The following is a 47,213-nucleotide window of genomic DNA, read 5'->3' as shown; positions in this document are numbered from 1 at the left end:
AAGTTATATCCCAGGTCGCTTAGCTCAGCTGGGAGAGCACCTCCCTTACAAGGAGGGGGTCACTGGTTCGAGCCCAGTAGCGACCACCATATAACTTAATGTACCTCATTGTGTGAAAGTCATTCCCAGGTCGCTTAGCTCAGCTGGGAGAGCACCTCCCTTACAAGGAGGGGGTCACTGGTTCGAGCCCAGTAGCGACCACCATATTTATCCCCCCAATAAACTTTACCAACACGCTGACTCAACTATGCTTGATCTCAATCAGCGAGAGCTAAATTTTACTATTTCGCCTTTTATAATCCGTAAAATACCGAGCTCTATCGACACTCAGCCTGATTTCATTCTGCTTTTAGCATTGTTTGGAGATCAACATTATGGCCAGCGTCAGTCAATCCGCTTCTCTTGCCAATATTGCCGCTTATTTAAAGCATACCCACGCTTGCGATGAGCAAACGGCGCTCAAGGAAGCACGGGAAGTCATGCATAATCTCGTCAGTATGCGCCAAAAGGGCTTTATTACCGGTTGGTACTTTGACGAACAAGGCCACTTAGAGTTGTTGCCTAGCGATGCGATCCTAAAACGTATCCTTTTAGATGATGATTAACTGCACCAACTGCCCCTTTGTCTTGATTGACGACAAACACCATCGACTTGACCACAATTGACCATACAATCAGCCTACACTGCTTATCCCAAAATAATCCATCACGCATTTTCAGCGTAGCGCATACTTTTGCAGCATTTTTTGATCTCAAAATAACTAAGTTTGTTTAATAAACCTGCACCGCCAAGGGCTATCTATTTGAGGCAGATCCGCGCCATGGGTGGGTTTCCACCCAAACAGAAAATCACTGTGAGCGAGATCTCACCCACAAAACTAAAAGTGTGACAAACATCAAATGAACTACACTTTAGTAACCAAACACTTACAGAAGTCAGTGTAAGTTGGCGTGGTATTTGCCTTTAGTAAGACAGACCTCAGGGAAATCAAGGCTGTATTCCTACTCAAACTTGGTAACAAACTAACCAAGACTGAGGACAAATCCTAACAACAGAAAAAGGAACTCAAGATGACATTGAATCAACAAACTGGATTGACCCGTCCACTCAAAACCTTAGTCAAAATGCTCGCCGTTGCCTCCGTGTTCGCAACCAGCTTTAACGTATTTGCAGAACCTATTGAAATTAAGTTTTCGCACGTTGTGGCAGAAAATACGCCCAAAGGCCAAATGGCACTTAAGTTTAAAGAACTCGTTGAACAACGTTTACCAGGTGAATACAAGGTCAGTGTATTTCCTAACTCACAGTTATTTGGGGATAACAACGAGTTAGCTGCACTACTATTAAACGACGTGCAATTTGTTGCGCCGTCACTCTCAAAATTTGAACGTTACACTAAACGCCTACAAGTATTCGATTTACCTTTCCTCTTCAATGATATGGATGCGGTAAACCGTTTCCAACAAGGTGAAGCAGGTCAAACACTGCTGAACTCTATGACCCGTAAAGGGATTGTCGGTCTAGGTTATTTGCACAATGGCCTGAAACAGTTCTCGGCTAACACGCCACTTAAAAATCCATCTGATGCAAACGGCTTGAAGTTCCGCGTAATGGCATCTGATGTTTTGGCGGCTCAGTTTGATGCTGTAGGTGCTATCCCAGTGAAAAAACCCTTCTCTGAAGTATTTACCCTGCTGCAAACCCGCGCTATCGATGGTCAAGAAAACACGTGGTCAAATACTTACTCACAAAAGTTTTATGAAGTGCAAAGCCAAATCACTGAAAGTAACCACGGTGTGCTCGACTATATGGTCGTGACCTCTGACACTTTCTGGAAAGGCTTACCCGCTGACAAACGTAAGATCATCAAAGAAGCTTTAGATGAATCTATCGCATTAGGTAACAAAATTGCCGCTGAGAAAGATAACCAAGACAAACAGTTAATCCTAGATTCTAAACGTTCACAGTTAGTGACTTTAACGCCTGCTGAACGTCAAAAATGGGTCGATGTGATGAAACCAGTTTGGGCTAAGTTTGAAGATCAAATCGGTAAAGATGTGATTGAAGCTGCTGTAGCTGCAAATAAATAATAATGATGATAGCCGCTTAACCTCAACCGAGGTTAAGCGGCCATTTCAGCGAGGGGATTATGGCTGTGATATCGCGAATATTTGGTTATTTTGAAGAAGGTGTGCTCAATTTATTGATCACTCTGATGACGTTGCTAGTGTTTTCAGAAGTCGTCGCACGATTCTTCTTCAATACGGGTTTTCTGTGGATCCAAGAACTCACACTGACCTTTTGCGGTTGGTTTGTGTTGTTTGGTATGTCTTATGGGGTAAAAGTTGGCGCGCACATTGGTGTTGATGCCTTCGTTAAAAACTTAGCGCCTCGGGCCAAAAAGATAACGTCCCTCGTTACCGCCTTTGTCTGTATTGTCTATTGCGGACTCTTTTTAAAAGGCAGTTGGGATTACTTAAGCCAGATGTATCAAATTGGTGTGCCTATGGAAGATATTAATTTCCCCCAATTTTTCTTAAAAAGCCTCGATCCAGACTTTGCTTGGAACACCTTACGGATTGATGTTGAAGATGGCGCGGTACCGATTTGGTTATCCCAGAGCATCTTGATCATTGGTTTTTCGATGTTAACTTGGCGATTCGCCGAACTCTTTATTGCCATCCTACGTGACCAAGTCACTGGCTTCCAATTTGCCGATGAAGCGAAAGAAAGTATGCATTTAATCGATGAAAGCGTTAAAAACGCCAATGAAGAACCCGTCTCTGACGAAAAGGAGACTAAATAATGGCGATCGCAACCCTATTTACCGCCCTATTAGTGTGTATGTTTCTCGGTATGCCTATCGCTATCGCGTTAGGTTTTTCCAGCATGCTCACCATTTTATTTTTCTCGAATGACTCCTTAGCCTCAGTTGCACTCAAGCTGTATGAGTCTTCATCGGAGCATTACACCCTACTCGCTATCCCCTTCTTTATTCTGTCATCCGCCTTCCTCTCAACCGGTGGCGTCGCGAGACGGATTATCGATTTTGCCATGGACAGTATTGGACATGTCCGTGGTGGATTAGCGATGGCATCTGTTATGGCCTGTATGCTGTTTGCGGCGGTTTCAGGCTCATCACCCGCAACCGTAGCGGCGATTGGTTCAATCGTGATTGTGGGCATGGTTAAAGCGGGTTATCCCGAGAAGTTTGCGGCGGGGGTTATAACAACCTCAGGCACACTTGGTATTTTGATCCCACCGTCCATTGTGATGTTGGTGTATGCGGCAGCGACCGAAGTGTCCGCAGCAAGAATGTTTATGGCAGGTTTAATCCCAGGTTTAATGATGGGATTCATCCTGATGATCGTTATCTACATCGTCGCCCGCTTTAAGAACTTGCCTTCGCGCCCTTTCCCAGGCTTTAAACAACTGGGGATTTCAAGCGCTAAAGCTTTGGGTGGATTAGCACTCATCCTTATCGTACTCGGCTCTATCTATGGCGGCGTTGCGAGCCCGACTGAAGCTTCAGCCGTGGCTTGTATGTATGCGTACTTTATTGCGGTATTTGGTTACCGTGACATTGGACCATTAAAAGAGGTGGCTTGGCGCAATCAAGGTGAAAGCTTACCTAAAGCCGCCGCACGTAACTTAGGTCACATGTTCCTAGGGCTAATTAAAACGCCTATCGATAAAGACATACGTAACGTAGTGCGTGATGGTGCTAAAGTCAGTATCATGCTGCTGTTTATCATAGCTAACGCTATGTTGTTCGCGCATGTATTAACCACTGAGCGTATTCCACATATTATCGCTGAGCATATCGTTAACATGGGCTTACCCGCTTGGGGCTTCCTGATCATTGTTAACTTACTGCTACTTGCTGCTGGTAACTTTATGGAGCCATCGGCAATTGTACTGATTATGGCGCCGATCCTCTTCCCTATCGCGACTCACTTAGGCATAGATCCTATTCACTTAGGTATCATCATGGTGGTGAACATGGAGATAGGTATGCTCACGCCGCCGGTGGGGCTCAACCTCTTTGTTACCGCGGGGATCACGGGTAAGAGTATTGGTTGGGTCATTCAGTCGGTTCTGCCTTGGTTACTGCTGATGTTAGCCTTCTTAACCTTGATCACTTACGTGCCACAGATTTCGCTCTTCTTACCAGAATGGTTGGATTCGATGCGTGGATATTAATCTGCAATGCAAGGTTGTGAGATTACCCCTTGATTACAGTTAGTTTTTAAGCGAGCCTAGTCAGGCTCGCTTTGTTTTATGATGCACAGTCTCAGTGATTGATACCGTCGCTTTATCAGGATAGCCACCATGTTGCCCATGACGCCTAAGGCCAAGAAACGCCTCTTTCTCACTGTAGTGTTACTTGCAGGCCTATTTGCAACGCTCAAACTGACCTATTGGGTGCATTTGCATCAGGGTAAAATCGAGATCCAAGCACAATCGGAGAAACAACTAAAAGAATTAGTTAGCTTTCTCGATGGCGCGTTATCGCGCTACGAAAGTATTCCCCACGTACTCTCGACGAACCCTATGCTCGCCAATGTACTGAACGACCAACAAAACCCCGATAAGATCCAAGAACTTAATTTATATCTCGAAGAAATTCAGCATGTCACTGAGGCGTCCGATATCTATCTAATTGATGCTTTAGGGATCGCGATTGCCGCCAGTAACTGGCAACAAAGTTTCTCCTTTATTGGCAAGGATTATTCCTTTAGACCCTATTACACCGATGCTATTTCGGGCAATTTAGGCCGTTATTATGCCGTGGGTACCAGCTCAGATAAGCGTGGATTTTACTTTTCTTACCCTATTTATCAGCAAGGCGGCAAAGGCATACTCGGCGCGATCATTGTCAAAGTGGACATTAGCGGTATCGAGCAGCAAAGCACGAGCATTGCCATTGCGGGTCAATACCAATTCCTTATCAGCGACCCCGAGGACATTGTTTTTATCTCCAGCGTCGATGAGTGGCGGTTAAAGTCACTCACTCCACTTACCCAAGCCAAACAATATGCGCTTAATGCATCAAAGCGTTACGCGGAACGCCCCATAGGCGAGCTATTAATGAAGCCGCCCTATGAGAGTGGCAGCCAAGCCATGCTCTACCAATTACAAACGGGCAGAGATCATGAGCAATACATGGATAATCATCAGTTGATGGCCAAAGCTGGCTGGCGGGTGCACATCTTAGCGCCCATCAAACCCTTGCTATCGTCTTTACCTGCATTGATGTTACTGTCAGCCAGTATTTATCTGTTGCTGGCACTCAGCATCTTGTTTAGCGCCGAGCGTCGCCGCAACCTACAGCGTATGCAGCTGGCACAAAGCCTGTTAGAACAGCGAGTCGAAGAACGGACTCAGGACTTGCAGCAGGCGAACCATCAGCTTAAAGATACTCAGGATGAACTCATTCAAGCGGCAAAACTGACTGTGATCGGCAGTTTATCCGCCAGCATTAACCATGAGCTTAATCAGCCGCTTGCAGCACTGCGCAGCTACGCCCAAAATACTCAAACCTTTCTAGCCCGTAATATGCAAGATAAGGCACTGGATAATATCAAGATTATTATTGAACTGACCGATAGATTGGCCGATATTGTCGGCCAATTTAAAAGCTTCACTCGCAAGAGCCAAGGCACGGATAGCGCCACCGATATTGGCCGCTGTATCAAACAAGCGCTGACCATAGTTCAGCCCGCAATAGACAAGCAAGGCGTTGAACTCGATGTGCAGTTACCCAATGGCAACTATCAGGTTTGGGGCGATAAAGTCCGATTACAGCAAGTGTTTGTCAATATCATGAGCAACGCCATTGTTGCTATGCAACAATCGGTTAAACGCAGCTTGGTCATCCGCGTGACCAGTGAAGATAAGTTCTGCATCAGCATCCAAGATTCAGGCCCAGGTGTGCGCGAAAGCCAAATGGAAAAAATATTCGAACCTTATTTTACCACCAACGAACGTCACGGACTGGGGCTGGGCTTATCGATTTCACAGCGTATTATCGAATCCATGCAAGGCCAAATTAACGTTGCCAATGCCGAAGAGGGTGGCGCCATTTTCCAGGTTATTTTACCTATTTATTTGCTTGAGGAACGTTAGTCTCATGAGTGTGCCCAATTCAATCCAAGATTATTCTGTTCTCATCATCGACGATGAGCCGCACATAGGCACAGTTCTCGTTCAGCTATTTGAACTTGAGGGCATTAAGGCACTCGCCACCACAGAGCCTAAAGGGATTGCTAAACTCCTGCATAAGGATTGGGCGGGAATGGTGATATCGGATGTCAACATGCCGCAATTAGATGGCATCAGCTTAATGCAACAAATCCGCCTGCAGGACCCCGATCTCCCCGTTGTGTTATTGACAGGTTTTGGGGATATCGCCATGGCGGTCAATGCCTTAAAGCAAGGCGCCTACGACTTTCTCGAAAAACCTTTTAATAACGAGCATATACTCGATGTGGTCAAGCGCGCCTTAGATAAACGCGGCCTGACCCTAGAGAACCGTAAGCTTAAAAAGGATCTCGAAAGTCAGAGCGTACCAGGCCCTCGCATTTTGGGTAACAGCGTCGGCATCAACCGCATGCGCCACATCATAGATCAAGTGATAGATACCCCAGCTGATGTGTTAATCGAAGGTGAAACAGGCACAGGTAAAGAGCTCGTCGCCCGCTATTTACACGATCACAGCAGCCGCAGCCAAGCCAACTTTGTCGCCATCAACTGTGGGGCGATCCCTGAAAACTTAATTGAAAGTGAGCTCTTTGGCGCCGAAGCAGGTGCCTTTACCGGCGTCGATAAGATGCGCATTGGTAAGTTTGAATACGCCAACGGCGGTACATTATTTTTAGATGAAATTGAAAGTACACCACTGTCGCTGCAAGTAAAACTGCTGCGGGTACTTGAAGATCGTAAAGTTGAACGCTTAGGGTCAAACAAAAGCATCAGCCTTGATATACGGGTGATTGCCGCCACTAAGGTGGATTTAAAAAGCCTGTGTGACACGGGGGAATTTCGCCAAGACTTGTTGTATCGCTTAAATCTGGTGACTGTGCCTATCCCTCCCCTGCGGGATCGCCGTGAAGATATTCCTTTGCTGTTCCTGCACTTTGCCCGCGTCGCATCGGCACGCTATCACAAAGCGCTTATTGCCTTAAATGCCGAGCAAAACGCCATACTCACCTCCCACGACTGGCCCGGTAATGTGCGTGAGTTACGTAATCTTGCCGAACGCTTTGTACTGCTCGGCGGAGAAGCTGCCTTTGCTGGCACTTTGGGCAATACCCCAAGCCTGCACTCGAGTATGTCCTTGCTACAAAGGGTAGAGTTTTTTGAGCGGGTACTGATTGAAGAAGCGCTTAGCCACAACAAGGGCAGCATTAAGCAAACAATGGAGCAGCTGGAACTGCCCCGTAAAACCCTCTACGACAAAATGCGAAAATACGATTTAGACCGCAAGCAATACATTAACTCCGATGACTAGCTCATTTCGATGACAAGATAGTAGTGAACCCTGCTTGAACTGGGTTCGCTACAACAGCATAAAAACGAGTCTGAATGACGTATTACGTCGATGTTTTATTACTTGAATGTATAAAATACAGTGCGATCGCCAAACAGATTACGGCGGCGATTCGACTTGTAGAAAAGTGAATCGTTTCATTGCCAAACCAGCCAAAATTATCAATCAACATACTCATTAGTAGCTGTCCAAAAATAACAGCAACGGTTGCGACAGCTGTACCTATCCGCTGAACGGCTAACACCATGATAACGATATAAGGCACGCCACACATTGCACCTAATAACTGCCATTTAGGCACATCCAACAGTGTCACTGCTTGAGGTGGTTCAAAATAAAAAATTAACAATCCAGTGATCAAGGCTCCAGTCGAAAAAGTTAAAAATGCACTGCGAAACACCCCCACTTTACTCCCCAGCTGTCCATTTATTGCTGCTTGCATGCTCAAGGTAGCACCGCCAATCACAGCCAACATAATCATAATCAATGTCATAACTCGCCCTTAACTTTGCGCCATCAGCACTAATGCTGCGACGATAAATAGCAGTGCCACAATACGTTTAGTATCAATTCGTCTATGTGCTGTACCAAATAAACCGAAGTGGTCAATCAGCAAACTCTTCGCAACTTGGCCCGCTAAAATGCCTATCATTGTCATAGCAATTCCAATTGCTGGTGTTGCGATCGTGAGTATCACCACGTAAATCGGGCCAAGCACGCCGCCCGTTAATGTCCAAGAGGGTTGCGCGAAAAATGAGGGACTATTTCGAGGACTGAAAAACAGCATCAAGATAAAGGTGAGTGCTGCGCCGACACCGAAAATGCTAAAGGTTGCCCATAACTCCCCGACTTCAGCACCTAAAGGTCCTAGGAGGCCCGCTTCAACGGATAATCCCGCCCCTCCTAGCACAACAAAAAAAATCATTAAAAACTGCATACATAAGCTCCTGTGATTAAGGGCAGCAAGAGTACCCTAGTCGATAAAACCAATAAATGAGACAATACAGGAAACACCTATGCAGAATTTGCAAAAATGAATGATATAAACTCAATCAACATGCGAGCGTTAAAGTTTTTTATCGGCGTTTATGACAGCAAAAGCTATTCTGTTGTGGCTCGAAAGGAAGGGGTCTCTCCCTCGATGATTTCCAGAGTCATCAGCCAACTAGAAGATTCTCTTGGACAGCAGCTGTTTTATCGAAATACCAGAGCAATAATACCCACGGAATCGGGCAGGATTTTCATTGAATATGCGCGTTCCATGGCAGATCAACTGAATGAAGTCCGCAATGAATTATTAGATAGGACGATAGAACCTAAGGGATTGATCAGAATTAATGCCCCGGTTTTTTTCGGGCAGCGACATATTGCGCCTTGGTTAGCGGGGTTTTTAAGGCGATATCCACAGGTACAAGTGGAGCTCACACAAACTGACGATTATATCGACCCGCATGTTAGTGCCGCCGATATTATCTTTCGTATTGGCACTTTGGTTGATTCATCGCTCCACTCAAGAATACTGGGAAGCCAAACCTATCATCTTGCGGCGTCCAAAGCGTATATAGCACTGCATGGCATGCCCACTGAACCCGCCGATCTCAAAAACCATCAATGCTTAGTCTATAGCGGATCTTCGGGTCAAAATCGCTGGTTTTTTAACAAGAACAAGACGACATGGCTGCATCAGCCTATCACCCCAATCCTCACCTCAAATAATGCGGAAACATTACTCATAGCTGCATTAAATGATATGGGAATCGTCCTCTTTCCTGACTGGTTAATCGGTGACTCTCTTAAAAATGGACAACTTATTTCATTGCTCACGGACTGCGAATCAGCGATAAAAATTGATCAGCATTACATTACTGCCATTTATCCAAACTCCCGCACTCCCTCATTGAATGTCCGCGCTGTGATTGACTACTTTCTTGAGGTGTATGGCAATCCGCCCTATTGGAAATATCAAGGTTAATGAATCGCTGCACTTAAACCGCAACAGATACATTAAATCAGAACGCTTAATGGGTGAGCTTAAATATTGACCATAAGACTCAAGGCATGAACCTCAGCCCCAAATTTAGCATAACCAGTAAGGTTTGCAGGTTTGAGTCAACTTATTAAAAGACCCACACCAAAAATAAAGGCCAACGGTTGATGTTGGCCTTTATTCATTTAATTTAATCACTTGATATAATAGCTTAGCGATTTTTTTACTTTTATTGCTTTAACAACAATAGCACTCTCAAAGCCTATGCAAGCGCACGAACGTCATTGGTTTGATGGTAATGTAAACGGGTGATGGCCAAGGCAATCAAGGCCAGTAAGGTTAACGACCCCATAACCACACCGCGCCACTGCGCCTCATGCCAGAACATCATCAAATAAGGGCCGCCAATCGCCGCGCCTAAGTAGTAACAGCATAAATACAGTGATGTCGCCTTAGCCCGATCGCGACTGGCCCGCATTGCGACAAAAGAATTACAGCAACTGTGGGTGAGGAAGAAGCCACAGGCTGTCATCAAAAAACCTAAGCTAATGGTTAAAGTGGTATCAAACAGGGTCAGTAAACTGCCGAGCAACATCACGCACCAAGACCACTGATACAACTTATGTTGGCCAAATTTGGCGAGCCATTTCGCAGTGAAATACGAAGCTATAGTCCCGCTGGAATAACACAGGAAAATCAAGGTTGCTTGAAAGCGACTCCATTCATAGGGCGCCGCCATCAAATGCAGCTGAATAAAACTAAATTGATTCACCATCATCATAAAGGTTAAGCCGCCAATCGCGTAGACCAAGCGCATTTGTGCATCGGTGAGATGATGGCTAAAGCCATGAAGATCTTGGGCTAAACGGGCGCGTTTTGATAAAGAGGGCTCAGTTTTACTCTTTGACATGGCCTGCGCATCGGCAAGTGAAGGCAGTAAATAGTTCACTAAAGCCACGCCCGCTAAGGTGACTAAAAACAACAGCCACATGGATTCTTGCCAAGATAAAAACTGCGACATAACGCCGCCGAGTAAACGGCCAACAATGCCACCAATGCTATTCGCCATAATGTAAATGCCCGCGGCTTTGAGCATAGTGCTCGGTGACAACTGCTCCTTAAAGTACGCCATAGCAATCGCTGGCACGGCAGCGAGTAATGCACCTTGCAGCAATCGCACTAGCACTAGCCCATTAAAATCCGGTGCCCAAATCAACAATAAATTAGATAGCGCCAACAACCACAGGCTGACAATAATCGGTGTGTGTCGACCGATACGGTCTGACAGTACCGCATACAAGAGCAATGAAAAGGCCAAGGAAAAACTGGTTACCGATAGGATTAACGTCGCTTTAGACCCTGATACCGCAAAATGCTCCGCAATTAGCGGCAGCATGCCTTGCATCAGATACAAGTTGATATACACCACCACAGAGGCAACACATAGCGCCCACATCAGTCGGGTATCACGCTGTTTATGATCAATCATAGTATCTAACACGGCTTGCACAGGAGCCTCGACAAAGCATCACTCATAGGATAGACAAAGGTTATCACTGGGCATAACATAACAATAATAGATAATATCTATCGCTATCATTGATTTTTGTTATAGCCACAACGCACCGACCTTGCCACTATTCAACAGTATGGGCCCGATTGATGGATATCCGCCAACTCAAACATTTAGATGCCCTTGCCAGTACTGGCAGCTTTACCGCCGCAGCCAAGAAACTGAATATGGCCCAACCGGCGTTAAGCCAAAGTATCAAGCGCTTAGAAGTCGCACTCGGCGTGACTTTAGTCAATCGTACGAGCAACAAGAATGACAAGCTGCTCGCACTCACGGCCGAAGGTTTAGTCTTGCATCAACATGCCACTTTGATCCTGAAACAGATTAAGCAGGCCGAAGCGCAAATCCGTGCCATGGCCAATCTCACCTCGGGGGAAGTCCGCATTGCCGTGCCGGGCATGCTGGGGTCTTTCTACCTGCCCTCGCGCTTAATGGCTTTTCGGCATAAATACCCCGAGTTAAAACTATCACTGTTTGAAGGCGGGACGCGCGACGCGTTGCGTATGTTACAACAGGAAGAAGTGGATATTGCGATCATTACCGCCCAAGACCTGCAACCCGAATTTGATAGTCAGCTGTTGATCCGTGAGCAAATGGTGATCGCTATGGGAGCCGAACATCCTTTAGCGGAACATAGCGCCGTCAGTCTCAATGACTTTTTCGATCATGAATTAGTCATGTTCAAGACTGGTTATTTCCACCGCGAGTGGATCCTATCGCAAGCCAAGGATCTGGGGAAAAAGCCTAATGTTGCCTTCGAGACTAATCTGATCAACCTTATCAAACAGATTGTTTCCCAAGGATTTGGGATCACCAGCGTGCTCGAAATGGCAATAAGTTCAAAAGATGACATTCTAGCTAAACCCTTCGATCCACCGGTATTTTTAAACCTGCATATCGCATGGAAAAAACAACGCCCCGTCAGTCAAGCAGACCGTGCCTTTGTCGATTTTTTGATGAGTAATCGCTAACCTCAATCGATTAAAACAAAAAGGGCTGATATCAATATCAGCCCTTTTCTTTTACTATTTAATTACTGTTAAACCTCTCGATTTAACCCTGAGCGATTAGCCTTGTTTACGACGACCAAAGGCAAACGGTAGCAATAACAAGCTTAACCAACCTAATGAACCACCATCATCTTTCTTAGCTGGTGTTTCAGTCACAGACACAGACACGACACTTGAATCTTTGTTGCCATGGTTGTCCGCGACAGTAAGTTGGAATGACACTGTTTGAGCTGTACCACTCACTTCTGGCGCCACTAGATTAAGCTTGGCTGCATTAGCGTCAAAGTTAAAGCTCGCGCCGCCTAACTGAGTCCATTTGTAGGTTAATGGATCATTATTGGCATCGGATGACTTGCTCGCATCGATAAACAGTGGTTTACCTTCTTGAACAGATACCGGTGCTTCAATCACTGCCACTGGCGCCACTTCTGGAACATCAAATTGATATTCTTGCTTCAAGATTTCAGCCGACTCGTTGTTCACTTTGTTGGTCAAAGTCACAAGGTTGTCTTGGCTTGCCTTACGTGGCACTAAGTCAAACGTCACATCTTGCGCCGCGGCACCAGAGGCCATCTCGATAGTCCAAGTGATCTTATTGCCCACTTGCGTACCTTGATGGCTGATATTAGCCACTTCATGACCTTCTGGTAATAACGCTTCTAAGGTGTAAACGCGGGTTTCTTGCGTTTTGTTCGCTTCGACACGGGTCTTCATCACTTTAGCGGCGCCTGGCGTTAACTCGCCAGAAACAGTGCTACCTAGAGGCGGTAAAACATCATCACTGACGCGCTCAAATATAACCGGAATTTTAACCGGTGCGACTTTGTCATCAGTAGTGGTCAGAGTCAGCATTGCCAAGCCTGCATCGCCCACTAACATCGCTTGTTTCCACGCTAAGTTGACGTTGAAATCTTTATGATCACCGGTAAGATTTGCCGTTAAGTTATCACCCGCTTCATCGTATAAGGTCACTTGTTTCAAACTAAAAGCATCATCCGCATCGGCTGCAGATGCCTGATAGTTTTGTATCACGACAATATACTCACCTTTCACTGGGTCCTTAATAGACACACTTTCTTTTGAACCACCAAACGCAGAAGATGCCGCGATAGAAAGCTTACTACCATCTTTCTTATCGAGTATCACAAACATGTCTAAGTCAGGAGAGGTGGTATTACCGATTGATGCATTGAAATATAACGCTTTGTCTTCAACGTTAAAGCTAAATACTTTTACGCCATCGGCCAAATCATCAAATGCACTATCGGTATTTGAATCCTGTTTCACACTTGATTCATAAGTAGCGCTTAACTTAAGTTCAGTCACTGTCGCCGCAACACCCGGTAGATCAATTGCTTTCAAGTGAGCCAAATTGCGCTCATCGGCATCACGTGAGGCTGAAACATTAACAACCGCAGGTAAGTCGCGTTTAGCAATCTTAGCAACGATCGGCATGTTAGCCGTTGGGAAGGCTTCCGAAGCTAATACTAAGTTACCAAAGCCCCAACTTGCACCTACGTCAGTCACATCCGCTGTCACTGTGATAGTTTGGCTTTCACCTTTTTTGAGATTAAAGCTTTCTGGCGTCACAGTTAACGCGAATTTATCCGTTGCGGAAACGCCTTTTGCAGTCCAGCTACCATCAGCCGTTGCAGTGACAGTACGTGTCCAAGTACAAGTATCGATACAACGTGAATCAGCCATGCTTGGAATGTTTAGCTTACGTGGATCGCCACCTGTTGTAGGGTTAGCAATCTCGTAGTTTAAGGCACTTTCATCCATCACTAAGCCAGATTTTGCCGCTAAATCCACACGAATACGGCCTGCGCCTACGTCAAACGGATCTGCAACGGTTTTACCATCGGCTTTTTTCATGGCTTGGGCTGTCGTTGCTGTCATCATTAGCGCAGAACGAATGTTATCTGGGGTCCAATCTTTATGCAGCGATTTAAGTAACGCGCCAGCACCGGCAACATGAGGACTCGCCATTGAAGTACCTGACATCAACGTGAAATCAGCAGGATCAGTCCCAGTCTTATCATGGCCAAACTGTTGATCTGAATAAGCAGCGTAGATATCACTACCCGGTGCAGCAACATAAGGCACGAGTAAATCGTTAGTCAGGTTAGGTCCAATCAAGGAGCTGGCAGCTAAAATATCCGCTTCTTTACTGATGACTTTAGGGGTTGGAGACAGCGTGATTTCAAGCGCTGGATTTGCCGCCATAGCAGCAATCAGTTCTAAGCCATCGATATCGCCAATAAATACCGCTGGAATATCCAATTTATCTAGCCCAGACATGGTCAGACGCGCATTATTTTCACCATCTCTATTGAAAACAATCACACCCTTAGCGCCAGCTTTCATCGCCGCAGCGACTTTAATATCGAATGAGCAAGTACCGCGTCTTAAAACAGCGATCTTGTCTTTAAAAGCATCCGCAGCGAATGGTTTACAGGCTTCAAAATTAGCGGCATCGATTGTGCCAGCATAAACAGGTACACCTTTGAGCACTTCAGTTTGAACCGGGCCAGAGCCAGCAGTGTAGTGGTAGTTTTTACCATTAAATTCAACGGCGCGAACTATGTCGCGATTGTGGGTCGAGTTAGCAACCGAAGTATACCAAGGCGCATTTTTAGGCGTTGAGTAAGGTGTTTGATTAATAGCAGGGCTAGTATTTGTCGCGGCACGTGTGTTACCCGCAGCAACGGCAGCAAAAATACCCGCATTACGCGCAGCTAAGAAACCTTGCTCTGTTGCACTATTCCACGGATTTCCACCACCGCTGATTGAAAAGTTAATCACATCGACGCCATCTTTGATTGCATCGTCTAACGCTTTTAAAATAGGTGCGGTCGGGCAGCCAGAATAAGTGTCGCCCGCATTACCCGGATTACAGATTTGATAAGCAATGATGTTTGCATGTGGTGCAACACCTGAGATTTGCGCAAATTCAAGACCCGTCGCAATACCATCACCTTCTAACTTACCCGTTTCACCTTGCACATAAGGGACATTCACTAAAATGTTACCCGCTGCTGTACTAGCAACGTGCGAACCGTGTCCGCCGTAATCCTCACCATTTTTTGCCGGGGGGGTGTCACCATACACTTTAACGTCATCAAAGTTATTGGTGATTTCTGGATAGCTACGGACACCGATCAGTTTGTCGTTACACATGCTGGCGAAATCAGTTTTACAGTCACCAATATAGATGCCTTGACCTAATGGGTTAGTGTGGTCATAACCATCTTGGCCAACATCCGCAAATGAAGCATGGTCAGAGTTAATGCCTGAGTCGATAATACCGACAATCACACCTTCACCCATGGCTTTCGTGCCCGTTGCACTGCCATCCCATACATTTGGAGAACCGATAAGCGCTTGGCTGACGTCGGTTTCCATTTGTTCCATGCGCTCGCGCTCAACAAACGCAACCTCAAGTAACTCAGCCATTTTCTTCGCTTGAGCTTGAGTCATGCGAACCGCCATACCGTTTAACGCATACTGATAGGTCGTTAATGGCTGCAGATTGGTGCCAATAGCCGCACTCGCGTTAGCTAAAAATCGGTTTTGTTTGACTTTCAAATAGCTAACATAACTTTTAACTTCAGGTCTTGAAGCATCGAGTTTGCCATTTACAGCGACTTTTGAAGTGCCACTTGTCTGTACTCTCTGTGAGCTCGTCGCTTTAAAGCCAGGAGTCGTTCCTTGATAATTGGCGACTGAACTGTCACGTAAACGAACGATATAAGTAAATTCACCCTCGCCTAAATCCGCTTCTGGTACAAACTTAACTTCAGCCCCGGCAGCATTACCGCGTAATGATGTGGCTTGTAGTTCACTTGGAATATCTAACTGCAAGGTTTCACCCGTAGGTGATAAAACGGTTTGCGCATTTGCCGCCGACGATAGCAGCGCCATAGACACTGCTAGTGCTATTTTAGTTTTCATTGTGACTTCCCTAATTCTTATAAGTTGTATGATTTATAAAACTCAGGTTGGTGGCATGAACACACTGCAACAACCAAGAACGTCACCTGTAACTGACATTTTTTATGAATAACCATTCAATTTACTGTGATGATGATCACTGAGTTTTATCGCGACAATTTGTAACACGCAAAGATACAAATTAAAACATTAAGTTAACAGAACGATATTCAGTAAATCGTATATCAGCTTCTATTTATCTTAAAAAAGAGAAATAGATTGTTTCGAAGGTTGAATAGCAGGTAAATTAAAGCTCATAAACAAAAAACGTGAAATATAAATAGTTATTTAAAATCAGTATATTAATTCGAACACTTAAATCTTGGAGCACCAAGATAGTGCACTAAAAAAACAGAACAGGTGACCGTAAAAATATTGTTATTCGTAAAAAATATCCGTTACAAAATAAACATTTGCGAAAACAAAATAAAACACAAACTGAACTTATCTTTAACTTATTATAAACAAAATTAGTGTGAATGCCGTTTTTACAAAATGGCACTCCTTATAAAAAAGACTAACTTATGCATTAATATTCTTAGCTCTGTGTAAAGCAAAATCATATTTGATTTTACATTTACAACATGGATACCCGAATATTAACCACAAAAAAGCCCTTCCAATATAAATTGAAAGGGCTACATCTTCAGCAATACAAAAATGATGCGCAGGCAATAATTAGGAGTGATTAATTCGCCATGACCGCCTTCATTAACACTTCTGTCGTGAACTTATCATTATTGACGACAGGGAACCTGTCATAGGTTTGGAAGATCACTTGGTCTTGGAACTTGATCATCGCCACTACGCCATATTGGATACTCTTATCGATCGATTTTGCAGGCAGCGTAAATTTAAACGGCACTGGCGCTCTGGCGATGTTAAAGGTTTTCTGTGCGACGATAATACCCGGGGTATTCAAATCAATAATTGCAATAGTGATTTGGCAACCTTGAGGCAAGGGAATTTTCTCTAAATAACCCGCTGCGCCATTGATAATAATCGGGGGTTCAGGTTTCACCGTCACGCAGCCATTGAGTAGAATAGCCATGAGCGAGAACAATACAAACGACTTTATTTTCAGATACATATTAACGTCCTTTTACCATGCGGATCAGGCCTTCTTGGGTAGAAGAAGCCACTAATTCACCTTGTTGATTGAAAAACTGCCCTCTGACGTAACCTCTGCCACCGCTGGCATTGGGGCTATCAATACTGTAAAGCAACCACTCTCCCATATTAATCGGGCGATGGAACCACATCGCATGATCTATCGTCGCCATGCGCACTCCAGGACTTAAAAACGACACGCCGTGGGGCTGAGCCGCTGTCACGAGAAAGTTAAAGTCCGAGGCATAGGCGAGTAAATATTCATGAATATGGGCGTCATTTGGCATGGGACCATTGGCCCTCATCCACACGTAACGGTACGGCTCGGTTTCTTTGGGCGCAAAGGGATGTAATGGATTAACCAGTCGCATCTCAATGGGCGCATCGGCCATAAACTTTTCGAGTATGCTCGGCGGCACTTTATCCCGCATCGTCAGCGCTAATTCCTGCTGATTCAATAAACCTTCAGGTCCTGGTACTTGCGGCATCATCGCTTGATGACTAAATCCTTCTTCAGGTTCTTGGAAGGAACAGGTCATATGGAAAATCGGTCGACCTTTTTGAATTGCACTCACGCGGCGGGCACTAAAACTGCCGCCATCTCGCATATTTTCGACTTCATACACAATCGGTAACTTCTCGTCACCGGCACGTAAAAAGTAGGAGTGTAATGAGTGGACCTTACGCTCAGCGGGGACAGTTTGTTTAGCGGCGCTCAGCGCTTGCCCCATCACTTGACCACCAAACACATGCCCAAATCCCAGATCTTGGCTCTGACCACGAAAGAGGCCGATTTCAATTTGCTCAAGGGAAAGTAATGATAAAAGATCGTCTAATACCTGACTCATGGGATCCTACTGCATAATTAGCCATTAATGCTAAAGGGTAACTCAGTTCGCCTTAAGCTGACCAGTCTTCTATCGATTATTCACAATGAAATCATCACTCCCACGATACAGGATTTAAACGAGGCTTGACTCAAGTTCAGTGCGGGTGTCATCTGCGTATTGCGAAGGGTTTTACTTGACCCGTTAACGCGGTTTAATAACAGAGATCATGGGCTGAGTTATGGGTAACAGTGTCACTCATCAATCAATTTTAATATGGTGTTCTAGCGCGCTTAACTGAGACCAAGACAAGACTTTATCCTCACCACTGGAGTGCAAAGTAACAGGAAAGGATTGGTATAGCTGGGGCCACTGCTGCGCGAGATTATCTGGCGTAAAAAGCCCCTCATTAAAATACATCGGCTGAAACTCGACAAACATGCCATGACTGACGCTGCCCGCACCTGCGAGCAAGTGTTGACCATTGGGCGCCTGTTCACTCACCAAAAAAGCCGTTGTGGCGGTTAATGACTCAAAGGAAAATAACGGCTGAATCGCACTTGCTAAATGTTTGGCTGTCATCGCTGTGACGGCCTGTGGGCATAAACTATTGACGCGAATATTATGAATTTCTCCTTCTATCGATAAGCAATTCACCATGCCCACCAGCGCCATTTTACTCGCGCTGAAACCGACTTGATGCAAATCACCAAATAAGGCCGAAGCTCCCGTCGTCATCATGATCCGACCATAATCCTGTTGTTGCATATAGGGCCAAACGGCTTGCGTCAGATAAAAACTGCCATTGAGATCGACATCCAATTGCCGTTGCCACTGCTCAAGCTTAATGTGCTCGAACGGACAAGCACCGTAGATCCCCGCGTTATTAATCAAGATATCAATGCGATGCCAACGTAGGATCACTTCTTCGACCATGCGGTTTACTTCATCCCGCTGGCTAACATCAAGCACAAAGTAGAGACAGTCGCCGCCGAGTTTAATAATGCTGCAGTAGGTTTGCATCAATGCTAAGTTGGCCGACATTGTTTGAGCGCTGTCGGTAGAAATAGACTCGGATGACGATAACGGCTGATCAACGAGCACCACTTTCGCGCCCCGCTCAGCTAACATAATGGCATAGGCTCGACCTAGCCCTGCTCCCGCCCCAGTGACTAACGCCACCTTATTATCGAAACGCATCCAAATATATCCTTATCGGCATAACAGTAGCGGCAAAACGCAGCCAATGAATGCTCAAAAACAACCCGCATAAGGCGACTAGCACCTGTGGTATCTCCAGTTGAACATAGGATTTAGCGTTACGCCTATGTCTTGGGCGGTGCAGCGTCTCCAACAACATCAGCTATAGAAACACAGACTTTTTTGATTTTCTTTGAGCTTGACGACAAATCTCCGTCTACATCAGTGAACATATGTGCGCCAATTCAAACTCTGTTAAATGCGTTTATTAGATAGTGCTCACTTTCGTGTTAAATCTTGTTATGCTATGCGCTAATTGAGCCCTTGCTCGATACCATTCCCATTTACCAATAACGACTGGACGCCATGAATCCTTGGATTTTAGCTATAAGACCCCGTACGCTACCCGCGGCCATAGGTCCCCTATTGATAGGCAATATTCTCGCCCTGCATCTTGAGAGTTACAGCTGGTTAATCGCTGCTACTTCTATGCTGTGCGCTGTGCTATTACAAATTGCCGTCAATCTCGCTAACGACTATTTTGACTTTAAAAACGGCATAGACACGGCCGAACGCTTAGGACCCGTTCGCGTGACGCAAAGTGGTTTAATTCCACCAACGAGCGTCCGCAATGCCATGATATTTTGCCTATTAATGGCACTTGCTGTGGGTTCCTATTTAATTTGGCACGGAGGCTGGCCTATCGCGATTCTCGCCGCGGCAGCCATTTTAGGTGCACTCGGTTACAGTGGTGGCCCCTATCCCCTCGCTTCCCATGGGCTGGGCGAAGTTGCGGCCTTTATCTTTTTTGGATTAGTCGCTGTCGTGGGGAGTTATTATCTGCAGGCGGGCGATACAACAATCAATGCTTGGTTATTAGGCTGCGCCATTGGGCTGTTCAATGCGGCTATCATGCTGGTGAATAACACCCGCGATATTCGTACCGACACCCAAGCGGGCAAACACACACTGGCAGTACGTATCGGCGAAGCACAATCAAAAGTGTTGTATCAAGCGCTGATTTACCTGCCCTTCGGCTTAGTGATTGCAGGCTTTCTACTGGGTATTTTACCTGGGTTACCAGTATTGCTCGCGGGTTTGTCACTGCTTATCGCCCGTAAACTCAGCAGCGATTTCTATGCGGTGTCTGGTGAAGCGTTAAATCCGTTACTCGGCCGCACGGCTAAGTTAACCATGATTTTCAGTACCTTGTTTAGCGTGGGTTTAGTGTTTACCGCATAAGAGTAAAGCCGCTAGGCTAATGCTATAAGCCGCTAAAAGCTTAATACTGAATACAAAAAAGGTTCGTATCTGTCGAGGATACGAACCTTTTTTATTGGCTGAATATGCTTAATCTTAGGTTTACTGCCATGTTCAATGACACAAATCCAACATCAGATTATTGCCAGATATAGCCTGAGATCAGTGTATTTAATAAAATGCCGTTAAAGTTACGTAGCGCTTGGGATGAATCACTGTGACCAGCGCCGAAACACACATGCAGAGGCAATAAATGTTCTTCCCGCGGATGACTAAACCGCGCTTCAGGGGCGGCTTGCCAGTGAGTCAATGCTGTTTTGGCCTCGGCAGTGTTCACGCTTGCGGTTAATGTTTGCGTCAGCCAATAGTCAAACTCTGCGCTGCGACTTTGGACCGTGGGATCGCTTGAGAAAAACGCCCGCATATTGTGAAACGACATGCCAGAGCCCACAATCAATACCCCTTGATCCCGCAGCGGCGCTAAAGCTTCGCCAATCGCTATATGGGTTTCAGGATCGAGACTGTGGACTAACGACATTTGCACTACTGGAATATTCGCCTCGGGATACATCAACTTAAGTGGTACAAAGGTACCGTGATCAAATGCGCGTTCGCTATCTAAGCGGGCGGCGATACCTTTATCCGCGAGCATATTCGCAATCTGCGCCGCTAATTCTGGCTCACCCGGTGCAGGATACGTCAGCTGATACGCTTCGGGTGGAAAACCATAGTAGTCATATAAAATGCCGGGCTTAGGGCTACTCGACAAGGTCACCACAGAATCTTCCCAATGGGCGGTGATCAGCACAATCGCCTTAGGGGTTTCAATGGGCGCGGTCACTGAGGTTAAAAAAGCACGTAACTCTTTATGATTGGCATCATTTAGCAAAGGCATTGGGCCACCACCGTGGGGCACAAATAGCACAGGCATACGACTCGCTTTAACTTGCATCATGGTTTTCTCTTGTTGATTAACTTATATCGGTACGACTGACTTCAGACTCTATTTTTATCACTTAAAATGCGGAGCGACTTAGCGCCAACTGCCGCTGAAATTGCACTAAACGCTCAATAATTTCATCCAGTTTGATAACTAGAAAGAGTCCAGCCGATAAACTCAATGCTGGCAGTGCATTAATCGCCGCTTCATAGTTAAAGTGGAAATAAATCGCCCCCATCATAATCGCCAGCAAACCGCTCGCCGATAGCACTCGGTAGTCACGTAGACACAATCCAAGGGCGCCAATCACTTCCATCAAACCAATAAAATAGCCAAATCCGGTGGGAAGATTCATCAAAGTAAACGGAACATGGAACATAGGCACGCCAAATAACTTGGCAAATCCCGAGATAAAAAACACTATGCTCATCGCCAGTGTAACGGTTGCGGCGGCGCGATTGAGTGTATTGGCACAAAGGAATAGCTTCTGCGTATCGGCCTCAGCAACTAAGCCATTGATACTTGAGCCCTTAGCACCACATAAGTTTGAAAATCGCATCGCACACACCCCATTGATCTTAATATTGCCGTCAGTCTTGGGCATAAATGCGCAGACGACGAGCGAGAATGGAGTAGATTATGAGCCGATAAAAGATAAATAAATATGGAATAAAATCTAATATCTCATAAACTAATAATTTATGACTTGCGAGCAATCCCAGTGACCTTAGACCAACTGCTGATGTTTAAAACCGTGGCTGAGGCGGGCTCGCTCAAAGCCGCCAGTGACAAGCTACATAAAACCCAACCCGCCATTAGTCAAAGTATCAAACAGTTAGAATCTCAACTCGACCTCATCTTATTTAACCGTGAAGGTTATCGACTCGCCATCACAGAGCAAGGCCGAAAACTGCTGCAACATACCCAGCGGGTACTCAATGAAGCGCAGGAAATGAAGCAAGTCGCGAAACATTTAGCCAAAGGCAACGAAGCGAGTATCACTTTAGCTTTTGAAGCTTCTTTCAATCTCGCTCGAATTCTACCGATTTTAGAACTGACTCAAAATGAGTTCCCCTATACCCAAATTATTCTCAAACAAGAATTTTTAACTGGTGCACTCGAAGCGTTGAATCAAGATAAAGCTGAAATCATCATCTCTGCGGGCGGAATTGAACCCATACGTTCGAGCCATTTAGAATTAGCCTATCTTTTTTCCGGTAGCCTGCTCGATGTCGCCGCGCCGCGCATGCTTGAGCGTCATCCGACACTGAGCTACGCACGAGAGCTCGTTAACGAATATCAAATCGTGATCCAAGATACGGGCTCAGGCACTGCGAATATTGAGTTTGGGGTACAGGCGGGGCAACGACGTTGGTATGTTAATGATTTTTATACCAAGAAAATGCTTATTCAAAGTGGCATGGGCTGGGGCAAACTGCCGCACTATATGATTGAAGATTCACTCAAACAAGGTGCATTAATCGCACTGGATCTACGCGAAAGACAAAACAACATTCAACTCGATTACTATGTGATGCGAAAACCCCACTCACCTTTGGGCCCTGTCGCCCAAGCACTCTGGCAAAAGCTGATCGCCTTTTCTGTAGATGAATGTAATGCATAATTCCAAAGTAAAAAGGGCCAATAGGCCCTTTTTAATCAAACGAAAAACTACTGTATTTCTTGCTTGGCAATGGCACGGTCTAACTTAGCTCGTTCAACTTCAGGGGACGCTTTAATCGCGTTCACTAAGTTGATGAGATCTGTGCCGTCTTCAGCGGCTAACAAGAGTAAATTACTCTTGTTCTGCCAATCCACTTTCAGGCCATGAGCTTTTGCAAAATCCTCAGCTGAAACGCCAGGTTTAAGCTTAACAACCAATTTGCCAGTCATTTCTGCAAATGGCTTACCAGATTGAGTCACCACTTTCTGTCCTTTCGTCAACTGTTTTGCTTGCTTCACGCCAGCGTCAGTTTTGACAAAATATTGGCTGTCAGTACCCAAAAACTCAGCACGACTGATTGTGACGCCAGGTGTTTCGCCTTGAGGTTCAACCAAATCAACTTTGTCATGTGCCATAGCTTGTGCAGATAACGCAAGAGAAACTGCAACTAATGATAAATTCAACGCTTTCATTTAATACTCCTTAAGATGCAGACTTGGCAGCGTGGCCATGGAAACGAATTGACCAACCTTTAAGTTTTCCATCAGCTTCATTGGGAATAGAGATATAACCTTGGTCATATTTGATAAATTTATAGCTACCACTATTCACATCTATAAGCTTGATAGTCCATTCTCCCTTAGATGATTCACCATAGAAAGCATTAGACAGCATAGGCGTCGCATCAAAGCCTGTAATGAGATCCTCAGGATCTGTTTTGTCCATTACACCTTGATATACCAAACCGTTATAAGGTGTCATTAATACACTTTTCGTTCCTGCTGGAGATATTAGCTCAACAGCAAGATCCGGTAGGCGTAAGTGATCTGCAGTTAACTCGATTTGTACAGCTTCAATCACTAAATCATCCGCCACCACTTGAGTATCACTGACACCATTGACGTCCGCATCAGGAATAGCTTTTGCCAATTCTTGGCTTGCTTGCCATTCAGTTACTACGTATTCACCTAAATCCTCAGCATAGGATTTAGCCAATTTTACCGCTTCGCTTACGTTAACTCGACCAAAACCATAAAAATTATGGAATGAATAACCAGCAGCATTTTGTTGCCATCCCGGAATAGCAACATATTCTTGAGCAGCATCGCCCTCACCAATAGTAACGGTTTTGGCCGCAATATCAGCATTCACTTTGGTTGAAGTCTTGGCAAGAACATTGCGTACATCGCGCCACGACAAATCTGGGTTTGCACTCATGATCACGGCGACTGCACCTGAAGTATTTGGTGCAGCTGATGAGGTACCATTCATCGTTGAAGTGTAATCACAGTTTGAGTTTAAAGGATGTAACCCACCGTGGAACGGTGTGCTTGGACGATCTTCTGCAATCGCAGATCCATTCTCACAACCTACACGATCTGTTGTCACAATCGCTGGATTAACTTCACCATATTCGCCACCAGGCGCAGTGACAAAAATATTAGACCCTACAGATGAATAGCTCGATAACACGCCTTTAGCATTGATAGCACTAACCACTAAGTTGTAGACGTTTGCATTATCACTGGACATGTTTGAGTTATGGAAAGGCAATCCATGGTTAGCAGGGTTTTCAGCTGTGGCAGAAAAGTAATCTCCTGGAAGCCAGAACGTACTGAAACGATAGTAGTCATAACCATTACCAGCCGATTTAACGAAGATACTGCCTTTACCATCAAAGCTTTGAGTCGTCACATCGCGGTATACTTCAGATTCATCCTCTTCAAAACCGTGCGGGAAAGGCACGCTGTAACCATAGCTTTGGTTAAAAACACGGGCACTATCGCTGTAGGCACTAGCACCATGTGATTTTGTAAAGTTTTCAAATGTTTGAACATTTGTCACTTTACCTGTCGGATCGGAATCTAAGAAGTTAAAACCAATTAGTTGTGCCTTTGGGGCGACCCCACGACCACCAATACCGTTCCAACCTTCTGCTGCGATAATCCCGCCAACTGCAGTACCGTGACCTGATTCACCAGAAAAAGGAGTTGGGTCAACTGAACCCGTGATCAAATTGTAAGATCCTCCCTTAACAGTATTGTTCACTAAATCGGGATGAGAAATTTCCAAGCCATCATCCACAACGGCAACTGTGATGCCTTGACCCATAACTTGCTTTGAAATTGCGTCACTGACATTCATGTCTTCGCCAGCAATACCACGATTCAATGCAAAAGAATTCTGCCCCGTGTTTTTCAAATGCCATTGATAAGCATATAAGGGATCGCCACTTCTGATATGAATCGTTAAGCTTGCCTCTGCTTGATACTGACCGTCAGATACTTTAAATCTGACAACTTCAGAGCCTTCACTCGCATCGGAAGAATAAGTAAATTCACCTGTACTTTTGTTAACTAGGATCAAAGTACCTAGTTTTAACTCAGTTGGATCAACTAAAGAGTAAGTCAAACCACCTTCGGCATCAGTCGCATCTAATTTGCCTGTGAATAATAGAGACTGCGACACATCAATGGTCATATCGGCAGTTGTTGGTGCTGTGTTGACCTTAGCGACAGGCTGTGGAGCCTTTTTGTCACTTCCACAACCTGCCAATAAGGCGGCCGTGATGCTTAATGCAACAATGGACATACGCATAGATAGACATTCCTTCTTGTCATTACACCTTATAATTTAATATTGGATAGCTAGAATTCACTCGCCTTTTATCCGCATTAAATACTGTTATTTTAGTTATTATTTAACCACCAAAAAACCAATATTAGCATTTGATGGTGATACATCTTTTAACACACAAGTAATCAAAATGAAAACAACAATAAACAGAAAAGTAGATTTAATGTGGGCTAACCATCCATGCGCAAAAATAGCAACAACCTTAGCATCTCATTTGCAAAAATAAAATAATTTCAACAAAATCAAAATTTTAATATAAAACCATTAATATTTAAGTTAATAAAAGCTATTTAGTAGAATTTTTAAAATTTAAAATAAATTGTTACACCTTTACGAAAGATGCATATTTTACAGCACGAAACACCTATTAATGTGAGAAATAAATACGCTAAAGCTAGTATGAAAAAAATACTTAGTCTAAATGCCGAACAGCAATATTATTAAAAACTATTCTTATGGCGGATTGAAAAGAGAGAATACATATAAGTATCACTAACCATACTCAGAAGACTAGAATTCATCAACTTGATCTTACTGACTCATATTTAACTTTATAACCCAAGGCATAAGGTAAATCTCGAAAAGTAATAGGCTATTGCGGAAATAAACTATTATCTTCGGCGCTAATGAGTTAATTGTCATTTCGTGCAAGCATAAAAAAACCCTCAATAGTGAGGGTCTTTATAAAATACTATATACGAGTTTTCACGAACATTAGACCTTAGCTAAAGTGCGCTCTTTGGCGCTCCAATCTAAGTGATATTTCTCGCCAGCTGGCGTATCGATACGCTCAAAGGTATGGGAGCCGAAAAAGTCACGCTGACCTTGGAGCAAGTTCGCCGGTAATGTTTCGCAGCGATAACTGTCGTAATACGCCAGTGCAGAGCTAATACACGGCGCTGGAATGCCTTGCATTACCGCTGTCGCTACCGCAGTGCGCCATAGGCCTTGCTTTTCAGATAAGGCTGACGCAAAACTGTCAGCCATCAACAGATTGCTAAGCTCGGCATTGTCTTCATAGGCTTGAGTGATTGATTGCAAGAACGTCGCGCGAATAATACAACCCGCACGCCAAATTTTTGCAATTTCAGCAAAGTCTAACTGCCATTTTTGCTCATGGGCCGTCATTGCCATCAACTGGAAGCCTTGCGCGTAACAACACACTTTCGCGCAATATAACGCACTTTCAAGGGCTTCAATCAACTGCGCTTTTTGCGCCTCATCGATAGCAGGTGCATTTGGCCCAGCCAATTTCTGGCTAAGTTGTAAACGTAAGGATTTTTGGGTACTTACGGCGCGAGCATATACAGCTTCAGCAATCGTCGGTGCCGGACAACCAATTTGTAAACTGCTCACGGCCGTCCACAAACCCGTGCCTTTTTGGCCCGCTTTATCTAAGATCATTTCCACCAACGGATTACCCGTTAATGGATCGGCCTGTTTTAAGACTTCGGCACTGATCCCCATCAAATAGCTGTTTAAGCTGCCTTTGTTCCAGCGTTCAAACACATCGCCCACTTCTGCAGCGCTCATGCCTAAACCGTCATGCAGCATTTGATAGGCTTCGCAAATCAACTGCATATCTGCGTATTCAATACCGTTATGCACCATCTTCACGTAATGGCCAGAACCCGCAGGACCAATATAAGTCGTGCATGGCTCGCCTTCTGTCACTGGATTACCCGGTTCGAAGCGCTCTATGGGTAAACCTGTACTTGAATCAACCTTAGCGGCAATAGCTTTCCAAATAGGTGCAACGTGATGCCATGCATCGATATCGCCGCTTGGCATAAGTGATGGACCGAAACGCGCACCGACTTCACCGCCCGAAACCGCAGAGCTGAAAAATACAAACTGACCTTTGTAGCGCGCTTCACGCTCAACAGTGTCAGTCCATAGGCTGTTACCAGTATCGATAACGATATCATCGGACTCAATTCCGGCAGAAATCAAGGCACTACAGACACCATCGACGGGGGCACCCGCGGGAACAGAAAGCACAAGAATGCGGGGTTTTGTGAGACTGGCTAACATTTCGGTAAGATTAGCACAGCCAAGAATGCGAGGTTCGAGTCCAGCGCGTTCCTGTTTTTCTTGCTGTATAACACCATTAACTTTAACAGGATCGAGGTCAAATGCGCTGACGTGATATTGGTTATCCGCGATGTTTAGCGCGAGGTTTTTACCCATAACGCCAAGGCCAATTACGCCGATATCATTAAGATTGCTGTGGTTTTGCATTATATAATTCCCACGGGTCACAGAGGTTAGAGCTAACCAATTTTGAGGGGTAATTATACCGATCTTTGTAACTTAATTACCAGAGAGAAAAGGCGATGCATACGATTGGCAATCTCGATTGCAGTGAGATTGCCAATCCCGTATTGCGAAACGGGTTAGTTAGAATTTAGCCCAAGTGATACTTGTATTAGCACGTATATCGACAACTTAGTTTGCGAGTTTAAGCCCTAAAACGCCCAGTAATATCAGTATCAAACTGGCAATCTTAAGTAAGCTAACTCCTTCTCCTAACAGGATAATTCCCGCGATAGCAGTGCCCATAGCGCCAATACCGACCCACACGCCGTAAGCCGTACCGATAGGCAGTTGCTTAACCGCGAGTCCTAGTAGTACAACACTCACAGCCATCGACGCCACTGTAAAGATACTTGGCCACAAACGTGTAAAACCTTCGGTATATTTAAGCCCTATGGCCCAACCAATTTCGAATAAACCCGCAAGGACTAATAAGAACCAACTCATAGTGAACTCCTAATTAGGGGTCGTCCCCTACCAAATTAAGGCATGTTTAGGGTCGTCCCTAAGCCGGTGAGAATACAAAGTCGTCAGTGATGTGTATCTAAAATCTCCATAGATATACATTGCTTCTAGTGGTGGTTTTAGTTGAATGGATCAATTAAACAATTGCTAATGCTCAATTCCCGCATATAAACAACTCAAAATAATGCAATTGAGTAACAAAAACATTCAATAAATACGCGGCAAGAATAGCAAATCATAAAGGACTATTGCTCAAATTTAGCGGGGATATTTGTTTCAATTCGCAACAGCAAGCGATTTTTAGAATGGGAATTTCCTACATGAAATCCCCATTCACTAAACGCAAGCTTAGATTAAGGCATCGGCATAACCCATGCGAGTGAGCGCAGTGCGCACTAGCTCTAAGGTCTGTGGATCTTCTATGGTCGCTGGCGCGGTATATTGCTGATTATCGGCAATTTTTCGCATAGTACCACGTAAAATCTTCCCAGAGCGCGTTTTGGGCAATTTTTGAATCGCACTCACTAACCTAAAGGAGGCGACGGGACCAATCTCTTGACGCACCAAGGTAATGAGCTGTTTATGCAGCTCTTCATCACTGATCGTCACGCCCTTTTTCAGCACCACTAATCCTAAAGGCACCTGACCTTTAAGCTGATCATCCACACCAATCACAGCCGCTTCGGCCACATCAGGATGTTGACACAAAACTTCTTCAAAACGTCCAGTCGATAACCTGTGCCCCGCCACGTTTATGATGTCATCAATACGACTCATAATGTAGAGATAACCGTCTTCATCGGTATAACCCGCATCGCCAGTTAAGTAATAACCTGGATACATAGACAAGTAACTATCTTGATAGCGTTGATCATTTTGCCACAGTGTCGTCAAGGTTCCCGGCGGCAAAGGCAGCTTGATCACCACATTCCCCGAGGTATTGGGCGCAACTTGTTCTCCCAATTCATCCACCACTTCAACCGCATAACCAGGCACAGGTAAAGCGGGTGAACCCGGCTTAATGGCGACGGGCGCTGTGCCCATCAAATTTGCCGCGACTGGCCAACCCGTTTCAGTTTGCCACCAGTGATCGATAACAGGTTTAGCGAGTTTAGTGTGTGCCCAAACTAAAGTGTCGGGATCGCAACGTTCCCCCGCCAAAAACACGTTTTTAAGACAAGCTAAATCAACACCTTGTAGATACTCACCATCAGGATCTTCACGCTTGATTGCGCGAATGGCCGTCGGCGCGGTGAAAAAACTTTTGACTTTATATTTGGCAATCGTACGCCAAAATGCGCCGGGATCGGGCGTACCGACAGGTTTACCTTCATACATTAAGGTCGTAGCGCCCACCAGTAGCGGTCCGTACACAATGTAAGAATGACCCACAACCCAGCCCACATCAGACGCGGCCCAAAACACATCGCCCGCTTGAATATCGTAAATATGTTGCATCGACCAAGCCAGTGCCACTGCATGGCCGCCATTATCGCGCACCACACCTTTAGGCTGACCCGTGGTGCCTGAGGTATAAAGCACATACAAGGGATCTGTGGCCTTAAGAGAAACACAATCGGCCTTAGGTGCAGTCGCTAACGCGGCTTGCCAATCTAAGTCACGGCCCTCCTGCAAATCGGCTTGATACTGGCTGCGATTTAAAATCAGGCAATGCTCCACCTGATGAACAGCATGTTCCAATGCTTTATCTAACAAAGGCTTATAAGGAATGACTCCCGAGGGCTCAATGCCGCAGGATGCCGACAGTACCAATTTAGGCTTAGCATCGTTAATCCTAGTCGCGAGTTCATTGGCGGCAAAACCACCAAAAACCACAGAATGAATCGCACCTATGCGAGCACAGGCCAGCATAGCGAAGGCGGTTTCCGGCACCATAGGCATATAAATCACCACACGGTCGCCCTTCTCTATCCCAATAGATTGCATAAAGCCCGCGAGTCGGCTCACTTGAGCCTGTAACTCCGCGTAGCTAATGCCGTATTCAGTGTCTGTCACTGGGCTCGCATAGTGGATAGCCACTTGATCACCGCGTCCGGCCAACACATGGCGATCAACGGCGTTATAACAAGTGTTCATCTCACCATCGGCGAACCAGTGATAAAACGGTGCCTGCGACTCATCGAGCACAGTGTGCGCAGGTTTAATCCAATCGAGCGTCTTCGCCGCTTCTCCCCAGAATTCGGCTTTATTAAGCAAGGATGCTTGGTGCAACGCTTGATGTTTTTGTTGGTTCTGTTTTTGATTTGCGGCTTGCGCTACAGATGCATTTTGCTGTTCGGTCAACATATGTCCTCCAATCAGGACTGCGGCTAAAATCGTCAGCCGCAATAACTACCCCTTCCAACAACCATTATTAACAGGGGGGCCTCAAGCCCACTATTAGACGTTAGCCTATAACCAGAAAAGATTTGTGGTTTTATGTGAGAACACTAATTTAAAGCACTCGTTTTAATCTCGCTGCACAGGCTGATGGCAATTGGGATTGACACTTTTTTGCCAACAGAATAAAAGCCAAAATCTTTACCTTTACGTAAACTTCATATATCTTGCTTAAAACTGATTATTTAGGGTGCATGAATGAGCGCAACGAACACACCACAAACGACTTACTCGATCAGTGATCTCTCAAAAGAGTTTGATATCACTACTCGTAGTATTCGTTTTTACGAAGACCAAGGTTTACTTAAGCCTAAACGCCGCGGCCAAACCCGTATTTATAGCCTCAAAGACAGAGTGCGCCTCAAGCTCATTCTTCGCGGTAAACGCTTGGGCTTTTCTTTGGCAGAAACCCGTCGCTTGTTCGAATTATACGATGCCGACAAGAGCAGCACCTCACAGCTCAATACCATGCTGGCACTAGTGGAAGAAAAAAAATCCGCCCTACAGCAGCAAATGGACGACATTAAAGTCGTGTTGATGGAACTCAATTCCGCCGAGCAGCAATGCCGCTTAGCCTTAGAAGATAACAAAACGGCAAAAGCCTAAATCCCAGTGGCAACAAGATCAAGTCAATATGATTGGCTCGCGCATCTCAAGACGCAGGATGTTAGCACTAGGATTAAGTACAAGATTTAAACGACTCAAGCACCTAAAAATCATAAAAACTATAAATTTAAACATCAGAGTTTAACCATCTGAAATTAGAACATCTGAAAGGACACAAGCAATGAACTCTCTCTACACAAGTCTGAATTTTGGCCTAGGCGAAGACGTCGACATGCTGCGCGATGCGGTGCAAGATTTTGCCACTCACGAAATCGCCCCGATTGCCGCGAAAGTGGATCACGACAACGCCTTCCCCAATGAACTTTGGCCTGTGCTGGGGAGTATGGGACTGCTCGGCGTGACCGTAGCTGAAGAGTACGGCGGCGCGAACATGGGCTACCTTGCCCACGTCGTAGCAATGGAAGAAATCTCCCGTGCATCGGCCTCTATCGGCCTAAGTTATGGCGCCCACTCAAACCTGTGTGTGAATCAAATCAACCGTAACGGTAATGCTGCGCAAAAAGCCAAGTATCTGCCCAAACTGGTGAGCGGTGAACATATTGGCGCACTCGCCATGAGTGAGCCAAACGCAGGTTCTGACGTAGTATCAATGAAGCTACACGCCCGTAAAGAAGGCGATCGCTTCATCTTAAACGGTAACAAGATGTGGATCACCAACGGTCCCGATGCGCACACCTATGTGATTTACGCTAAAACCGACTTAACCAAAGGTGCACACGGTATTACCGCCTTTATCGTTGAGCGTGATTCGAAAGGTTTCAGCCAAGCACAAAAACTCGACAAACTCGGCATGCGCGGCTCTAACACCTGCGAATTAGTGTTTGAAGACGTGGAAGTGCCAGAAGAAAACATTTTAGGTGGCCTCAACAACGGCGTAAAAGTGCTAATGAGCGGCTTAGATTACGAGCGCGTCGTGCTATCTGGCGGCCCGCTGGGGATCATGAACTCCTGCATGGATATCGTTGTGCCTTACATCCACGAGCGCGAACAATTTGGTAAATCCATCGGCGAATTCCAATTGGTACAGGGCAAATTAGCCGACATGTACACCGGCATGAATGCCGCCAAATCCTACGTGTATGCCGTAGCAAAATCCTGCGATCGCGGTGAAACCACCCGTAAAGACGCCGCAGGTGCGATTCTTTATAGCGCAGAACTCGCCACTAAAATGGCACTGGATGCAATCCAACTGCTCGGCGGCAATGGTTATGTGAACGAATACGCCACAGGCCGTTTACTGCGTGATGCCAAGCTGTATGAAATCGGCGCGGGCACCTCAGAAATTCGCCGCATGCTGATTGGCCGCGAACTGTTCAATGAGTCGAAATAACGCGCGTTCAAATAATCTCTCACAAGTGAATGGGTAGCCCCTCACTGTAATTTACAGTTTGCGCCACCCATTCGAGCAAGGTGATACCGAGTTTCCGCTTTATAAGGACAATCAAAGTGACGCAAATAAGCAGTCGTATCAACGCCCGTAGCGATGAATTTAAAGCAAAATCCGACGATATGGCCGCCCTAGTGGCCGATCTTAAAACTAAACTCAATAAAATCGAACTCGGCGGCGGCCCTGTGGCGCTGGAGCGTCATTTATCCCGCGGTAAATTACTGCCACGTCAACGGGTTGAAAAGCTGCTTGATGCAGGTTCACCCTTTTTAGAACTGTCGCAATTTGCCGCGTTTGAAGTCTACGACGAAGAAGTGCCCGCAGCGGGCATTATCGCTGGTATCGGCCGTGTGAGCGGTGTCGAGTGCATGATCATCGCCAACGATGCCACAGTGAAAGGCGGCACTTACTACCCGATTACCGTCAAAAAACACCTTCGTGCCCAAGATATTGCCAGCCGTTGTCACTTGCCTTGTATTTATTTAGTCGACTCGGGCGGCGCTAACCTGCCCCGCCAAGATGAAGTTTTCCCCGACCGCGACCATTTCGGCCGCATCTTTTACAATCAAGCACAAATGTCCGCCAAAGGTATCCCACAAATCGCTGTGGTCATGGGCTTATGTACCGCAGGCGGCGCTTATGTGCCCGCCATGGCGGATGAATCCATTATCGTAAAAGATCAAGGCACTATCTTCTTAGCAGGCCCGCCATTAGTGAAAGCGGCCACAGGCGAAGAAGTTAGCGCCGAAGAACTGGGCGGCGCCGAAGTCCACACCAAAATTTCCGGCGTGGCGGACCATTTAGCGCAAAACGATGAGCACGCGCTGGAGCTTGCCCGCCGCGCCGTATCACGCCTGAATCATCAAAAAGAAATCAAATCACTCCTAAGCCCAGTCAAACCGCCAAGATTTGACATTAGCGAACTGTACGGCATTGTCGGCACCGATCTTAAAAAGCCCTTTGATGTCAAAGAAGTGATCGCCCGTATCGTCGATGACTCTGATTTTGATGAGTTTAAAGCCAACTACGGCGCAACCTTAGTGTGCGGTTTTGCCCGTATTCACGGCTACCCAGTCGGCATCGTCGCCAACAACGGCATTTTGTTCTCAGAGTCGGCGCAAAAAGGCGCACACTTTATTGAACTATGCTGCCAGCGCAAAATTCCGCTGCTGTTCCTGCAAAACATCACCGGCTTTATGGTGGGTAAAAAGTACGAACACGAAGGCATAGCCAAACACGGCGCTAAAATGGTGACCGCGGTTTCTTGCGCGAATGTGCCTAAATTCACTGTGATTATCGGCGGCAGCTACGGCGCGGGTAACTACGGCATGTGTGGCCGCGCGTTCGAACCGACCATGATGTGGATGTGGCCTAACGCCCGTATTTCTGTGATGGGCGGCGAGCAAGCGGCTGGCGTACTCGCCACAGTGCGCCGCGACGGTTTAGCCCGCAAAGGTGAAGAATGGTCATTAGAGGATGAAAAAGCCTTTAAAGCGCCGATTGTCGCCCAGTACGACAAAGAAGGTCATCCGTATCATGCCAGCGCCCGTTTATGGGATGACGGCATTATTGACCCAGCGCAAACCCGCGATGTGGTCGGCCTTGCCCTATCGGCGGCGTTAAACGCCCCTATTGAAGACACCCGCTTTGGTGTGTTCCGTATGTAAAGGCACATGTGAAAAACATATGTCACACAAGAAGATAGGGGAAAGAATAATGACAGACAGATTAAACAGCACTAGCGGCACAAAGGATTTAAGCAACTTGCAGCACGTCACTTATGCGCTCAATAACGGCGTTGCCGAGCTTATTCTTGACCGAGCAGAAGTACACAACGCCTTCGATGAAGTGATGATTAGCGAGATGATTAGCGTCCTTAGCTATTTTGCTGAGCACAAGCAATGCCAAGTGCTGGTACTCAAAGCAAACGGCAAAAACTTCAGCGCCGGCGCCGATCTCAATTGGATGCGCAAACAAGCCAAAATGGACTTTGAACAAAATCTAAATGATGCCAAAGCCTTAGCAAAACTGATGCAGGATTTAGATACCTTTCCAAAACCCACTATTGCATTAGTGCAAGGCGCAGCCTTTGGCGGCGCACTGGGACTGATTTGCGCCAGCGATATCGCTATCGCCACGACGCGCGCTAGTTTTTGCTTGAGCGAAGTGAAACTCGGATTAATTCCTGCGGTGATAAGCCCTTACGTTGCCCGCGCTATGGGTAACCGTGCATCACGCCGCTACATGTTAACGGCTGAGCGTTTTAGTGCCGACACCGCATTAAAGCTTAATGTCATTCATGAGATCAGCGATGACTTAGACGCCGCCGCAAAGCCGATGATTGACGCGCTACTTGCCAATAGTCCACAAGGCATGGCGTGGGTCAAAACACTGCTGTCGCATCTTGAAGATGGCGTGATAGACCAAAACACCATTGATTACACTAGCGAGCGTATCGCCCGCATTCGGGTATCAACCGAGGGCCAAGAGGGCTTAAACGCCTTTTTTGAGAAACGTCTGCCTAACTGGCAACAAGCGCTCTCAACCCCCACGCAAAAGCCAAGTGATACCCAAGGAGTCCTTTGATGCTAACCAAGCAGATGTTAACTAACCACATGTTTACCAAGCTATTGATTGCTAACCGCGGTGAAATCGCCTGTCGCATCATCAAAACCGCCCATGCCATGGGCGTTCGCACTGTTGCCCTATATTCCGATGCCGATAAAGAAGCGCGCCATGTCGCCATGGCCGACGAATCTTTCTATCTAGGTGGCAGTGCGCCGGCAGACTCCTATTTAAAGGGCGATTTGATTATCGATATCGCCAAAAAAGCGGGCGCCCAAGCCATTCACCCTGGTTATGGTTTCTTATCTGAAAACGCCGACTTTGCCCGTAAATGTGAAGCCGCAGGCATCGTCTTTGTTGGCCCAGGTAGCGATGCTATCGATGCCATGGGCAGCAAAAGCGCCGCTAAATCTATTATGACGGCGGCAAACGTGCCCTTAGTGCCCGGTTACCACGGCGATGACCAAACCGACGCGACCTTAAAAGCAGAGTCACTGAAAATCGGCTTCCCTATGCTGATTAAAGCGGCGTATGGCGGCGGCGGTAAAGGCATGCGTATCGTCGAGAATGAAGGCGAAATCATGGAAGCCGTTAACTCGGCGCGTCGTGAAGCGGCCTCTTCTTTTGGTAACGATAAATTATTGATGGAACGTTACTTACGCCAGCCGCGCCACGTCGAAGTACAAGTGTTTGCCGACACCTTTGGCAACGCGATTTACTTATCGGATCGCGATTGCTCGATTCAACGTCGCCACCAAAAAGTGGTCGAAGAGGCGCCGGCACCGGGCTTAAGCGATGCACTGCGCGCCCAAATGGGTGATGCGGCCGTCGCCGCTGCCAAAGCCATCGATTATGTTGGTGCGGGGACGGTAGAGTTTCTGTTAGACACAGACAATAGCTTCTATTTCATGGAGATGAACACCCGTCTGCAGGTTGAGCATCCCGTTACTGAAATGGTCACAGGCCAAGATTTAGTCAAATGGCAATTACTGGTCGCCAGCGGTCAGCCACTACCTCTTAAGCAAGATGAAGTGCGTATTCACGGCCATTCCTTTGAAGTACGCATTTATGCCGAAGATCCGCAAAATGAGTTTTTACCCGCCAGCGGTAAGCTCAACTTTTTGCGTGAACCCGAGCAAAGTAAGTTTGTCCGTATCGATTCGGGTATTCGTGAAAACGATGTGATCAGTAACTTCTACGATCCTATGATTGCCAAGCTTATTGTTTGGGATGAATCGCGCCCGCGCGCCCTGCAACGTTTAGTGCATGCCTTAGAGTCGTATCAAATTAGCGGTCTTAAGCACAACATTGAATTTTTGGCGAACATTGCCGAGCACCCAGCGTTTGCCAATGCCGACTTTAGCACTGACTTTATTGGCCGTTATGGCGACACCTTAATTGGTACAGCTTCAAGCGAAGCCGACACTGCGCTTGCCTTTGCCGCGCTGTATCAAGTGCTTGCCCGTAAAGAAGCCGCCAAAGCGCAAGCGATCAACAGCGCCGATCCTTACTCACCTTGGGGTCAAGTGAGCGGCTTTAGACTCAACAGTTGTAGCCAACACAATATTGCCCTACTTGATGACGCCCATGAATTACAGCAGTTGGTGATGCTCGATTTAGGCGGCATGTATCAGTTGCCACTGCACGGCCAAGATTGGTTGCTAAATGGCGAACTGAAACAAGACTTACTGCTCGCCGAAATCAACGGCCATAAGAGTAAAGTGCCGGTTAGCGCACAAGGTGATGACTTTACGCTATTTTTATCCTCTGGCAGTTACCACTTTAAAGCAGTGCAAACGCTAGTGGTCGAAGAACAAGCTAGCAATGCTGACAAGTTAAAAGCGCCCATGAACGGCACTGTCGTGACCCATTTAGTCGATGTCGGCGCACAAGTTAAAGCGGGCCAAGGTTTGCTAGTGATGGAAGCCATGAAGATGGAATACACCATCGAAGCGCCGTTTGATGGCATAGTCAGTGAATTCTACTTTAAGGCGGGCGAGCTGGTGACCGATGGCGCAACCTTGCTTAACGTTGAGCCGTTAGAGACAGACGAGCCAACCGCGATCAAGGAAGCCTAAGATGTCGTTAGTCAATCTAAGCCAAGCAGCGGACGCCAAAGACAGGGTCAGCATCTTCGAGATGGGCGCGCGCGACGGCCTGCAAAACGAAGTCGCTGTGCCAACGGCAGCTAAAATCGCCTTGATTGAATCGCTGGCAGATGCAGGGCTTAAGCGCATCGAATCCGGCAGTTTTGTGTCACCCAAATGGGTGCCACAAATGGCCGATTCTGCCGATGTGCTCAAGCAAATACAGCGTCAAAGCGGCGTGGTGTATAGCGCGCTCACGCCCAACGTCAAAGGCTTTGAACTGGCACTGGATGCAAAAGCTTCCGAAGTAGCGATATTTGGCGCCGCCTCACAAAGCTTTAGTCAACGCAATATCAACTGCTCGATTGAAGAGTCGATTGAACGCTTTATCCCTTTGATGGAATTAGCAAAAGCGCACAATATTCCGGTGCGCGGCTATGTGTCCTGCGTGCTCGGCTGCCCCTACGAAGGTGAGATAGCGGTCAGTGAAGTGGCCCGCGTGTCTGAAATCCTTTACAAAATGGGCTGTTACGAAATATCACTCGGTGACACTATCGGTATCGGCACGCCGCAAAAAGCCCGTAGAATGCTGCAAACTGTGAGTGAACGAGTGCCTATTGAGAAACTGGCGCTACACTTTCACGACACCTATGGCCAAGCATTAGCTAACATTTTGGCCTGCTTAGACTTAGGTGTACGGGTGTTTGACTCCTCGGTTGCAGGTCTTGGCGGCTGCCCCTATGCCAAAGGCGCGTCGGGCAATCTTGCCACCGAAGACTTAGTGTATATGCTGCACGGCATGGGATTAGAGACAGGTATCGATCTCAACAAGCTAGCGTTGGCAGGACAAGCTATCAGCACGCAGTTGAATCGCAACAACGGCTCGAAAGTGGCCACAGCCCTGTTAGCAAAATAGAACAACAATAATTAACGACAACAACCGTTATTGAAAACGCGCGTTATTTCCCGCGCGTTTTATACAGCATAAAAGGACATCACAATGGCAGGACTCAATAAAGTCGTCAGCAGCTATGAAGAAGCGTTAAACGGCTTATCAAACGACATGACCATTATGGTCGGCGGCTTTGGCCTGTGCGGCATTCCCGAAGGCTTAATCAATCAAATGGTTAAGATGGGCGTTAACGGTTTAACGGCGATATCAAACAACGCTGGCGTTGACGACTTTGGCCTTGGCTTACTGTTAAAACATCGCCAAATCGCCACTATGATCGCCTCTTACGTGGGCGAAAACGCTACTTTCGAGCAACAAATGCTCTCTGGCGAACTGAACGTAATTTTAACGCCCCAAGGCACACTAGCGGAAAAAATCCGCGCAGGTGGCGCAGGCATTCCGGCTTTTTTCACTGCAACAGGTTACGGCACGCCGGTAGCTGATGGCAAAGAAACCCGCGAAATCAAAGGTCGCCATTACGTGTTAGAAGAGTCGCTGACCGCAGATTTTGCCTTAGTGCGCGCATGGAAAGCCGATACCATGGGTAATTTGGTGTTCCGTAAAACCGCCGCCAACTTTAACCCTATGATGGCGACCGCTGGCAAAATCACTGTGGTTGAAGCCGAGTTTATTGTTGAGCCAGGCGAGCTAGACCCAGATCATATCCACACGCCGGGCATCTATGTTGACCGCGTTATTCAAGGCTCGTTCGAGAAACGTATCGAGCAGCGCACAGTAAAAGCCGCGAAATAAAAGGCGCTGGCAAAACCTTGAAACACAGTTAACGCAATTGGCACTTAGCTCCCTAAAGTAAACAACTAAGGGTAAAAACCTAAGAGTGAAGACCAAAGCGTCAAAGCCAAATAGAAAGGATAGATATCATGGCATTATCAAGAGAACAACTGGCTCAGCGCGTCGCCAAAGAATTAAAAGATGGCTACTACGTCAACCTCGGCATCGGTATTCCAACACTGGTCGCTAACTATATTCCTAGCGGCATGGAAGTGATGTTGCAATCGGAAAACGGCCTACTCGGCATGGGCGAATTCCCTACCGAAGACACCATAGATCCCGATTTAATCAACGCGGGTAAACAAACCGTTACCGCAGTCAAAGGCGCCTCGTTTTTCTCCTCGGCGGAAAGCTTTGCCATGATCCGTGGCGGCCATGTGGACTTAACCGTGCTCGGCGCCTTTGAGGTCGATGTGAATGGCTCTATCGCCTCATGGATGATCCCCGGCAAACTCATCAAAGGCATGGGCGGTGCGATGGATTTAGTCGCGGGCGCCGAAAACATTATCGTGACTATGATGCACGCCGATAAATACGGTAATTCTAAGCTACTGCCCGTATGCGAATTGCCGCTAACAGGTTACGGCTGCATTAAACGCGTCGTCACAGATTTAGCCTTTATCGAAATCAAAGATGGCGCTTTCCATCTACTAGAGCGCGCCCCAGGCGTCAGCGTAGAAGAAATCGTCAGCAAAACCGCCGGCAAATTAATCGTGCCAGAGCATGTACCAGAAATGGTGTTTTAAGCGTTCTCTAAAATGCGCAAGTAACGTATAGCGGCTAAGGTTGAAACTCAAGTTAGTTTGAAGCTTTAGCCTAAAGAGTTTTGAGCGTTAACCGACGTTTTACGATACCAACGAGGCCCAGAAAATGATTCTGGGCCTCGTTGCTTTTGTCATCCCCGCGAAAGCGGGGAACCATGAGTAAAATTCACCACCAGCTTGTTCACTACAAACCTTGTTTTCTGTGAGCTTTTACAGTCTAGGTACTTTTTGAAAGCTTTTCGCCATAAACAGCACTAATGCTCTGGCGACACGCCGTAAACCCATCCTTGGGGGCTCAACGAAAAAGTCCCTTTTTCCGATGGTCGCCAACGCAAGAGTGCGGTTTACTCACCCATCCCAGCATATTCAATAATGAACAATGTCGCGCATTAAACTGATAACAACATATGTTAGTAAGGTTCTTTGCTGGCGAATGTGTGTTCACCATCGCTACAACAGAGTCGCTTAATGCTTGCTTCAAAAATGCTACAGATAGTCATATTTAGCGCCGTTGCGGTAAACTTGCCGCAGCCTAAATAATAAGGATGCTCAAGATGTTAGCCAAGTTTCTCAATAAGCGCAGCCGCAGCCGCAAGCTGATGCGCGATTATCCAAAAAACGTGTTTGAATACAACCAGTATTTGTTGACTGGTTATATTCATACTGGGATAGCGGAAAAATTCGAGAGATTAAAAGCATATATTGATTACCCTGATGATTTTCGCCAGTGGGAGTTATTTGGATCTGAGTTCGCAGTACCTGAATGTCATTGGAATTTTGCGGCACAACTTACGTATATTGAATCGGGCTTGCTTGAGCCTAAGCCGCTTATGTGCTCGCTTGCTTACGGCTATTTTGATACCGCCATAGACTATTACAAATACTACACTGCGGTTGAAAACACCGGTGGTTTTACTAATGCTAGTTGGGATACAACCCATGTATTCAGGCTGGTGCTGATGCTTTTTTCAGGGCTTAAGACTGAGGCCGACGAGCTGTATTATGCTAACGCAATGGCTTGGCGCTCGGGCTGGATAATTCGCTCCCACAGTTTTATAGGCGATTTTTTGGTGCTGCTGTATGGGCGCTATTTGGGCGTTATTGAGCCGCATTTTGCCACGGAAGTGCAAGTGACACTGCGAAAAACGGCTCCTTTCCCCTATGCGCCATTTATAGATAACTGGGACACACAGGATATCGAATTCATCAGCACTATGCTGCAAACCCTGTGCGATCATCAGGTAGAACAAGCAGTTATTGGGGATAAAAAGTGCTTTTTTGAGTTCAATGGTGGGCCGCACACATATTTACCATTGACAGCGTTAATGCTGCTGAAACTGCGATCCCTTAGGGGTTTGCCTAACCCACAATTTAGTCATCCGGCCTTTGGCGATGTAACGGCTTTGTTTGAACAAGTCTGCACAGCGTTTAGCGACTATGTCACAGCAGAGAAGATCCTGCGGATTGAAGATGCAGCCGATGAAGTGTTAACCAACACATTAACCAGAATGCAAAGCCAAGATTTTGATGCCCATGCTATTTTCGCCAAGCGACTGCCATCGTTTAGTGCTGGTTAAGATTTTGATTAACCAAATTTTCATAAAAAATGGATAACCAATAAAATCATGATTCTATTGATATTGAGGACCTAAGGCTTAAGGTTGAGCGTATTCAAGCCTTAAGTCATCCACAATACAAGCCAGAGGAAAGCTTATGTACCAGATTGCGATTGTGATATTTGATGAATTTACCGATATCGATTTCTTCCTAATGCGTGACATCCTCGGCAGGACAAAAACAGACTGGAATGTGAAAGTACTCGGGACCAAGCAAAGCCATACATCAAGCTTAGGAATGGTTGTCAAAACCGATGGTCATGTGGCCGAAGTCGCTGATGCCGACGTGGTATTATTTAGCAGTGGTTACAAAGGCGTACCTGCCGCACTCGAAGATACTGAGTTTATGTCCGCCCTTAAATTAGATCCCACACGGCAATTGCTTGGCAGTATCTGCGCGGGGTCATTCTTCTTTGCCAAATTAGGCTTACTCGACAATATCTCAGCAACGACTCATCCCGATGCCAAACCCGCATTAGTGGCCATGGGCGTGGATGTAGAAGACTGCGCTCTGGTTATCAATGGCAATATTGCCACTGCAGGTGGCTGCCTGTCCTCACTCTACTTAACCGGCTGGGTTGCGGAGCGCTTGTTTGACAGTGCGAAACGTCGCGAAATACACAGGCAACTTATTCCTGCTGGCCAAGCTGATATTTATGAGACGCTGATCCAATCATCAATAGCAGCTGCAATTCGCTAGCAAGTGGTTTAGGTTCGCAGCTAGAAGCAAGGGACTCCATGATTACACTAAAAAATCTTCTAGAGGCAATCAAAGCCGAGCATCAGATCATAACCCAGAGTGAACTTGCGGCTTTACTGGCTCAGAATGAAATACTCGTACAGCAAATCCAAACAGCCGATGCGCAGCATTGGGTGCATTTTGCCAAGAATACCTTCGATGGTTGGTATTGCATTCGAACACCTATGCTCAGTACCTTTAAAGTTTATTATCAAGAACGTGGGCAAAATTGCTGGGGAGAAGATGTTTTTACCGAGCAAAGTGAAGCCATCGCTGCGGTTATTTTTATGTCTGGTGTTTGGGATCAAGTCCCCTAGCACTAAGTAGGTAAAAGCCTGTTCACTCATTCTGTGTGTTCACATTTACGAATGGCTGTATGTGACTATCCATTACGCGACTTTCGATTATGTAACGAATCATTACGCGACTTTCAATATCGAAATCATCCTGTTAGGGTGACGTACTTAGATTGACTAACGAGAACAGACTCATTCTTAGCACTCAGATGAACACTCAGTTTAACTCTCTCATTGCCCAAAGGAGCGGTATCTATGGACTGGTTTATTATTGCACTCGCTGGCTTTTTAGGCGGCATGCTCAATGCGGTTGCCGGCGGTGGCAGTTTTATTACCCTTTTGGCGTTAGTGTTTGTCGGGGTTCCACCGATTGCGGCGAATGCAACGGGGACTGCTGCGTTGTTGCCAGGGTATATCGCCAGTGCTTGGCGTTTTAGAAAGGATATCGAATATCCGGCGAGTCTTAGCCTTAAGCATCTGATCTTGATTGCCCTTATCGGCGGCAGTATTGGCGCAGGTATTTTGCTGACCACCAGCGAGCAAGTCTTCGCAAAACTGATCCCTTGGCTGATTTTACTGGCCACCGCGGCCTTTATTGTTGGCCCTTGGTTGCTCAAACGAAGAATCGCTGAGCAAGGCGAAAACACCTCAACGCCAATGTTAAGTCCGATGACAGCACTGATAATGCTGTCGGTAGTGTGTATCTATGGCGGTTATTTTAATGGTGGCTTAGGCATCATACTGCTCGCGAGCTTTGGGCTGATGGGCCAGACCAATCTACATGGGATGAACGGTCTTAAAAATCTCATTTCTGCCCTGCTCACCGCCATCGCCGTTGTGGTTTATGCCGCGGGCAATGTTATCGATGGGCAATATCTGTTGCTGCTTGCTGTGATGGCGATTATCGGCGGCTATGTCGGCGCAGCGCTGGCCTATCGTATTTCACAGCCCTTGCTGCGCGGCTTTATTGTGATAGTTGGGTTGGCAATGGCCTTAGGCTTTTTCATGCGCTAGGCTTTCATGCGTTAAGCTAAACTTTTCATGTATTGAGCTTTTAATACGCTAGTTTTTTAATACGTTAGCCTTTTAATGCATTACCAACGCAATAATCATGGACTCAAGGGAACAAGACTGGTGAGTTTCGATAGTCACATCGAGAAATTGCCCTTAGGTTGCTGGCTTGTTACTCTGTCACATCATTTAGGAAAGCACTGTGACTAAGGATAGCGATGAAACGGATCACCTTTAAACTAAGCAGCTTGAAGCTAAAGACCTTGAAGCTCAGCACCTTAAGTCTTGCCCTGTGTCTTGTTGCAAGCTCGCCCGCTATTTACGCGCAAACTGCTAGCGCAACAAGCATTATCGTCAAAACGGAAACGGGTAACATTCAGGTAAAAACCATAGCCCAAGGGTTAGAGAATGTCTGGGGTATGGCATTTTTACCCGACGGCAGCATGCTCGTGACTGAACGCGCCGGCAGAATGCGCATTGTCAGCGCCGCAGGTAAAGTGGGCGAACCCTTAACGGGTTTGCCACCGCTATATGCCAAGGGCCAAGGTGGTTTACTCGATGTGGTGCTTGCGCCAGATTTTGCCAGCAGCAAAAAAATCTATTTCAGTTATTCAGAACCCGCTGAAGGTGATGCAAGTGAACTCAATAGCACTGCGGTGAGTTTTGCTACTCTCAATGGCAACAAGCTTGAAAATCTCAGCCGCGTTTTTAGTCAGCAACCCAAAATCAACAGCGGCCACCATTTTGGATCTCGTTTGGTGTGGGCGCCTGACGGCACTTTATTTATCACACTTGGCGATCGTTACAGCGAAAAAGATAGCGCCCAAACATTAGACAATCATTTAGGCAAAGTGGTGCGGATTAATGCCGATGGCTCAGTGCCTAAGGATAACCCCTTCATCAATACGGCGGGCGCTTTACCCGAGATCTGGTCTATTGGTCATCGCAATATGCAAGGCGCGGCCATTAATCCCACCAGCAAAGTATTATGGACTGGCGAGCATGGACCGCAGGGCGGCGATGAACTCAATATTGATGAGGCGGGCAAAAACTATGGCTGGCCTGTGATTACCTATGGTGAGAATTACGGTGGCGGCAAAATAGGCGAAGGCACCCACAAAGCTGGAATGGAGCAACCCGTCTACAAGTGGGTTCCCTCAATTGCCACGGCGGGCTTTATGTTTTACACGGGCGATAAATTTCCGCAGTGGAAAAATAATATTTTACTCGCCAGCCTAAAGGAAAAAACGCTAGTACGTTTAGTGCTTGATGGCGACAAGATTATTAAAGAAGAACGGCTGCTGAAAAATGAATTGGGACAAAGATTACGCTCAGTCGTGCAAGGGCCTGATGGGTTGATTTATCTTGTGACTGATGAAGCGAAATCAAAAATTTACCAGATCTCACCGTAGTAATCTTAAGCACTCGCTTTAACCACAGCCTTTTAACCAGTGCAACAAGCTCAATGGTGGGAGAGGAATAAAGTTCTATACTGAATCGTCACATGTGCTTGATTCTACTGCACCCGATTGAATACGTGGCAAAATAAAGCATCATACTCATCTGCGCTTAGGTGCATAAATCGCACAGCAATTGAGTATTAAAGTTTCATACTCAAGATAACTCATTTTTGGACAGAACCTTGTTAGATTTTTTACTTTAATTAATTGATTTCGGATTAATATTTGTAAGGCAATTATTTAAAGTTAGTATCAAAATCGATGAACAAGCTATCCCTCTTCTTTGCAAGAATGATCTATTTGGTCAAAACTCGCAGCAGACTGAGCGGTTCAAAACAGTAGAAGTGATCACTCATGGACAGCAGAAGCGATCATTTTCTCCAGAGCCGCCAGTTGGCGGCACTGCACCAAGTTGCGCACACGGCTGTTACAGACTGCCCACTTCTACTGGTCGAATTGCCCAGTTGCAGGCAAGAAAAAGCCCCAAACAAATGGTGCTAATAGAAATTAGAGCTGCCTCATAATGGGCCACGTAATGTAGGTTGATAGTGGCATATAGAAAAATAGAAAGACAAAAAAATATGTACACTTTTTGATCTTTTTGCTTACTTCTTCACTGTGGAAATCTATATTTCTAAAAAGACCTTTTTTGCTAACATAAACCTCAAAAACAATATCCAACACAACTAAAGAACCAATGAGCAAGTACATAATATTTGCACTCTCAAATTTCAAATACTTTAGCAATAGAACTAACCAAGGAATGAGAGTAAACATGATAAAGATGTCTACTTGAGCGACGGCAAGACTACAAGCACGCTCATCTGATGCACCTTGCCGTTTTGTGTATGCCCACCCACCAATTAGAAAGTCGTCAAAGAAAAAAGTTTTCATAATTTAATCACCGGCACCCCAAAAATCTGTTTCATTGTACTCACAGGGTCTTCTCGCCATCCTTTCTGAATACTATGTGTATCAATTTCATTTGAAAATTGCGATATACCTCTATTGGCATCTTTATTCGCCTGTATCCATCCGCCTGGATATGTAACATCAACTATCGCATAACCAATCGATAGAGCTGTACCTACTCCAGCGCCCCGCAAGCCAACAAGCGCCATACTAGCATCAACGCCAGACTTGACAAACGCTTCCGCGCCAGAAGCATCATCGTTCAGGGTATTAGATATCACAGAAGCAGCCAGACCAACTGCAGTGGCCTTTGGTGCCAATTTGGAAGCTAGCTTAGAGCCGTCTAAAGATGCTGCAACTAAATTTGATTTTGCATTTTTGCTTAATGCCCAAGCATTTCCTGTGGAACCTGTTGCCATTAATGCAGTCCCGGTTCCAGCAGTATTTAATAATGCTAGATCCTTCGTCTGTTCCAGCCCCGCAGTCACTATAGATACACCTGTCATCACCTTACCAGTATTATCTGCGGCATCCTTGGCACTACTTCCACTCTTAGCCGCAGTCTGCTGCAAGCTACCCACACTGGACATACCTCCTACGCTTGCACTGGAAAGCTTACCATTGCTGTAACTCGCTGAAAAAGATGGAGTTGCACCATTTGAATATGTTGCAGTTCCCGAAACAGATTTAGTGACCTCTCGTTTAAGATGGGATCCGGTCACGGCAACTTTCTCTGTCTCCTTAGTGAACTTGACTTCTTCTAGTTTAGGTTCTTCGCTCGTATACCCAGTCGGATCTGTCCCCGCCAGCGGGTTGTTCATGATATACGAGTAGGGATTCACACTCTGAGTTGATGTCGGACTCTGAATTAACGGGTCAACACTCATAAACCGGCCGAGATTATAATCGTAAATCCGCCCGTTCATATGAATTAACTGTTGCTCATTCAAATGCTCGTGGTCGGTAAAACCGCGGCGGTTTTTGTTGGTCACAGCTAAATCTTGCAGCTGGGATAACAGGGTATTCTTATTCTGAATATCCAGCTTATGATTATATCCAAGGTCCGTTGTG

Annotated in this window: 39 protein-coding genes and 2 tRNA genes; 25 read left to right on the top strand and 16 right to left on the bottom strand. The window is 46.2% G+C overall.

Features of this window, described 5'->3' with window-relative positions; genetic code table 11:
- The first annotated feature begins 13 nt into the window (after window positions 1-13).
- The 8 genes from BM607_RS13330 to BM607_RS13295 all read left to right on the top strand — a co-directional run bounded on the left by BM607_RS13330 (window position 14) and on the right by BM607_RS13295 (window position 7,514).
- A tRNA-Val gene (locus BM607_RS13330) sits at window positions 14-89 on the top strand.
- A 39-nt stretch (window positions 90-128) separates the two neighbouring features.
- A tRNA-Val gene (locus BM607_RS13325) sits at window positions 129-204 on the top strand.
- A gap of 170 nt (window positions 205-374) precedes the next feature.
- Window positions 375-605 (top strand): hypothetical protein, encoded by a 231-nt coding sequence (locus BM607_RS13320; protein WP_006082294.1) that lies wholly within the window; start codon window positions 375-377, stop codon window positions 603-605.
- Window positions 606-1,071: 466 nt separating this feature from the next.
- A complete protein-coding gene (locus tag BM607_RS13315; RefSeq protein WP_071939600.1) occupies window positions 1,072-2,091 on the top strand; it encodes a TRAP transporter substrate-binding protein in 1,020 nt (339 codons plus the stop codon).
- A gap of 59 nt (window positions 2,092-2,150) precedes the next feature.
- Window positions 2,151-2,807 carry a TRAP transporter small permease gene (locus tag BM607_RS13310; RefSeq protein WP_006082296.1) on the top strand — a complete coding sequence of 219 codons (657 nt, stop codon included), beginning with the start codon at window positions 2,151-2,153 and terminating at the stop codon, window positions 2,805-2,807.
- Entirely contained in the window at window positions 2,807-4,204 is a 1,398-nt protein-coding gene (locus tag BM607_RS13305; RefSeq protein ID WP_006082297.1) for a TRAP transporter large permease subunit, read from the top strand. Before BM607_RS13310 ends, BM607_RS13305 begins: the two co-directional genes overlap by 1 nt.
- A 129-nt stretch (window positions 4,205-4,333) precedes the next feature.
- Window positions 4,334-6,130 carry an ATP-binding protein gene (locus BM607_RS13300; protein WP_071939601.1) on the top strand — a complete coding sequence of 599 codons (1,797 nt, stop codon included), beginning with the start codon at window positions 4,334-4,336 and terminating at the stop codon, window positions 6,128-6,130.
- Between the two features lie 4 nt (window positions 6,131-6,134).
- Window positions 6,135-7,514, top strand: a complete 1,380-nt coding sequence (locus BM607_RS13295) for a sigma-54 dependent transcriptional regulator (protein ID WP_012089626.1) — start codon at window positions 6,135-6,137, stop codon at window positions 7,512-7,514.
- Between the two features lie 82 nt (window positions 7,515-7,596).
- Here BM607_RS13295 and BM607_RS13290 read toward each other — a convergent pair whose 3' ends face one another.
- A complete protein-coding gene (locus tag BM607_RS13290) occupies window positions 7,597-8,046 on the bottom strand; it encodes a DMT family transporter (protein WP_012197363.1) in 450 nt (149 codons plus the stop codon).
- Between the two features lie 9 nt (window positions 8,047-8,055).
- Window positions 8,056-8,490: a DMT family transporter gene (locus BM607_RS13285; protein ID WP_012197364.1), complete on the bottom strand. Its 435-nt coding sequence runs from the start codon at window positions 8,488-8,490 to the stop codon at window positions 8,056-8,058.
- A 96-nt stretch (window positions 8,491-8,586) separates the two neighbouring features.
- On the opposite strand from BM607_RS13285, the gene BM607_RS13280 reads away from it, so the two are divergent.
- Window positions 8,587-9,525 (top strand): LysR family transcriptional regulator, encoded by a 939-nt coding sequence (locus tag BM607_RS13280; RefSeq protein ID WP_006085514.1) that lies wholly within the window; start codon window positions 8,587-8,589, stop codon window positions 9,523-9,525.
- Window positions 9,526-9,802: 277 nt separating this feature from the next.
- Here the strand turns inward: BM607_RS13280 and BM607_RS13275 are convergent, their stop codons facing one another.
- The gene (locus tag BM607_RS13275; RefSeq protein WP_071939602.1) at window positions 9,803-11,050 is read right to left on the bottom strand and encodes an MFS transporter; all 1,248 of its coding nucleotides are present in this window, start codon (window positions 11,048-11,050) and stop codon (window positions 9,803-9,805) included.
- A 152-nt stretch (window positions 11,051-11,202) separates the two neighbouring features.
- On the opposite strand from BM607_RS13275, the gene BM607_RS13270 reads away from it, so the two are divergent.
- Entirely contained in the window at window positions 11,203-12,084 is an 882-nt protein-coding gene (locus BM607_RS13270) for a LysR family transcriptional regulator (protein WP_012587291.1), read from the top strand.
- Between the two features lie 96 nt (window positions 12,085-12,180).
- Here BM607_RS13270 and BM607_RS13265 read toward each other — a convergent pair whose 3' ends face one another.
- The 4 genes from BM607_RS13265 to BM607_RS13250 all read right to left on the bottom strand — a co-directional run bounded on the left by BM607_RS13265 (window position 12,181) and on the right by BM607_RS13250 (window position 19,253).
- On the bottom strand, window positions 12,181-16,077 hold the full coding sequence (locus tag BM607_RS13265) for a S8 family serine peptidase (protein ID WP_071939603.1): 3,897 nt from the start codon (window positions 16,075-16,077) through the stop codon (window positions 12,181-12,183).
- 727 nt (window positions 16,078-16,804) lie between these two features.
- On the bottom strand, window positions 16,805-17,206 hold the full coding sequence (locus tag BM607_RS13260) for a YbaY family lipoprotein (RefSeq protein ID WP_006082308.1): 402 nt from the start codon (window positions 17,204-17,206) through the stop codon (window positions 16,805-16,807).
- A 1-nt stretch (window position 17,207) separates the two neighbouring features.
- Window positions 17,208-18,074 (bottom strand): acyl-CoA thioesterase II, encoded by an 867-nt coding sequence (gene tesB, locus BM607_RS13255; RefSeq protein WP_071939604.1) that lies wholly within the window; start codon window positions 18,072-18,074, stop codon window positions 17,208-17,210.
- 240 nt (window positions 18,075-18,314) lie between these two features.
- Window positions 18,315-19,253 (bottom strand): SDR family NAD(P)-dependent oxidoreductase, encoded by a 939-nt coding sequence (locus BM607_RS13250; protein WP_071939605.1) that lies wholly within the window; start codon window positions 19,251-19,253, stop codon window positions 18,315-18,317.
- 366 nt (window positions 19,254-19,619) lie between these two features.
- Between BM607_RS13250 and BM607_RS13245 the strand changes: the two genes are divergently transcribed.
- Window positions 19,620-20,495: a 1,4-dihydroxy-2-naphthoate polyprenyltransferase gene (locus BM607_RS13245; RefSeq protein WP_006082311.1), complete on the top strand. Its 876-nt coding sequence runs from the start codon at window positions 19,620-19,622 to the stop codon at window positions 20,493-20,495.
- Window positions 20,496-20,652: 157 nt separating this feature from the next.
- On the opposite strand, the gene BM607_RS13240 is transcribed toward BM607_RS13245, so the two are convergent.
- Entirely contained in the window at window positions 20,653-21,468 is an 816-nt protein-coding gene (locus BM607_RS13240) for a class III extradiol ring-cleavage dioxygenase (RefSeq protein WP_071939606.1), read from the bottom strand.
- 61 nt (window positions 21,469-21,529) lie between these two features.
- A complete protein-coding gene (locus BM607_RS13235) occupies window positions 21,530-22,012 on the bottom strand; it encodes a DoxX family protein (protein ID WP_011847229.1) in 483 nt (160 codons plus the stop codon).
- 162 nt (window positions 22,013-22,174) lie between these two features.
- Here BM607_RS13235 and BM607_RS13230 point away from each other — a divergent pair, with 162 nt between their 5' ends.
- Window positions 22,175-23,077, top strand: coding sequence for a LysR family transcriptional regulator (locus tag BM607_RS13230; protein WP_071939607.1), 903 nt, complete (start codon window positions 22,175-22,177; stop codon window positions 23,075-23,077).
- A gap of 47 nt (window positions 23,078-23,124) precedes the next feature.
- On the opposite strand, the gene BM607_RS13225 is transcribed toward BM607_RS13230, so the two are convergent.
- The 5 genes from BM607_RS13225 to BM607_RS13205 form a co-directional block, all read right to left on the bottom strand.
- Window positions 23,125-23,589, bottom strand: coding sequence for a hypothetical protein (locus tag BM607_RS13225; protein ID WP_071939608.1), 465 nt, complete (start codon window positions 23,587-23,589; stop codon window positions 23,125-23,127).
- 10 nt (window positions 23,590-23,599) lie between these two features.
- Window positions 23,600-25,714 (bottom strand): S8 family serine peptidase, encoded by a 2,115-nt coding sequence (locus tag BM607_RS13220; RefSeq protein WP_071939609.1) that lies wholly within the window; start codon window positions 25,712-25,714, stop codon window positions 23,600-23,602.
- A gap of 753 nt (window positions 25,715-26,467) precedes the next feature.
- Window positions 26,468-27,994: an NADP-dependent phosphogluconate dehydrogenase gene (gene gndA, locus BM607_RS13215; protein WP_063884913.1), complete on the bottom strand. Its 1,527-nt coding sequence runs from the start codon at window positions 27,992-27,994 to the stop codon at window positions 26,468-26,470.
- Window positions 27,995-28,201: 207 nt separating this feature from the next.
- A complete protein-coding gene (gene sugE / locus BM607_RS13210) occupies window positions 28,202-28,516 on the bottom strand; it encodes a quaternary ammonium compound efflux SMR transporter SugE (protein ID WP_012089635.1) in 315 nt (104 codons plus the stop codon).
- 366 nt (window positions 28,517-28,882) lie between these two features.
- Window positions 28,883-30,841: a propionyl-CoA synthetase gene (locus BM607_RS13205; protein WP_071939610.1), complete on the bottom strand. Its 1,959-nt coding sequence runs from the start codon at window positions 30,839-30,841 to the stop codon at window positions 28,883-28,885.
- Between the two features lie 291 nt (window positions 30,842-31,132).
- On the opposite strand from BM607_RS13205, the gene BM607_RS13200 reads away from it, so the two are divergent.
- From BM607_RS13200 to BM607_RS13135, 13 genes are all read left to right on the top strand, one after another.
- Complete coding sequence (locus BM607_RS13200) at window positions 31,133-31,540, top strand: MerR family DNA-binding transcriptional regulator (RefSeq protein ID WP_006082318.1); 408 nt, start codon at window positions 31,133-31,135, stop codon at window positions 31,538-31,540.
- Window positions 31,541-31,721: 181 nt separating this feature from the next.
- Complete coding sequence (locus tag BM607_RS13195; protein ID WP_012587284.1) at window positions 31,722-32,891, top strand: isovaleryl-CoA dehydrogenase; 1,170 nt, start codon at window positions 31,722-31,724, stop codon at window positions 32,889-32,891.
- A gap of 116 nt (window positions 32,892-33,007) precedes the next feature.
- The gene (locus BM607_RS13190) at window positions 33,008-34,615 is read left to right on the top strand and encodes a carboxyl transferase domain-containing protein (protein ID WP_071939611.1); all 1,608 of its coding nucleotides are present in this window, start codon (window positions 33,008-33,010) and stop codon (window positions 34,613-34,615) included.
- 49 nt (window positions 34,616-34,664) lie between these two features.
- Complete coding sequence (locus BM607_RS13185) at window positions 34,665-35,534, top strand: enoyl-CoA hydratase-related protein (RefSeq protein ID WP_071939612.1); 870 nt, start codon at window positions 34,665-34,667, stop codon at window positions 35,532-35,534.
- 14 nt (window positions 35,535-35,548) lie between these two features.
- Window positions 35,549-37,591: an acetyl/propionyl/methylcrotonyl-CoA carboxylase subunit alpha gene (locus BM607_RS13180; protein ID WP_071939713.1), complete on the top strand. Its 2,043-nt coding sequence runs from the start codon at window positions 35,549-35,551 to the stop codon at window positions 37,589-37,591.
- A 1-nt stretch (window position 37,592) separates the two neighbouring features.
- Window positions 37,593-38,516, top strand: a complete 924-nt coding sequence (locus BM607_RS13175) for a hydroxymethylglutaryl-CoA lyase (protein WP_071939613.1) — start codon at window positions 37,593-37,595, stop codon at window positions 38,514-38,516.
- 84 nt (window positions 38,517-38,600) lie between these two features.
- Window positions 38,601-39,305, top strand: coding sequence for a CoA transferase subunit A (locus BM607_RS13170; protein ID WP_071939614.1), 705 nt, complete (start codon window positions 38,601-38,603; stop codon window positions 39,303-39,305).
- Window positions 39,306-39,433: 128 nt separating this feature from the next.
- A complete protein-coding gene (locus BM607_RS13165; RefSeq protein ID WP_006082325.1) occupies window positions 39,434-40,090 on the top strand; it encodes a 3-oxoacid CoA-transferase subunit B in 657 nt (218 codons plus the stop codon).
- A gap of 572 nt (window positions 40,091-40,662) precedes the next feature.
- Window positions 40,663-41,685, top strand: coding sequence for a hypothetical protein (locus BM607_RS13155; protein ID WP_071939615.1), 1,023 nt, complete (start codon window positions 40,663-40,665; stop codon window positions 41,683-41,685).
- Window positions 41,686-41,821: 136 nt separating this feature from the next.
- The gene (locus tag BM607_RS13150; RefSeq protein WP_071939616.1) at window positions 41,822-42,424 is read left to right on the top strand and encodes a DJ-1/PfpI family protein; all 603 of its coding nucleotides are present in this window, start codon (window positions 41,822-41,824) and stop codon (window positions 42,422-42,424) included.
- A 38-nt stretch (window positions 42,425-42,462) separates the two neighbouring features.
- A complete protein-coding gene (locus tag BM607_RS13145; protein ID WP_071939617.1) occupies window positions 42,463-42,780 on the top strand; it encodes a cytoplasmic protein in 318 nt (105 codons plus the stop codon).
- 234 nt (window positions 42,781-43,014) lie between these two features.
- Window positions 43,015-43,773 carry a sulfite exporter TauE/SafE family protein gene (locus BM607_RS13140; RefSeq protein WP_071939618.1) on the top strand — a complete coding sequence of 253 codons (759 nt, stop codon included), beginning with the start codon at window positions 43,015-43,017 and terminating at the stop codon, window positions 43,771-43,773.
- A 215-nt stretch (window positions 43,774-43,988) separates the two neighbouring features.
- Complete coding sequence (locus tag BM607_RS13135) at window positions 43,989-45,182, top strand: PQQ-dependent sugar dehydrogenase (protein ID WP_071939619.1); 1,194 nt, start codon at window positions 43,989-43,991, stop codon at window positions 45,180-45,182.
- A gap of 555 nt (window positions 45,183-45,737) precedes the next feature.
- Here BM607_RS13135 and BM607_RS13130 read toward each other — a convergent pair.
- Both BM607_RS13130 and BM607_RS22150 read right to left on the bottom strand, forming a co-directional pair.
- A complete protein-coding gene (locus tag BM607_RS13130; protein WP_071939620.1) occupies window positions 45,738-46,124 on the bottom strand; it encodes a hypothetical protein in 387 nt (128 codons plus the stop codon).
- Window positions 46,121-47,134 carry an RHS repeat-associated core domain-containing protein gene (locus BM607_RS22150; protein WP_283160777.1) on the bottom strand — a complete coding sequence of 338 codons (1,014 nt, stop codon included), beginning with the start codon at window positions 47,132-47,134 and terminating at the stop codon, window positions 46,121-46,123. Before BM607_RS22150 ends, BM607_RS13130 begins: the two co-directional genes overlap by 4 nt.
- Window positions 47,135-47,213: the final 79 nt, after the last annotated feature.

The organism is Shewanella sp. SACH (assembly GCF_001887095.2).
GTDB classification, from domain to species: Bacteria; Pseudomonadota; Gammaproteobacteria; order Enterobacterales; family Shewanellaceae; genus Shewanella; species Shewanella baltica.
Note: the sequence above shows the minus strand (reverse complement) of the source record. Positions and strands in the feature narration are given on the sequence as shown.

Excerpts from the sequence above, each read along its gene's own strand:
- BM607_RS13320 (WP_006082294.1), top strand. The coding sequence starts at position 375 with ATGGCCAGCGTCAGTCAATCCGCTTCTCTTGCCAATATTGCCGCTTAT.
- BM607_RS13315 (WP_071939600.1), top strand. The coding sequence starts at position 1,072 with ATGACATTGAATCAACAAACTGGATTGACCCGTCCACTCAAAACCTTA.
- BM607_RS13310 (WP_006082296.1), top strand. The coding sequence starts at position 2,151 with ATGGCTGTGATATCGCGAATATTTGGTTATTTTGAAGAAGGTGTGCTC.
- BM607_RS13305 (WP_006082297.1), top strand. The coding sequence starts at position 2,807 with ATGGCGATCGCAACCCTATTTACCGCCCTATTAGTGTGTATGTTTCTC.
- BM607_RS13300 (WP_071939601.1), top strand. The coding sequence starts at position 4,334 with ATGTTGCCCATGACGCCTAAGGCCAAGAAACGCCTCTTTCTCACTGTA.
- BM607_RS13295 (WP_012089626.1), top strand. The coding sequence starts at position 6,135 with ATGAGTGTGCCCAATTCAATCCAAGATTATTCTGTTCTCATCATCGAC.
- BM607_RS13290 (WP_012197363.1), bottom strand. The coding sequence starts at position 8,046 with ATGACATTGATTATGATTATGTTGGCTGTGATTGGCGGTGCTACCTTG.
- BM607_RS13285 (WP_012197364.1), bottom strand. The coding sequence starts at position 8,490 with ATGCAGTTTTTAATGATTTTTTTTGTTGTGCTAGGAGGGGCGGGATTA.
- BM607_RS13280 (WP_006085514.1), top strand. The coding sequence starts at position 8,587 with ATGAATGATATAAACTCAATCAACATGCGAGCGTTAAAGTTTTTTATC.
- BM607_RS13270 (WP_012587291.1), top strand. The coding sequence starts at position 11,203 with ATGGATATCCGCCAACTCAAACATTTAGATGCCCTTGCCAGTACTGGC.
- BM607_RS13265 (WP_071939603.1), bottom strand. The coding sequence starts at position 16,077 with ATGAAAACTAAAATAGCACTAGCAGTGTCTATGGCGCTGCTATCGTCG.
- BM607_RS13260 (WP_006082308.1), bottom strand. The coding sequence starts at position 17,206 with ATGTATCTGAAAATAAAGTCGTTTGTATTGTTCTCGCTCATGGCTATT.
- tesB (WP_071939604.1), bottom strand. The coding sequence starts at position 18,074 with ATGAGTCAGGTATTAGACGATCTTTTATCATTACTTTCCCTTGAGCAA.
- BM607_RS13250 (WP_071939605.1), bottom strand. The coding sequence starts at position 19,253 with ATGCGTTTCGATAATAAGGTGGCGTTAGTCACTGGGGCGGGAGCAGGG.
- BM607_RS13245 (WP_006082311.1), top strand. The coding sequence starts at position 19,620 with ATGAATCCTTGGATTTTAGCTATAAGACCCCGTACGCTACCCGCGGCC.
- BM607_RS13240 (WP_071939606.1), bottom strand. The coding sequence starts at position 21,468 with ATGATGCAAGTTAAAGCGAGTCGTATGCCTGTGCTATTTGTGCCCCAC.
- BM607_RS13235 (WP_011847229.1), bottom strand. The coding sequence starts at position 22,012 with ATGCGATTTTCAAACTTATGTGGTGCTAAGGGCTCAAGTATCAATGGC.
- BM607_RS13225 (WP_071939608.1), bottom strand. The coding sequence starts at position 23,589 with ATGAAAGCGTTGAATTTATCATTAGTTGCAGTTTCTCTTGCGTTATCT.
- BM607_RS13220 (WP_071939609.1), bottom strand. The coding sequence starts at position 25,714 with ATGCGTATGTCCATTGTTGCATTAAGCATCACGGCCGCCTTATTGGCA.
- gndA (WP_063884913.1), bottom strand. The coding sequence starts at position 27,994 with ATGCAAAACCACAGCAATCTTAATGATATCGGCGTAATTGGCCTTGGC.
- sugE (WP_012089635.1), bottom strand. The coding sequence starts at position 28,516 with ATGAGTTGGTTCTTATTAGTCCTTGCGGGTTTATTCGAAATTGGTTGG.
- BM607_RS13205 (WP_071939610.1), bottom strand. The coding sequence starts at position 30,841 with ATGTTGACCGAACAGCAAAATGCATCTGTAGCGCAAGCCGCAAATCAA.
- BM607_RS13200 (WP_006082318.1), top strand. The coding sequence starts at position 31,133 with ATGAGCGCAACGAACACACCACAAACGACTTACTCGATCAGTGATCTC.
- BM607_RS13195 (WP_012587284.1), top strand. The coding sequence starts at position 31,722 with ATGAACTCTCTCTACACAAGTCTGAATTTTGGCCTAGGCGAAGACGTC.
- BM607_RS13185 (WP_071939612.1), top strand. The coding sequence starts at position 34,665 with ATGACAGACAGATTAAACAGCACTAGCGGCACAAAGGATTTAAGCAAC.
- BM607_RS13180 (WP_071939713.1), top strand. The coding sequence starts at position 35,549 with ATGTTAACTAACCACATGTTTACCAAGCTATTGATTGCTAACCGCGGT.
- BM607_RS13175 (WP_071939613.1), top strand. The coding sequence starts at position 37,593 with ATGTCGTTAGTCAATCTAAGCCAAGCAGCGGACGCCAAAGACAGGGTC.
- BM607_RS13170 (WP_071939614.1), top strand. The coding sequence starts at position 38,601 with ATGGCAGGACTCAATAAAGTCGTCAGCAGCTATGAAGAAGCGTTAAAC.
- BM607_RS13165 (WP_006082325.1), top strand. The coding sequence starts at position 39,434 with ATGGCATTATCAAGAGAACAACTGGCTCAGCGCGTCGCCAAAGAATTA.
- BM607_RS13155 (WP_071939615.1), top strand. The coding sequence starts at position 40,663 with ATGTTAGCCAAGTTTCTCAATAAGCGCAGCCGCAGCCGCAAGCTGATG.
- BM607_RS13150 (WP_071939616.1), top strand. The coding sequence starts at position 41,822 with ATGTACCAGATTGCGATTGTGATATTTGATGAATTTACCGATATCGAT.
- BM607_RS13145 (WP_071939617.1), top strand. The coding sequence starts at position 42,463 with ATGATTACACTAAAAAATCTTCTAGAGGCAATCAAAGCCGAGCATCAG.
- BM607_RS13140 (WP_071939618.1), top strand. The coding sequence starts at position 43,015 with ATGGACTGGTTTATTATTGCACTCGCTGGCTTTTTAGGCGGCATGCTC.
- BM607_RS13135 (WP_071939619.1), top strand. The coding sequence starts at position 43,989 with ATGAAACGGATCACCTTTAAACTAAGCAGCTTGAAGCTAAAGACCTTG.
- BM607_RS13130 (WP_071939620.1), bottom strand. The coding sequence starts at position 46,124 with ATGAAAACTTTTTTCTTTGACGACTTTCTAATTGGTGGGTGGGCATAC.